This window comes from Burkholderia semiarida (genome assembly GCF_029268935.1).
Taxonomy (GTDB): Bacteria; Pseudomonadota; Gammaproteobacteria; order Burkholderiales; family Burkholderiaceae; genus Burkholderia; species Burkholderia semiarida.
In genome coordinates, this window is the sequence record NZ_JAHLCL010000008.1 from 284 (window position 1) to 56,653 (window position 56,370).

At 67.1% G+C, this 56,370-nt stretch carries 51 protein-coding genes, 4 pseudogenes and 1 riboswitch (1 of these 56 running past the window's edge); of the genes and pseudogenes, 36 read left to right on the plus strand and 19 right to left on the minus strand.

The features are described 5' to 3' along the window. The first annotated feature begins 8 nt into the window (after nt 1-8). From KPB06_RS23240 to KPB06_RS23280, 9 genes and pseudogenes are all read left to right on the plus strand, one after another. A complete protein-coding gene (locus tag KPB06_RS23240; RefSeq protein ID WP_275920564.1) occupies nt 9-872 on the plus strand; it encodes a hypothetical protein in 864 nt (287 codons plus the stop codon). A gap of 137 nt (nt 873-1,009) precedes the next feature. Then, complete coding sequence (locus tag KPB06_RS23245; RefSeq protein ID WP_059579650.1) at nt 1,010-2,026, plus strand: hypothetical protein; 1,017 nt, start codon at nt 1,010-1,012, stop codon at nt 2,024-2,026. A gap of 380 nt (nt 2,027-2,406) precedes the next feature. Then, nucleotides 2,407-5,481, plus strand: coding sequence for an ATP-binding protein (locus KPB06_RS23250; RefSeq protein WP_059579835.1), 3,075 nt, complete (start codon nt 2,407-2,409; stop codon nt 5,479-5,481). Between the two features lie 120 nt (nt 5,482-5,601). After that, nucleotides 5,602-5,790, plus strand: a complete 189-nt coding sequence (locus KPB06_RS23255; protein ID WP_081059181.1) for a hypothetical protein — start codon at nt 5,602-5,604, stop codon at nt 5,788-5,790. Nucleotides 5,791-6,140: 350 nt separating this feature from the next. Further along, entirely contained in the window at nt 6,141-6,800 is a 660-nt protein-coding gene (locus KPB06_RS23260) for a response regulator (RefSeq protein ID WP_060316165.1), read from the plus strand. A 98-nt stretch (nt 6,801-6,898) separates the two neighbouring features. After that, nucleotides 6,899-7,129: pseudogene (locus KPB06_RS23265) on the plus strand (transposase); the annotation flags it as partial. Further along, complete coding sequence (locus KPB06_RS23270; protein WP_104013148.1) at nt 7,114-10,119, plus strand: ATP-binding protein; 3,006 nt, start codon at nt 7,114-7,116, stop codon at nt 10,117-10,119. The pseudogene KPB06_RS23265 and the gene KPB06_RS23270, both read left to right, overlap by 16 nt. 282 nt (nt 10,120-10,401) lie before the next feature. Next, nucleotides 10,402-12,123, plus strand: a complete 1,722-nt coding sequence (poxB, locus tag KPB06_RS23275; protein WP_059579660.1) for a ubiquinone-dependent pyruvate dehydrogenase — start codon at nt 10,402-10,404, stop codon at nt 12,121-12,123. Nucleotides 12,124-12,623: 500 nt separating this feature from the next. Then, nucleotides 12,624-13,214, plus strand: a complete 591-nt coding sequence (locus KPB06_RS23280) for a class I SAM-dependent methyltransferase (RefSeq protein ID WP_059608813.1) — start codon at nt 12,624-12,626, stop codon at nt 13,212-13,214. Nucleotides 13,215-13,387: 173 nt separating this feature from the next. Here the strand turns inward: KPB06_RS23280 and KPB06_RS23285 are convergent, their stop codons facing one another. From KPB06_RS23285 to KPB06_RS23300, 4 genes are all read right to left on the minus strand, one after another. Beyond that, nucleotides 13,388-14,527, minus strand: coding sequence for an acyltransferase family protein (locus tag KPB06_RS23285; RefSeq protein ID WP_104013147.1), 1,140 nt, complete (start codon nt 14,525-14,527; stop codon nt 13,388-13,390). Then, entirely contained in the window at nt 14,524-15,330 is an 807-nt protein-coding gene (gene blaOXA, locus KPB06_RS23290; RefSeq protein ID WP_099317018.1) for an OXA-1043 family class D beta-lactamase, read from the minus strand. Before blaOXA ends, KPB06_RS23285 begins: the two co-directional genes overlap by 4 nt. A gap of 336 nt (nt 15,331-15,666) precedes the next feature. Next, complete coding sequence (locus KPB06_RS23295) at nt 15,667-16,020, minus strand: hypothetical protein (protein WP_089465323.1); 354 nt, start codon at nt 16,018-16,020, stop codon at nt 15,667-15,669. Further along, nucleotides 16,017-16,694: a hypothetical protein gene (locus KPB06_RS23300; protein WP_258048615.1), complete on the minus strand. Its 678-nt coding sequence runs from the start codon at nt 16,692-16,694 to the stop codon at nt 16,017-16,019. The genes KPB06_RS23295 and KPB06_RS23300 overlap by 4 nt, the downstream gene beginning before the upstream one ends. 334 nt (nt 16,695-17,028) lie before the next feature. Here KPB06_RS23300 and KPB06_RS23305 point away from each other — a divergent pair, with 334 nt between their 5' ends. After that, nucleotides 17,029-17,379, plus strand: a complete 351-nt coding sequence (locus KPB06_RS23305) for a hypothetical protein (RefSeq protein WP_099317020.1) — start codon at nt 17,029-17,031, stop codon at nt 17,377-17,379. 128 nt (nt 17,380-17,507) lie between these two features. After that, complete coding sequence (locus tag KPB06_RS23310) at nt 17,508-18,080, plus strand: hypothetical protein (protein ID WP_275906019.1); 573 nt, start codon at nt 17,508-17,510, stop codon at nt 18,078-18,080. Nucleotides 18,081-18,107: 27 nt separating this feature from the next. Here KPB06_RS23310 and KPB06_RS23315 read toward each other — a convergent pair whose 3' ends face one another. After that, the gene (locus KPB06_RS23315; RefSeq protein ID WP_006485479.1) at nt 18,108-18,983 is read right to left on the minus strand and encodes a LysR family transcriptional regulator; all 876 of its coding nucleotides are present in this window, start codon (nt 18,981-18,983) and stop codon (nt 18,108-18,110) included. 161 nt (nt 18,984-19,144) lie between these two features. Between KPB06_RS23315 and KPB06_RS23320 the strand changes: the two are divergent. The 3 genes and pseudogenes from KPB06_RS23320 (at nt 19,145) to KPB06_RS23330 (ending at nt 20,814) form a co-directional block, all read left to right on the plus strand. Beyond that, nucleotides 19,145-20,033, plus strand: a pseudogene (locus KPB06_RS23320) (DUF3422 family protein). A 34-nt stretch (nt 20,034-20,067) separates the two neighbouring features. After that, the gene (locus KPB06_RS23325) at nt 20,068-20,271 is read left to right on the plus strand and encodes a hypothetical protein (RefSeq protein WP_059579677.1); all 204 of its coding nucleotides are present in this window, start codon (nt 20,068-20,070) and stop codon (nt 20,269-20,271) included. A 108-nt stretch (nt 20,272-20,379) separates the two neighbouring features. Then, nucleotides 20,380-20,814, plus strand: a complete 435-nt coding sequence (locus KPB06_RS23330) for a GNAT family N-acetyltransferase (protein ID WP_104013146.1) — start codon at nt 20,380-20,382, stop codon at nt 20,812-20,814. Between the two features lie 71 nt (nt 20,815-20,885). Here the strand turns inward: KPB06_RS23330 and KPB06_RS23335 are convergent, their stop codons facing one another. Continuing rightward, nucleotides 20,886-21,782 (minus strand): LysR family transcriptional regulator, encoded by an 897-nt coding sequence (locus KPB06_RS23335; RefSeq protein ID WP_104013145.1) that lies wholly within the window; start codon nt 21,780-21,782, stop codon nt 20,886-20,888. 138 nt (nt 21,783-21,920) lie between these two features. On the opposite strand from KPB06_RS23335, the gene tam reads away from it, so the two are divergent. After that, nucleotides 21,921-22,706 (plus strand): trans-aconitate 2-methyltransferase, encoded by a 786-nt coding sequence (gene tam, locus KPB06_RS23340; protein ID WP_104013144.1) that lies wholly within the window; start codon nt 21,921-21,923, stop codon nt 22,704-22,706. Nucleotides 22,707-22,796: 90 nt separating this feature from the next. On the opposite strand, the gene KPB06_RS23345 is transcribed toward tam, so the two are convergent. The 4 genes and pseudogenes from KPB06_RS23345 to KPB06_RS23360 all read right to left on the minus strand — a co-directional run. Continuing rightward, on the minus strand, nt 22,797-23,681 hold the full coding sequence (locus tag KPB06_RS23345) for a helix-turn-helix transcriptional regulator (protein WP_104013143.1): 885 nt from the start codon (nt 23,679-23,681) through the stop codon (nt 22,797-22,799). 503 nt (nt 23,682-24,184) lie between these two features. After that, complete coding sequence (locus KPB06_RS23350) at nt 24,185-25,048, minus strand: XAC2610-related protein (RefSeq protein ID WP_275906018.1); 864 nt, start codon at nt 25,046-25,048, stop codon at nt 24,185-24,187. A gap of 40 nt (nt 25,049-25,088) precedes the next feature. Then, nucleotides 25,089-25,457 carry a hypothetical protein gene (locus tag KPB06_RS23355; RefSeq protein ID WP_060011771.1) on the minus strand — a complete coding sequence of 123 codons (369 nt, stop codon included), beginning with the start codon at nt 25,455-25,457 and terminating at the stop codon, nt 25,089-25,091. A gap of 22 nt (nt 25,458-25,479) precedes the next feature. Continuing rightward, nucleotides 25,480-25,695, minus strand: a pseudogene (locus KPB06_RS23360) (winged helix-turn-helix transcriptional regulator); the annotation flags it as partial. Nucleotides 25,696-25,739: 44 nt separating this feature from the next. On the opposite strand from KPB06_RS23360, the gene gstA reads away from it, so the two are divergent. From gstA to KPB06_RS23390, 6 genes are all read left to right on the plus strand, one after another. Then, nucleotides 25,740-26,396 carry a glutathione transferase GstA gene (gene gstA / locus KPB06_RS23365; RefSeq protein ID WP_104013141.1) on the plus strand — a complete coding sequence of 219 codons (657 nt, stop codon included), beginning with the start codon at nt 25,740-25,742 and terminating at the stop codon, nt 26,394-26,396. A gap of 87 nt (nt 26,397-26,483) precedes the next feature. Next, a complete protein-coding gene (locus KPB06_RS23370; RefSeq protein WP_059579699.1) occupies nt 26,484-26,870 on the plus strand; it encodes a hypothetical protein in 387 nt (128 codons plus the stop codon). Nucleotides 26,871-26,962: 92 nt separating this feature from the next. Next, a complete protein-coding gene (locus tag KPB06_RS23375) occupies nt 26,963-28,255 on the plus strand; it encodes a TolC family protein (RefSeq protein WP_275906017.1) in 1,293 nt (430 codons plus the stop codon). Nucleotides 28,256-28,266: 11 nt separating this feature from the next. Continuing rightward, nucleotides 28,267-29,790, plus strand: coding sequence for an efflux RND transporter periplasmic adaptor subunit (locus KPB06_RS23380; protein ID WP_099317849.1), 1,524 nt, complete (start codon nt 28,267-28,269; stop codon nt 29,788-29,790). After that, nucleotides 29,787-32,999, plus strand: coding sequence for an efflux RND transporter permease subunit (locus tag KPB06_RS23385; protein WP_275906016.1), 3,213 nt, complete (start codon nt 29,787-29,789; stop codon nt 32,997-32,999). The genes KPB06_RS23380 and KPB06_RS23385 overlap by 4 nt, the downstream gene beginning before the upstream one ends. Next, the gene (locus KPB06_RS23390) at nt 32,996-33,358 is read left to right on the plus strand and encodes a copper-binding protein (protein WP_275906015.1); all 363 of its coding nucleotides are present in this window, start codon (nt 32,996-32,998) and stop codon (nt 33,356-33,358) included. The genes KPB06_RS23385 and KPB06_RS23390 overlap by 4 nt, the downstream gene beginning before the upstream one ends. Before the next feature lie 94 nt (nt 33,359-33,452). Here KPB06_RS23390 and KPB06_RS23395 read toward each other — a convergent pair whose 3' ends face one another. Further along, complete coding sequence (locus KPB06_RS23395) at nt 33,453-34,463, minus strand: sodium:calcium antiporter (protein WP_275906014.1); 1,011 nt, start codon at nt 34,461-34,463, stop codon at nt 33,453-33,455. 64 nt (nt 34,464-34,527) lie between these two features. Next, a riboswitch (yybP-ykoY riboswitch) is annotated at nt 34,528-34,701 on the minus strand. 115 nt (nt 34,702-34,816) lie between these two features. Here KPB06_RS23395 and KPB06_RS23400 point away from each other — a divergent pair. From KPB06_RS23400 to KPB06_RS23415, 4 genes are all read left to right on the plus strand, one after another. After that, on the plus strand, nt 34,817-35,092 hold the full coding sequence (locus tag KPB06_RS23400) for a metal/formaldehyde-sensitive transcriptional repressor (protein WP_059579714.1): 276 nt from the start codon (nt 34,817-34,819) through the stop codon (nt 35,090-35,092). Between the two features lie 12 nt (nt 35,093-35,104). Beyond that, nucleotides 35,105-36,112, plus strand: a complete 1,008-nt coding sequence (gene dmeF, locus KPB06_RS23405; protein WP_059579718.1) for a CDF family Co(II)/Ni(II) efflux transporter DmeF — start codon at nt 35,105-35,107, stop codon at nt 36,110-36,112. Between the two features lie 2 nt (nt 36,113-36,114). Continuing rightward, nucleotides 36,115-36,300 (plus strand): DUF1289 domain-containing protein, encoded by a 186-nt coding sequence (locus KPB06_RS23410; protein WP_059579721.1) that lies wholly within the window; start codon nt 36,115-36,117, stop codon nt 36,298-36,300. 90 nt (nt 36,301-36,390) lie between these two features. Beyond that, nucleotides 36,391-37,599: an MFS transporter gene (locus KPB06_RS23415; protein ID WP_060011780.1), complete on the plus strand. Its 1,209-nt coding sequence runs from the start codon at nt 36,391-36,393 to the stop codon at nt 37,597-37,599. 23 nt (nt 37,600-37,622) lie between these two features. On the opposite strand, the gene KPB06_RS23420 is transcribed toward KPB06_RS23415, so the two are convergent. Further along, entirely contained in the window at nt 37,623-39,032 is a 1,410-nt protein-coding gene (locus KPB06_RS23420; RefSeq protein WP_059579727.1) for a heavy metal sensor histidine kinase, read from the minus strand. Continuing rightward, a complete protein-coding gene (locus KPB06_RS23425; protein WP_059579730.1) occupies nt 39,029-39,700 on the minus strand; it encodes a heavy metal response regulator transcription factor in 672 nt (223 codons plus the stop codon). The genes KPB06_RS23420 and KPB06_RS23425 overlap by 4 nt, the downstream gene beginning before the upstream one ends. A 228-nt stretch (nt 39,701-39,928) precedes the next feature. Here KPB06_RS23425 and KPB06_RS23430 point away from each other — a divergent pair, with 228 nt between their 5' ends. The 6 genes from KPB06_RS23430 (at nt 39,929) to copC (ending at nt 44,256) form a co-directional block, all read left to right on the plus strand. Continuing rightward, complete coding sequence (locus KPB06_RS23430; RefSeq protein WP_060011782.1) at nt 39,929-40,285, plus strand: hypothetical protein; 357 nt, start codon at nt 39,929-39,931, stop codon at nt 40,283-40,285. Nucleotides 40,286-40,375: 90 nt separating this feature from the next. Then, nucleotides 40,376-40,657 carry a hypothetical protein gene (locus tag KPB06_RS23435; RefSeq protein WP_059579842.1) on the plus strand — a complete coding sequence of 94 codons (282 nt, stop codon included), beginning with the start codon at nt 40,376-40,378 and terminating at the stop codon, nt 40,655-40,657. Then, nucleotides 40,654-42,150, plus strand: a complete 1,497-nt coding sequence (locus tag KPB06_RS23440) for a TolC family protein (RefSeq protein ID WP_060011784.1) — start codon at nt 40,654-40,656, stop codon at nt 42,148-42,150. Before KPB06_RS23435 ends, KPB06_RS23440 begins: the two co-directional genes overlap by 4 nt. Before the next feature lies 1 nt (nt 42,151). Then, nucleotides 42,152-43,447, plus strand: a complete 1,296-nt coding sequence (locus KPB06_RS23445; RefSeq protein ID WP_060011786.1) for a multicopper oxidase family protein — start codon at nt 42,152-42,154, stop codon at nt 43,445-43,447. Between the two features lie 66 nt (nt 43,448-43,513). Continuing rightward, complete coding sequence (locus tag KPB06_RS23450; RefSeq protein ID WP_060011799.1) at nt 43,514-43,861, plus strand: copper-binding protein; 348 nt, start codon at nt 43,514-43,516, stop codon at nt 43,859-43,861. A gap of 14 nt (nt 43,862-43,875) precedes the next feature. Next, complete coding sequence (gene copC / locus KPB06_RS23455; protein ID WP_059579847.1) at nt 43,876-44,256, plus strand: copper homeostasis periplasmic binding protein CopC; 381 nt, start codon at nt 43,876-43,878, stop codon at nt 44,254-44,256. A gap of 166 nt (nt 44,257-44,422) precedes the next feature. On the opposite strand, the pseudogene KPB06_RS34640 reads toward copC, so the two are convergent. Continuing rightward, a pseudogene (locus KPB06_RS34640) lies at nt 44,423-44,695 on the minus strand (RNA-guided endonuclease InsQ/TnpB family protein); the annotation flags it as partial. A gap of 89 nt (nt 44,696-44,784) precedes the next feature. On the opposite strand from KPB06_RS34640, the gene KPB06_RS23465 reads away from it, so the two are divergent. The 5 genes from KPB06_RS23465 to KPB06_RS23485 all read left to right on the plus strand — a co-directional run bounded on the left by KPB06_RS23465 (nt 44,785) and on the right by KPB06_RS23485 (nt 51,096). After that, nucleotides 44,785-45,726, plus strand: a complete 942-nt coding sequence (locus tag KPB06_RS23465; protein ID WP_060011788.1) for a CopD family protein — start codon at nt 44,785-44,787, stop codon at nt 45,724-45,726. A gap of 227 nt (nt 45,727-45,953) precedes the next feature. Beyond that, nucleotides 45,954-47,768, plus strand: a complete 1,815-nt coding sequence (locus KPB06_RS23470) for an ExeM/NucH family extracellular endonuclease (RefSeq protein ID WP_060011790.1) — start codon at nt 45,954-45,956, stop codon at nt 47,766-47,768. 702 nt (nt 47,769-48,470) lie between these two features. After that, nucleotides 48,471-50,318, plus strand: a complete 1,848-nt coding sequence (locus tag KPB06_RS23475; protein ID WP_060011793.1) for a S10 family serine carboxypeptidase-like protein — start codon at nt 48,471-48,473, stop codon at nt 50,316-50,318. Between the two features lie 43 nt (nt 50,319-50,361). Further along, nucleotides 50,362-50,793: a hypothetical protein gene (locus KPB06_RS23480; RefSeq protein ID WP_059579750.1), complete on the plus strand. Its 432-nt coding sequence runs from the start codon at nt 50,362-50,364 to the stop codon at nt 50,791-50,793. Nucleotides 50,794-50,928: 135 nt separating this feature from the next. Further along, nucleotides 50,929-51,096 carry a hypothetical protein gene (locus tag KPB06_RS23485; RefSeq protein WP_226094112.1) on the plus strand — a complete coding sequence of 56 codons (168 nt, stop codon included), beginning with the start codon at nt 50,929-50,931 and terminating at the stop codon, nt 51,094-51,096. A 97-nt stretch (nt 51,097-51,193) separates the two neighbouring features. Here KPB06_RS23485 and KPB06_RS23490 read toward each other — a convergent pair whose 3' ends face one another. The 5 genes from KPB06_RS23490 to KPB06_RS23510 all read right to left on the minus strand — a co-directional run. After that, on the minus strand, nt 51,194-52,672 hold the full coding sequence (locus KPB06_RS23490) for an aminotransferase class V-fold PLP-dependent enzyme (RefSeq protein ID WP_059579753.1): 1,479 nt from the start codon (nt 52,670-52,672) through the stop codon (nt 51,194-51,196). A gap of 155 nt (nt 52,673-52,827) precedes the next feature. Further along, the gene (locus KPB06_RS23495) at nt 52,828-53,142 is read right to left on the minus strand and encodes a TrfB-related DNA-binding protein (protein WP_059579849.1); all 315 of its coding nucleotides are present in this window, start codon (nt 53,140-53,142) and stop codon (nt 52,828-52,830) included. Nucleotides 53,143-53,160: 18 nt separating this feature from the next. Next, on the minus strand, nt 53,161-53,418 hold the full coding sequence (locus KPB06_RS23500; RefSeq protein ID WP_059579755.1) for a PAAR domain-containing protein: 258 nt from the start codon (nt 53,416-53,418) through the stop codon (nt 53,161-53,163). Nucleotides 53,419-53,497: 79 nt separating this feature from the next. After that, a complete protein-coding gene (locus KPB06_RS23505) occupies nt 53,498-54,841 on the minus strand; it encodes a virulence factor (RefSeq protein ID WP_275906013.1) in 1,344 nt (447 codons plus the stop codon). Between the two features lie 65 nt (nt 54,842-54,906). Further along, a protein-coding gene (locus KPB06_RS23510) for a virulence factor (protein ID WP_230951166.1) crosses the window boundary here: on the minus strand, nt 54,907-56,370 show its 3' portion. It continues 18 nt past the right edge of the window; only the last 1,464 of its 1,482 coding nucleotides appear in the window; its start codon lies off the right edge, out of view; the stop codon is at nt 54,907-54,909.

The window sequence follows — 56,370 nt, forward strand, 5'->3', positions numbered from 1 at the left end:
TCGGCGGGATCGGCAGCATGATCGGCGGGCTGATCGGCAACAGCGCGGTGGCGGCGGTGGCGGGGCACCTGCAGACGAAGGCGTCGGTGGTGACGCTGACGCTGTTCGACGTGCGCTCGGCGGTGCAGATCGCGGCGTCGGAAGGCAGCTCGACGGCGACGAACTACGGCGCGGCGCTGGGCGGCCTCGGCGGCGGGGTGGGCGGCGGGCTGGCCGGTTTTTCGACGACGCCGGAAGGCAAGGCGACGGTCGTCGCGTTCATCGACGCGTGGAACAAGATGGTCGTCGCGCTGCGCAGCTACAAGGCGCAGGTGCTGCGGCTGGCCGTGCAGCAGTCGAACTGCTTCGTGATCACGTCGATCGGCAACCAGAAGAGCGACGCGCGCCTGTCGCGCATCACGCAGCTGCAACGCAACTCGGGCGAATATCGCGCGGGCTCGAAGCAGCAGAAGGGCCAGCGTGTGGCGGCCGACTACTACATGGAGCCGCAGATCGTGATCAACGATTCGCCGATCGGCGGGATCGGCAGCATGATCGGCGGGCTGATCGGCAACAGCGCGGTGGCGGCGGTGGCGGGGCACCTGCAGACGAAGGCGTCGGTGGTCACGCTGACGCTGTTCGACGTGCGGTCGGCGGTGCAGATCGCGGCATCGGAAGGCAGCTCGACGGCGACGAACTACGGCGCGGCGCTGGGCGGCCTCGGCGGCGGGGTGGGCGGCGGGCTCGCCGGTTTCTCGACGACGCCGGAAGGCAAGGCGACGGTCGTCGCGTTCATCGACGCGTGGAACAAGATGGTCGTCGCGCTGCGCAGCTACAAGGCGCAGGACGTGAAGGGCGGCCTGGGCCGCGGTGGCCAGCTTCAGGTCAACTGACGCTGACGGGCCGGCGGGATGCCGCCGGCCGCTTGTCGGGCCCCGATTCCTGATTCCTGATTCGTGATGGTCGGTGCGTGCGGTGTGATCCGCGCGTACGGGCGTCGTTCGTCCTGCTCGTTTGAAAGGTGATTCCGATGAAAGCCGTTGCACTGATCGCATTGACCTGCCTCGCGCTGACCGCTTGCGGCGGCGACGACAATTCATCGCCCGCGTCGTCCGGCGGTTCGGGGACGACCAACAACGGCGGCAGCGGCGGCAGCGGCGGGACGGGCGGCGCGGGTTCCGGCGGCAACGGCGGCTCGGGCGGCTCGGGCGGCGGCACGCTGACCTGGCGCTACGAGGCGCAGCCTGTCGCGGCCGATCGGGCCAGTTTCCTGACGCTGGTCAACAACGAAGGCGCGAAGGGCTATCGTTATCTGGGCGACTACTTCTACGCTGCGGGCAATGGCGGCACGCAGTCGATCTTCGTGAATGACGGCACCGCGCAGACCTACACGTATCAGTTGCAGACGGCGCCGGCCGACATGACGTCCTTCGTCAATACGGCCAACGCGCAAGGGGCGAGCGGCTACCGCTACGAAGGGCCGCTCACGTACGGCGATCTCTATCGCAAGGACGGCGGCTCGTCGGCCACCTACACGTACACGACGACCGGGCTGCCGGCCGATGCGAACGCGTTCCTCACACAGGCGAACGGCCAGGGCCAGTCGGGCTACTGGTTCGTCGGCCCGCTGATGGTCGGGGCCGTGCAGGCGAACGTCTACATGAAGAACGACGCGTCGAACGCAACCTATACGTACGACGCGCTGGCGCCGACGTCGACGGTCGGCGACTTCATCGCGCAGGCCAACAGCGAAGGCGCGAAAGGCTACCGCGCGAAGGGCGCGATGGCGTTCGGCACGGCGATCTCGTGGGTCTACGTGAAGGACCAGACGCAGTCGCCGACCTTCACGTACCAGTCGGCCGCGATCCAGTCGACCGGCGCGAACTTCGTGCAGCAGGCGAACACGTTCGGCGCGCAGGGCTCGGCGTATCTGAGCGACATCGCGCTCGGCACCACCGTGCCGCCGGTGATGGCGTCGTTCTATTTCGCGCCGAAGAACTGCACGGGCTTCCTGTGCACGACGCTGAATCCGCTCACGCAGAACTGAGCGGGCGCGCCGCGCGGGGCGTTCATTCGAGAATGATCCGCGCGCACCTCATCGAGTGCCTCAGGTGCGACACGCGATGCGTGGGCGCATCTTTTGCCGCCGGCTTGCCGGCGGTATTTCGTTTCTGCATACGCCGCGCTTTGCCGTTCTCCGCGTGACGCCGCGGCCCGGATCGGTCGAAATGTCGCATCAAAGACTCGGTCAAGTTCAAAACAATTATTCAAATTATTCAGACGAGTACTAAATCGGCCTGACTCGACTGATTTCCCCCGAGTCGTTTGGCATGATCGGGACAACTCCATCCCTTTCATTCCATCGTGACGTCCGTCCGGGCCGAGCATCCGCTCACCGCCGAACCCGACGTGCCGTCGCGCCAGGCCATGCCGTACAGCACGCTTCAGTCCATTCGCCGCTATCAGAGCATTTCGATGTTCGGCGGCGCCATTGTCGTGACGATCCTGATTCTCGTTGCCTGCGGGCTCGGGATCGTGTCGATCGTATACGGCTATCTGGACGGCGAGCGGCGCAATTTCCTGAACGGCGTCGAGGAAACCGTCGACGAGATTCAGGTGAGCGAGACGTCGTTCCGCAACGGCGTCGCGAATACGCAGCTGATCTGGCGAGAGCTCGATGCGGCGCCGGCGTCCGTCGTCGACGCATTCTTCGCCGACGGCGAGAAACTCGCGATCAAGCCGTATCCGTCGCTGGTGGTCGGCGTGCCGGGCCAGACGACGCGGCGCGACGAGGTGGCGCGCTACCTCGCGCTGTCGTTCATGCTGTCGCGTATCTGCGCGGCGAGTTCGCTCAATCGCGGACGCACCTTGGAGGGTTACCACTACAGCACGCGCACGGGGCTGTTCGGTCTGGTGCCGCACCTGTCGGGCGACAACCCGGCGCTGGCCACGGCCGAGGCGCGCGCGCATGTGCTCGACGCGTTGCGCATCGATTTCACACCCACGCCCGAAGTCGGCGCGGACGGTCGCCCGCACGTGCATTGGTTGCCGCCCTACGTCAACCCGGTGACGGGGCAGGCCCGCATCCGGATCGCCGCGCAGGCGCGCGCCGACGGCCAGCCGTTCGCGGTGCTCGTGACGGAGTACGCGCCTGAATATCTGCTGTCGTGGCTGCAGGATCGCCACGCGGCGGGCGTGTTCTTCATCACGACCGCGGACAACCGGCTCATCACGATCGATCCCGGGGTCGAGCGCACGCCGGCGCTCGACGCGCGCCTGCTCGCGCTGGACGTCGCGCACGGGCACGCGGCGCCGGCCGAGGCGATGTTTCGCGACGGCACGATCGTGTTCCGCGGCCCGCTCGCCGCAACCGGCTGGACGATCGCCTATGCGCTGTCGCTGGCCGATGTCGCGGCCGCGATCGGCGTGCAGGCCGGGGCGCTCGTCGCGACGTCGCTGCTGGCGATCGCGGTGATGTGGCTGCTGCTGGTGCGCTTCTACCGGCGCGTGCTCGTGCCCGTCTACTCGCGCTCGGCACGCGTGTTCGACAGCGAGGATCTGTGCCGCAGCGTGATCGGAATGGCGCCCGTCGGCATCGGGCTCGTGTCACGATCCGATCGCCGCGTGATACTGGCGAGCGACGTGCTGGCGCAGATGCTCGTGCCGTACGGCGGCGACCCGCAGGCGCTGGCGGCGCAGGTCCTCGCGCAATACGAGGGGTTCGTCGCGGACGAAGGCGCTGGCCGAACGATGACGACCGAACTCGTGCTCGACGCATCCGGCGCCGCGCCGCTGCATCTCGAGGTCATCGCGCACGGCGCGCGCTATCAGGGCGAGGACGTGATGATCGCGTCCTTCGCCGACACGAGTGCCCAGCGCCGGCTCGTGCATCAGCTCGAGGAAGCCGTGCGCGCGGCCGATTCGGCGAATGCCGCCAAGTCGTCGTTTCTCGCCGCGACGAGCCACGAGATCCGGACCCCGCTCAACGTGATCCTCGGCAACCTCGAATTGCTCGAGCGCACGGCGCTCGATGCATCGCAGCAGAGCCGCGTGCAGACGTTGCGCGCATCGGCGGAGGGCCTCCTCGCGATCGTCAGCGATATCCTCGATTTCTCGAAGATCGAGGCCGGCGCGATGTCGGTCGAGTCGATCGAGTTCGACGTGATCGCGGTGATCGAGCGCGAACTGGCGGCATTTTCCTCCATCGCGAAGGCGAAGGGATTGCCGCTGTTCGCCGACATCGACGCGAGCGGCGCGCAGCGCATGCGCGGCGATCCGACGCGGCTCGCGCAGGTGGTCGGCAACCTGCTGGGCAACGCGATCAAGTTCACCCGCGAAGGCCGCGTCGTCGCCCGTGTGGTGGCGGGGCGAGGCACGGGCGGCGTACCGGAACTCGCGATCGGCATCGAGGACACGGGCATCGGCATCGATCCCGCGCAGCGGGCCCGGCTGTTCAAGCCGTTTTCCCAGGTCGACGCGTCGATCACCCGGCGCTATGGCGGCACGGGGCTCGGCCTCGCGCTGTGCGATCGGCTCGTCGCGGCGATGGGCGGGACGATTTCGGTCGACAGCGCGCCGGGCGTCGGCAGCCGGTTTACCGTTCGGTTGCCGCTGCGCATGGAGATTGCGCCGAAATCCCGGGCCGTGACAGGCGAGCGCCGGACACTGATCGTCGTGTCGCCCGACGACGCGTGGCGCGCGTTCGCCTTTCCGCATCTGCGTGCATGGGGTTTCGATGTCGCGATGCATCCGAGTCCGATCGGGATTGCCGCCGGGTGCCTCGAGCGTGCTCACGCGATCGTACTCTTCGGCGATTCGGAGCAGTGGCGGCGCGACGAGCTCGACAGTCTCGGCGGCGGTACGCCGGTCGTACTCGCGACACCGGACGGCCCGCTGCAGCCGAACGTCGCGGGCCGCACGATCCGCGTGTCGAGCTATTCGTTGAACGGGTTGTGCACGGCGATCGAGCAGGCGCGCGTCGCGACGGCCGAGCAGCGGCGGCCGCCGGCGCGGGAAGGGAGTGACGATCGGCCCGCGGGAACTTCCGGCGCGCGTGTGCCTCGCGTGCTGGTTGCCGACGACGCGTCGGTCAACGGGTCGATTTTCCGCGAGCAGCTCGAGGTGCTCGGTTGCGCGGTCCGGTGCGTGTCGTCCGGCGGCGCCGCGCTCGACACGCTCGCGAGCGGTGCGTGGGACGTGTTGCTGCTCGGCGCCGACCTGCCCGACATGTCGGCATGCGAACTCGCGGAAGCCGTCCATGCGCGCATGTTGCCTGGCGACATGGTCGCGGTCGCATCGCATTTGACGCCCGAGGACGCGCGTCGTTACGCGGCGTCGAACATCGACTGCGTATTGACCAAGCCGGTGACGCTGGCCGACCTGCGTCGCAGCCTGGCCCGTATCGCACGACAGCGCGGAATACGGTTTCCCGCCGTCGCCGCGGACGAACGGCCGACGTCGAGAGCAGCCGTGGCTGCGGCGGCGCACTGGCCAGGACGATAAAAATGAACGATGCGACTGCGGCGTAGATCGCCCGTATCCAGACTGGGAAGGCAGACACGCGGCATCGCCCGGATGCCGCGTGATTTCGATTGAACAAGGAGGGCGAAGGCCGTGCGCTATATGGGGAAGGTGTTCGGGCTGCTGCTTGGATTCGCGACGCTACCGGAGAAATCCAGACGGGATTTTCTCACGAGGCTGAACGAGTTCATGATGATGTCGCCGTCGCAGAAGCGGCGGGCGATCACTGAGTGGCAGCATGCTGCGGACGACAGGATGGATGAACCGGACAAGACCGTGGCCAGGCGTTAGGCAACGGGCCAAGGCGCTTTGCGGGACGGGATGGATCGACGGTGTGGGGGCCGTCGATCGGGTGTGCGTGGGCGTCCGATTGCCGAACGTGCGTGCCGTCGCGGCGCCGTGGTCCAGCCGGCGGCCGGCGCGTCGGCGGTGGCGTCGAAGCTCGACGGGCGCGGACCGGCGGAAGCGCCGCCCGTCCCGATTCTCGGTGGCGACGCCGAACCCGTCTATTATCCTAAAATTACGCTGCGCACCGCCCGGTTCGCTGAACGTCGCAATCCAACCGTTGCGAGATCGATTCGAATCCCGGCGCGTCGCGCAACATGGCACGTCGGGCCGCGTGTATCGGGAGAAGAATAAAGATGGATGAATTTTTTGTGCGAGTGATGGTGGCGGACGATCATCCGTCGTCCGCACTCGGGATGTCGCAGGCACTCGCGGGCAGCAGCACGATCAAGCTGCTCGGCACTGTCTCGAATTCGACCGATCTGGTGGCGATGCTCGACGAGCAGCAGAGCGACGTGCTCGTCGTCGATTACGTGATGCCGGGCGGCAAGTATGGCGACGGCCTCACGTTGTTGTCGTTTCTGCAGCGCCGCTATCCCGCGCTTCATCTCGTCACGATCACGATGATCGACAATCCCAGTGTGCTGCATGCGATCCAGCGGCAGGGCGTGGGGTGCATCCTCAGCAAGTCCGATGCGATTTCGCATCTGGTCGGCGCGGTTCACGCGGCCTATGTCGGCGCGAACTATCTGTCGCCGTTCGTCAAGCAGTTGCTCGAGGGCACCGAGAAATCGACGGGCACGCGTGCGCTGACGGCCCGCGAAATCGAGGTCGTGCGGCTTTACGGGGCCGGCATGACGGTCGGCGAGATCGCCATTCAGCTTCACCGGAGCAAGCAGACGATCAGCTCGCAGAAGTCGAGCGCGATGAAGAAGCTCGGCATTGTCCGCGACGCGGATCTGATCCGCTATGCAAGCGAGGGCCATCTGCCCGACATGCCTGGGACCGATGCGTAGACGGGCAACCGGCGGGCGGTAACCGTGACCCGGGCGGCGCGGGCGGCTGCACCGGCGCCGACGCGACTTCCACGACACCTGGAAAATCCAACAAAAGTATCGCTGCGCAGACCGCCCGTCGACGTGAGCCGCACGGCGGTGGCCTCGGACAAACCCGCTGGGGCGTCGAGCGCCCCTTCGCATGGCTGCGCAACTTCGGGCGCTTGCGTATCCGGTTCGAACGCCTCGCTGCCACACGCGAGGCGTTCATGAAAATCGCCGCATGCATCATCTGCTGGCGGCAACTTCAAAAATCATTCTGCCAGCGTCTCTTATGCCCACCAAACTGAAAGCGCTGATTGCGCACGCTACCGCCCCGGGCCGCAAGCCGTTCGAGCCCGGGCGCGTGCGGCGCCAGCAGCAATGGCTGCTGTACGGAAGCGGTGTGGCGATCACGGTGTTCGTGCTGGTTTGCGCGGCACTTGTCGTGCGACTCGACCTGCAGGAATCGCTTACGCAGTACCGTTCGGAGTTTCTGGTGCGCAAGGCCGACCTGCTCACGGAGATGGAGGTGGTCAGGGCGCTGCAGAACCGCTATGTCGAGAACATCGAGTTGATCGCCAGGAACCGCACGGCCGTGGCGCCCGATACGCTCGGGCGCTTCGCCGACGATCGCGGCAGGCTGGTCGTCGTTGGCGAGGCGGGGCGGGTGGCCTTTGCCGCGTTCGCGGTCGCTTCGTCATCGCAGTCGGCAAAGGCCTACGCTCCGTGGCTGGGCAGGCTGCTCGCGCAGAGCGAGGTCACGGGCACCATGCCGGCACAACAGCCCGGCGATCCGGGAATGGGCGGATATCTGATCGATCCGGAAGGCAATTTCGTCATTGTCGCCGGGTATCCGTTGGTCAAGCAGGTGCTGGCGCTGCCCGCGGGCTTCGACATCAAGGCATTGATCCGGCAGTTGCAGCCGCCGCCCGAGTTCATATCGGCGGCGGCCGAATCGGATTACCGGAAGATCCTGCTGGACCGGCGACAAGACCCGCTCGTCGGGCGTTCGGTGCTGCGGTTCGTGCAGGCAGTACGCGACGCGCAGGGCAAGCCGATCGCCTGGTTTGCCCTTGTCACGCGACCTGCGATCGACGATTTTCTGCGTTCGTCGTCCGTCGGCAAGGATTACGCGCTGGTCGCCCCGGGCGCGCATGTCCTGACGGGGCGCGAAGCGGATCCGGCGCTGACTGCCCGCGCACTCGACTTTGCGCAAGGGGCGCGCGATGAAAGGGCGGCGCTCCATCGCGTCGGCATGAATATCGTCATCGGCGACCAGATGGCGGGGTTCCGCGCGGCGTTGATCGCGACCATCTCGTGGCGCAGCCTGTTCGACGACGTGGCTGCCCGCCTCGGAATCGCGATCGGTCTCGCGGTGCTGGCGATCGGCATGGTGTGGTTCGCGATCGTGATGTTCGACCGACGCGCGCTGCGCCCGATGAACCGTCGTGCAATCCGGCTGATCGAAAGCGAGGCGCTGAACCGCACGCTGATTCGCACGGCGCCGGCCGGGCTCATGCTGCTGTCGCTCGCCAACGGCGACACCATGGTGCGCAACGAGGCCGCGCAGGCATTTGACGACACCCGAACCGAGCCGCCGCTCGGCAAGCGCATCTGGCAGGCCTATCACGACAGTATGGCGGGTGGGCGGACGCCACGTGTCGTCACGCACGAATTGCCGGTCAGTCTCGCCGGCGACGGGACGGCCTTTCTCGCCGCGCACATCGTCCGTACGCGCTATCGCGGCGTCGATGTGTTGCTCTGTACGCTGACCGACATCACCGCGCACAAGCAGATGGAGGGCATGCTGCGCGAGGCCCGGCAGGCGGCGGACGATGCGAACAAGGCGAAGTCGACGTTCCTCGCGACGATGAGCCACGAGATCCGCACGCCGCTGAACGCGATCGTCGGCAATCTGGAGTTGATGGAGCGCGCGCCGTTGCCGGCCGACGAGCGGCGACGCCTGCAGACGGTGATGTCGTCGTCGGATGCGTTGCTGCGCGTGATCAACGACGTGCTCGATCTGTCGAAGGTCGAATCGAACCAGATGGTGCTGGAGGCCGTGCCGTTCGATTTGCGTGCGGTTGTGCGCGACGTCGCGGCGATTTTCCGTCCGCTCGCCGCCGCCCGGCACCTCGCGCTCGAATGCAGGATCGATCCGCGGCTGGCCGACGGTCATGTCGGCGACCCCACTCGCCTGCGTCAGATCGTGTCGAATCTCGTCAGCAACGCAATCAAGTTCACCGAGCGCGGCAGCGTGACGATCGACGCGCGACCGACGGGCGCCGACGGTCGAGCGCATGGCGTCGAGGTGGTGGTACGCGACACCGGTATCGGTATCGCGCCGGAGAGTCTGCCGACGTTGTTCGACGTGTATGTCCAGACCGATGCGTCGATCTACCGGCGCTTCGGCGGCACGGGGCTCGGCCTGCCGTTGTGCCGGCGCCTCGCGCGGCTGATGCATGGCGACCTGGCGGTCGAGACCCGGCCGGGCCAGGGCGCGACGTTCATCGTGTCGCTGCCGTTGCGCGACGCCCCGTCCGGATTGCGCGCCGAGTTCGACGAGACGGATTCCGCCGCGTCGTCGTTGCCGGCATACGCGGCGGGCGAGACGCCGCTGCGCGTGCTCGTTGCGGAGGATCATCCGGCGAGCCGCGCGCTGCTGCGCGATCAGCTCGATGCGCTGCATTGCGACGCCATGCTCGTCGCGAACGGTGTCGAGGCGATGCGCGCGTTCTTCGCGCATCCGTTCGACGTGGTGCTGACCGATCTCGGCATGCCGGAACTCGATGGCTTCGCGCTCGCGAACTTCCTGCGCGAGCAGGGCGCGAAGGTGCCGGTGATCGCGATGACCGCGCATGCGACCGAGGAGGATCGGCGGCGCTGCGCGCAGACCGGCGTCGCGGAGGTCGTGCTCAAGCCGCTGTCGATCGATGCGCTCGGCGCGGTGTTGCGGCGCCACGGAGGGCGCGGCGCTGCGGCGTCGCATCAGGCCGATCGTGCCGCCCGGCCGGTGCCGCCCATGACGGACGAGATACGCGAAAAATTGCGTGCCTCGACGCTGCATTCGCTGGCGACGATCGATGCCGCGCTGCTGCGCGGGGACGTCGCATGCCTTCGCGGCGAACTGCATTCGATGCGAGGCGGTTTCGCGCTGGCCGGCGATGGGGAGTCGAGCGAAGCATGCGCGAAAGGCGAGCGCATGCTGGCTGCGGGCGGTCTCGACGCGCTCAAGCGGGAATGGCCGGAGATACGCGCGGCGATGGAGGCCGCGCTGGCGAGATTGGCCGGCATCTGAACCGAATGGCGCCGCGCCGGGCTGCGCCTCCTGCGCGCGAACTTCGTCCGCGAAACCGATGAAGCCGAGCCCGCCGAGCGGATGCGCGTTCATGGTGCTCGCGGAGATCCTGTCCACGCACGCGTTGCCGCTGTCGCGCGGCGTGACGGCCGGTTTCGCGCGGGTGTTCCGCGCGCAACGGGCCGCGATTGCACCGATCAGACGTCAGTTTGCGTCCTTGACTATCATGCGCCCATGCGGGGCAGATGCCGCATATCGCGATAACCTAACTGTGAGGGCATCATGGCAAGACAGACGATGGCGGAATACCTGGCGAAGACGCTGGCGGCAGCGGGCGTCGAGCGCATCTGGGGCGTGACGGGCGACAGCCTGAACGGCCTGTCGTTCAGCCTGAGCCAGATCGGCTCGATTCGCTGGATGCATACGCGGCACGAGGAAAGCGCGGCGTTCGCGGCCGGCGCGGATGCCGCGTCGACCGGGCGGCTCGCCGTTTGCGCGGGCAGCTGCGGCCCCGGCAACCTGCACCTGATCAACGGCCTGTACGACTGCCACCGCAATCACCAGCCGGTGCTCGCGATCGCCGCGCACATCCCGTCGACCGAGATCGGCCTCGGCTATTTCCAGGAAACCCATCCGCAGGATCTGTTTCGCGAGTGCAGCCACTTCGCCGAACTCGTGACGAACGCGTCGCAGTTTCCGCGCGTGCTGGCGCGGGCGATGCGCACCGCGATCGAGGAACGCGGCGTCGCGGTGATCGTGCTGCCGGGCGACATCGCGCTCGGCGACGGCCCGGACGAGGCGCCTGCCTGGAGCGAATCGGCGCCGCCGTCGATCGTGCCGGCCGATGCCGATCTCGACCGGCTCGCGGCGCTGCTCAACGGGTCCGACGCCGTCACGCTGCTGTGCGGCAGCGGCACGCAGGGCGCGCACGACGAAGTGGTCGCGCTGGCCGACACGCTCGGCGCGCCGGTCGTGCATGCGCTGCGCGGCAAGCAATTCGTCGAATGGGACAACCCGTTCGACGTCGGGATGACGGGGCTGATCGGTTTCAGCTCCGGGTATCACGCGATGGAATCGTGCGACACGCTGCTGATGCTCGGCACGGATTTCCCGTACCGGCCGTTCTATCCGGCGAACGCGAAGGTCGTGCAGATCGACTGGAAAGGCTCGCAGCTCGGCCACCGCGCGCCGCTCGCGCTCGGGCTCGTCGGCACGGTGAAGGAGACGATCGCGGCGTTGCTGCCGCGCTTGACGCGCAAGACGCAGCGGCGCTTCCTCGAGAATGCGCTGAAGCACTATGCGGCCGCGCGCAAGGGGCTCGACGATCTCGCGGTGGCCGAGCCGCCGGGCCGCGCGATTCATCCGCAGTACCTGACGAAAATCATCGACGAAGTCGCGGCCGACGATGCGATCTTCACGGCCGACGTCGGCACGCCGACGCTGTGGGCGGCGCGCTACCTGACGATGAACGGCAAGCGGCAACTGCACGGCTCGTTCAACCACGGGTCGATGGCGAATGCGATGCCGCAGGCGCTCGGCGCGCAGGGCGCGCATCCGGGGCGGCAGGTCGTGTCGCTGTCGGGCGACGGCGGGCTGTCGATGCTGCTCGGCGATCTGCTGAGCGCCCGCCAGCTCAAGCTGCCGATCAAGATCGTCGTGTACAACAACAGCCTGCTCGGCTTCGTGTCGATGGAGTTGAAGGCGGCCGGCTATCTCGACACGAACGTCGACCTGAGCCCGACCGACTTCGCGGCGATCGCGAAAGGCGCCGGCATTTTCAGCGTGCGCGTCGAGCATTCGGAGAACGTCGAGCACGCGTTGCGTACGGCATTCGCGCATGACGGGCCCGCGGTGGTCGACGTCGTCACGTCGAAGTACGAGCTCGCGATGCCGCCGAAGATCGAGCTCGCGCATGCGAAGGGCTTCAGCCTGTTCATGCTGCGCGCGATCCTCAGCGGGCGCGGCGACGAGATCGTCGAACTCGCGAGAACCAACTTGCGGTGACGTGTGCTGCGCGTCGTGCAATCAGCATGGCGCGCGGTGCACAGCGCCGGCAGTGCCGCCTGCTCGCACATGGCATCGAAGACCACCGTCGACGCCGTCGGCGGGTGGGGCGCGGGCGAATGGCACTCCGCATCAATGCCCCCGACCCCATTTCGACCGCCGCCGTGGGGTCGCGGGCCGACGATCTCGCCGCGATCGAGAGACGATGCTGCGGCAGGTCCGGATCGCTGGCGAGCGTTGCGCCGCGCGCTTGCCGCGGCGCGTCGATCGCCGACCGTGGAACGGGCGGGTGGCCAGGCACGAATTGGTCAGGCGAATCAGGGTCAATCTTCACGTCGCCTTAAGTTTGCGTTTCCTAGAATCGATTGATCGTCGCGCGTCCTGCGGCGGACAGATTCGCCGAGGAGGATACGCATGAACCTTGTCCGTGTCGCCGTAACCCTGTTCCGCGCAGTCGTCGGCACGCCGCGGCTCACCGCACAAGCGCTGGAGGCGCGCCTATGACGTGGCCGAACGCGTGGCGTGTCTCGGCACTGTTCGTGCGCGAGTGGGTCGGCCGGCCGGCCTCGGTCGGTGCGTTGTGCCCGAGTTCGCGGCATCTGGCGCGCGAGATGGCCGACGCGGTGCCGGGCGGCGACGGGCTGGTCGTCGAGCTCGGCGGCGGCACTGGCGCGATCACCGCGGCGCTGCTCGAACGCGGCGTCGCGCCGCGGCGCCTCGTCGTGGTCGAACGCTCGCCGGCGTTCGTGCAGCATCTGCGGCGTCGCTTTCCCGGCATCTCGATCGTGTCGGGCGACGCGCGGCAGCTCGAGCGGCTGCTGCCGCCGGGCGCCACGGTCGACGCGATCGTGTCGTGCCTGCCGCTGCGCACGCTGCCGCGTGAGGACGTGGCGGCGATCCTCGGTCAATGTCAACGCGCGCTGTCGGCCGACGGCGTGATGATTCAGTTCACATACGATCTGCGCCCGCCCGGCCGTCATCCGCTCGGCGATCCGGGATTCGTCGCGTGCGACAGCCGGATCGTCTGGGCCAATCTGCCGCCGGCGCGTATCGTCACCGTGCGCTGCGCCGCCGCCGAATACGCCGGCTGAGCTGGCCGCGGCGCGCTGCCGCATCCTAGCAGCGGCCATACCGACTCTTCCAGATTCCATCCATCGTGCCGTCATGTCCGATTCTTGCCGCTGGATGGGTCGACGCGTCGTGAGCAATGCTTGCGATCAGGTCGCCGGTGTCGTGTCGGCGATACCGGCGATACGGTCACGCGCTAGACACGCGCGCTGTCCGTTACCTGCACCCCGGGCCGCGACGCGACCCGCTTGATGAAGCGATCGAGCGGCGTCGCGTAGCCGCGTGCGATGACCGCGCTCACGCCGGCCGACAGCGCCAGATAGGTGACGAGCAGCGCCAGCTTGCCGTTGCCGTGCGTGGCAGACGGCGGCCAGAACGTGCGCAGCGCGCCGAGCACGATCAGGTGCAACAGATACAGCTCATAGCTGAGCCGGCCGCTCCAGCGCAGCGGCGCGAGCGTGCGACCGCGAGCGGCGCCGCATTCCGCATGCGCGCCGATCAGCAGTATGGCCGTGCCGAGCGCCATCGCGGACACGCCGAACACATGGCTTTCGGCGATCGGCCACGCGAGATAGAGCGCGGTCATCAATGCGGCGGCGAGCCATTGCACGGACGCGGCCGCAAGCGACCGCCATCGCGCGCGTGCGGCCAGCAGCGCGGTGCAGCAGCCGATCGCGATGCCGTCGAAGCATGCGAAGTACGCATAGAGGAAGCCGCCTTCGTCACCCTGGTGCGTGTAGCGGTACACGGGACCGATCGCGGCAATCAGCAGCCAGAACGCGAACAACCGCGTGTCGCGGCGCAGCGCGATGCACAGCAGCGGGAACGACAGATAGAACACCTCTTCGACCGACAGCGACCACAGCACGCCGAGCGCGTAGTTGACCCATCCGTACGCGCCGATCAGCACGTTCATCCAGAACGTGAGCGACGCCAGATTCACGAGCCAGTACGACACGGCGATGCCCTGCGGCGCATGGTTCGTGAAGATCGGCACGCCGGCCGCTGCGAGACCGTTGACGAGCGCGAGCAGCAGAAGCAGGCATGGGACGATCCGGGCGACCCGTGACACGTAGAACGCGCGCACGTCGAGCGCGCCGAGGCTGCCCCAGCGGCGGCGCGCGTTCGACGTGATCAGGTAGCCCGAGATCGTGAAGAACATCGTCACGCCGTAGTTACCGTTGCGCACGATCGCATGGATCGTGTCCCAGCCGAGCACGCGCGCGAGCGCGGTGTCGCGCAGCGAATACGCGATGTTGAAGTGATGCAGCAGGACGAGCAGGATCGAGACGCCGCGCAGCAGGTCGATGCGGGCGTTGCGGGGGGCGGTGCTCATTGCGGCCGGGCCGGTTCGGCAAGCGTCGGCAGCGCCGCGAGGAACGTGTCGCGCGAGCGCAGGCCGGCATTCGGCGTCTGCCGCTCGTCGTCCTGGATCAGGTTCGCGAACACCAGCGTGCGCGCGCCCTTCGTCGCCCAGCCGACAAACCAGCCGTATGCGTGCGCGGCGTCGTACTTGATACCCGGCGAGCCGGTGCCGGTCTTGCCGTGCACCGTCCAGCCGCCCGGCTGCGTGTCGATCAGCGTGATGCGTGCGGTCATGTCGTACGCGTGCGCGCTGACGGGCAGCGTCCGTCGCGCGATCCCGCGCATGAACGCGACTTGTTCGAGCGGCGAAATGCGTAGCGACGAATTGACCCACGCGCCCATCACGCCGGGGCGTTCGCCGTCGTTGCTGGTGACGTCGGCGTTGCCGTAGCCGAACGCGCTCGTGTACTGCTGGAAGCGTGCCTGCCCGAGCGCCTGCGCGACCTGCTGCGAATACCAGAAGATCGACAGCTTCATCCAGCGTGCCGGGTCGGTCGGCTCGCGCCACGGCGCACCGCCCCAGTCGGGGTAGCCGGTGTGGAAGTCGAGCGTGGGCGTGTGCTCGTCCTTCAGCACGCCGGCGTCGAAGCCCATCAGGCTGATTGCGACCTTGAACGTCGATGCAGGCGTCACGCGGGTCGTGCAGTCGCCCTGCTGCACGAGCACCGTGCCGGTGTCGGCGTCGGCGACGACGGTGCAAACCGGATGGGCGTGAGACGGCGCGGCGGCCGCGAGGCCGGCGAAGGCGAACAGCGCATGGCGCCAGGGCTTCAAGTGCAACTCCTTGGAAAGCGTGCGGAAGGTGCGCGGGCGGGAAGCGGGAGGGCCGTGCGCAATGGAAGCCGACGGTCGGCATGGGTTAGCGCGATCGAGGCCGTCGGCGTGGCTCACAGTGTATCGGCGGATCGCCGGCTGTCGACCTGTCATGGTTGACGGGGCGCGCATGGCGACGCTCGCCGGGCCCAGCGGCTCGTGTCGATCACACGCATTGTCACGCCGATGAAAGGCTCGCGGCCGTCCTGTGCCTGCGGGCGGACAAAGACACCTCGCGCAGACCGGTGCGGTTATCGCGTGGTGGCAGGGGAGGCGGCGGCCCGGGCTTGCGACGCGTTACAGGTCCGGATCCAACCCGAAGTGCAGGAGCGTTTCGCGGCGGCAACGCGCTTCGGCGTCGGCTATCGAGATGACGCTCAGCGTGCTCTTCGATCGGTCGATCGGCCCCACGTCGAAGACTTTTCGTTGCGGTGGCGCGGGCGAGTGGAGGGCCGGCAGTGTATCGGGCGCGACGGTAGCCGTATTTGACGCCTGCGAGTGTCCGTCATGACGTTCGTGCGTGATGAGCGCGTCGATGAACTGCTTGAACTGCGAGAAGCGAATGGGAAGATGGGTGTTCGGCGCGCGACCGCGTCCGGCCGTGGGCTTCACGATCCGAAAGCCGGCAATTGGACGGTGTTTCCGAGTCATCCGTATATCCCTTTTTCGATCAGGTATCGTTGCAGTGCCAGTACTGACGCGCCATGAGGCGCAACGTTGAATGTCATCACGCGATGCGATCCGGCCGCCCGCCAGAAGTCTCGTCCGGATCGCGTCGCGTAAAGCGCATGCAGAGACCGAAGCGATCCGTCGGCCAAGCCGACCGGATATCCCTGGAAGTACTGGAACAGTGCAGCCTCGTCGCCATGCGTGCCGGGAATGGGCGCATCGAAACCAAACCGCGGCCACGCGTAATATCCGCAGAGCCGAGGCCCGCCGGGTTCGGGTGGTGCTTTGCGGCCGCCTATTGCGAATGCGCTGATCCGCGCGATCTTCAACCTATCACATGCCCTGACGATTCGCCACAGCATCGCCGCGCCGAGCCCGACGACAGCGTTATCGACGAGATCGATGATCCCAAGTTCCAGTATGGACGCTTCGTGGGTTTGAAGCACGGATACGCGGTTCTCGGATCGGATGAGTCCTGGATGCGTCACGGAGAACGTCAGTCGATTCGTGCTATCGAGATACACCTGAACGTCCGACCCGGCAGGCGCACCACACAGCGAAACCAGCAGTTCGTCCGGCACGTCGCCGTCCACGCCGAGGCACGCGGAGATATCCAGATCGTTTCGATCGACCGTGAGCCGATCGTCGAAGTACATCGTCTCGTATGGGAGGACGTGACTGAGATCGACACGCTGAACGGTCATGGCTGCGGGCGACGAGTGGAAAGCGCCCAGCATATCGCCGCGCCCCCGGCGGGCCGAGTCCGCCAAACGGCCGATCGGATGTCGACTCGATTGCCCGTCGTATCCGCCTTGCCCCTGTCGAACGTCGGCAGCGCCACGCGGCAGCTCGGCTCGTAAAACAGCAGGATCCGTCCGTCGCGCGGCATGCCGTTTTTTGCACGACCGCCCCGTTTTTTTGCACGGCTTTTATACGGTCGCTTCTAAGCTGGGGACGTGTCGAACAGCCGGGACGGCTTCCGTCCGCGCCATGACCTTCATTCATCCCTTTCCCGCGCTCGATGTCGCCAGCCGACGGTTACGCGCCGGCGCACCCGACGACGTCGCACCGTTTCCGCCGCCGCGCCCGCGCCTGCAACTGCCCGTCACGCTGACGGCCGACTCCGCCGAGGCCGCGCACGCCCGGCTCGCCGGGTTGCTGCACTCCCCGCTCGGTGTGTATGTCGTCAGCGCGCGCGCCGTGTGCAACGTGATCCACGTGCATGTCGACATCGCACCGGAAGACCTGGATTTCACGCTGCACACGCTGATCGCGCAGCAAGTCGACGCGGTGATCGGGCCGGTCGCGCGCCGCTTGCGCATTCCGCCCGCCGCCCGCTGAGCCGGGAACGCCGATTGCTCGGTTAATCCGCCGCCGATTCGCCGGCCGGCGTGCTGTCCGCCGGCTGGCAACGGCGGCCGTTTGTGCGCTGCGTCGAACGCGGCGCTACCCCTGAACAGGGAGGGCCCATGTACCTTACGGAAGAAGTGCGTATCGCGCGCCCGGCCGCCCGCCGCGCGCACGCCGCGGCGTTGCCGTCGGGCAGGCAGCTTGCCCGGCAATTGATGGTGACGGTTCGCGCGGCGGACGTGCTGCTGCGCCAGGCGATTCGCGTGCCCGATCGCCATCAGTGGTCGGTCGACGCCGAGCGCGTCGATGCGGCCGGCGGGCCGCTCGCCGCGTGGGATTCCCACGTGACGTTCCGCATCGTCAAGTCACTCGCACCGGCGTTCGATGCGGACGGGGATGCGAATGCGGCCGACCCCGATCAAGTCGCGGTCGAGATCCGGTTGTTTCTTCCCGAACAGGCTTATGTGGCCGAGCGGCGCATCGGCATCTTCGGCCGGCGACACGGCCAGCGGTTCAGCGCGACGCTGTCGGTCACGGCCGGCTCGCAGTGGGGCGGCCGGCGCGGCGAGCATGTTCCGCCGGCAGGGCGGCACGTGCACGGCGACACGCTCGAAGCGCTCGTGGACACGGTGGCCGGCATCGTCAACGCGGCGTTGCGCGCGTCCGGACATGGCGCGACGGGCCACGGGTGAGCCCGCGGCGAGCGAGCGCCGGCGGGCTCACGCGTCGCCGGTCTGCCCGGTCTGCCGTTGCAGGTCTTCCATCAATTGTTCCGCGAGGAAGTCGCACGGCGGCCGTTTCGACTTGGTGCTGCGCGCGAGGATCAGCTCGAGCGGCGGCAGGTCGGGCAGCCCGTGCGAGCGGCCGAGCATCGACAGTTGCGCGGGGATCGCGCAGCGGGCGAGCGGCGCGACCGCGAGGCCGGCTTCGACCATGCTGAGCAGCCCGAGCAGGCTCGGGCTTTCATACGACGTGCGGTACGGCACTTTCGCGCGTTCGAGGCTGCGGATGGCGTTCTCGCGCGCGACGCTGCCCGGCATGAACACCGCGATCGGCAGCGGCCGCTCCTCCCACACGCGCGGCCCGTTCGTCATCGCGGCCCACGCCATCGGCTCGTGGCGGATGAAATCGCCCGACAGCCCCTTGATGCGCGTCCCGCACACGAGATCGACGGTGCCCTCCTTGATCAGCGGCGCGAGCGCGCTGCTCGGCAGCCCCATCACCTGAATCTCGACCTTCGGGTAGGTCGCGGAGAATTTCTTCAGCACCGATGGCAGCAGCGACGACGCATAGTCGTCCGGCACGCCGATCACGACCTTGCCGGTCACTTCCGGCCGCACCACGGCCGCCCATGCCTCGTCACGCAGCGCCAGCATGCGTCTGGCGAATCCCAGCAGCACCTCGCCTTCGCGCGTCAGCACGATGCTGCGCGGCTTGCGCACGAACAGCGGCCGGCCGATCGCGTCTTCCAGGCTCTTGATCTGCATGCTCACGGCCGACTGCGAGCGGTTCACGGCCTCGGCCGCGCGGGTCATGTTGCCGGTTTCCGCGACGGCGACGACGGTGGCCAGCACGTCGTGATCGAGCATCTTCATGGGGTATCAGGAAAACTGAACGTAACGATCAGCATTATGCGTTTTTATTGTTGCTGTGTGTCTGCCATAGTGCGATCACGCTGGCGCTTCGCCCGACGAGGCGCGGCACTCGGGCCGGACGATCCGGCGTGCGGGACCGAACAGGGAAGCGTGGTGAATCGATGATGGACCATCCGTTGCGCGCCGCACTGGCCGCGGAATTGCATGCGCGGCCGTTCCTGCGGCTCGCCGAAGCCGTATCGCTCACGCATTACGCGATCTATGCGGACGGCCAGCCCGACATCCACGAAACGCTGCTGCACGCGCTGTGCCGCGACACGGGCATCGACGCGCCGCATGAAGGCGCGACGCACTACGCGGTGCAGTCGCCGTGCGGCTGGCACCTGAAGTGGGAGCGTCACACCGAATTCTCGACCTTCACGTTCGTCGCGCCGCGTCGCGACACCGGTTATTTCGACGATCTCGCGATCACCGGCATTCCGGCTGCGTGGTTCGCGCGGCTGGCCGGCATCCGCTTCGTCGCGGTGCGGATGGAACTGCTGTCGGGCGATGCCGCGCAGCGTGTGTGCGGCGACCTGCGGCGCTGGATCGACGGGCCCGCGCTCGTCGGTAGCCACGTGCTCGGCGGCGGCAAGGTGTTCTGCGACTGGCACGTACGCGACGACGGCTTCATGCGCTTTCTCGTCGTCGACGAGGATTTCCGCGAGGAGCAGGGCGGCCGCCTGCTGCAGCGCCTGTACGAAATCGAAACCTACCGGATGATGGCGCTGCTCGCGTTGCCCGTCGCGCGCCGGATGAGTCGCGAGCTCGACGAGATCCACGCGGCGCTGCACGCGCTGATGCAGCGAATGGCTCGCGACGGCGGCGTTCAAGGCGCTGCACGTGATGAACCTGCCGGTCGATCCCGAACTGGCGGAAGGGCTGCTGATCGCGCCGGTCGTGTTCGCGGTGATCCACATCACGCGACGCACGCGTGCGCAGCTTGCGCGTTCGGAGGCGGCGCATGACGGTGCGCCCGTGCATGCGGCGGCGTTGAAGCGGGCCAGCTAAAACATCAACGACCTATCAAGGCAAAGGAGTGGAGATGACTTTTTCGCAGAAGCAAGCGGCGTTCTATAGCGGTTTCGATGCCGCGTTCGACGAGCCGGCCGCGGATGACGCGGGTATGCCGGAAGAAATGCGCGTGACGTCGTATCAGGCCGTGCTGCAGGAACCGATGACGTCGCTCGTCGGGAATACGCTCGACCGGCCGGAGGTCGCGGCGGTGGCGATTCTCGGGTACAACTGACGCGCGTTTCGTTCGCCGCGATCGTTGTGACCTGACGCGCTATAGTCGTGCGATATCCGCCGCGTGTGCTGCGCAGCCGGCGGCCTATTCACGTACGCGTTCGCTTCCATGACAGCCCATCCCGACGTTACCCTTCAACTGACCGACACCGAGCAGCCGGCCGCCCGAGACTTCATCAGCCGCAAGCTCGGCGAATTCAACCACGCGATGACGGGGTGTGCCGATACAGCCGCGCTCGACGTCTACGTGACCGATCCCGCGACCGGCGAGGTATTGGGCGGCCTCACCGGCCGGACGTCGCTGGGCCTGTTCTTCATCGACCTGTTCTATCTGCCCGAATCGCTGCGCGGCGGCGGCTTCGGCAGCCGGCTGCTACGCGAGGCCGAAGCGGAAGCGAAGCGACGCGGGTGCGCGCGTGCGGTGCTGTACACGATCTCGTTCCAGGCACCGGACTTCTACCGGAAGCACGGTTACGAGACGTTCGGCGAAGTGCCGTGCGAGCCGGAAGGCGCGGCGCGCGTGTTCATGGTCAAAGTGCTCTGAGCGTGAAGGAGCGGCAACGGGCCGCTTCCCGACATCCCATGACACACCGGTTGCCCCGCATCGCTCACGGATCATCGCCCGGGCGCCGCCCGCTCGACGATCATGTCGTACAGCGCGCGTGCCGCGGGTGACAGTTGTGCGTTCCGGCGCATGACGAGCACGAGCGTGCGCGACACCGACGGCTCGATGAGCTCGATCGTGCGGACCATCGGATACGCATTCTTCTGGATCGCGAGCTTCGGCACGACGGCCGCGCCGAGCCCTTCCGCGACGAGCCCGAGCGCCGTCGAACTACGCTGCACCTCGTAGAACGAATGCAGCGACACGCCGCTCGTTTTCAGCGCGCCTTCGAGCAGCCCGCGATTGCCGCTCACTTCGCCGGCGAAGATCAGCGGATGCGGCTGCAGCGTCGCCCAGCGGATGCGCCGCCGCTTCGCGAGCGGGTGATCGTCGCGGCACACGAGTACGTAAGGGTCATGCGTGAGCGGCACGCTGACGAGTTCCGGGTGCTGGTCGCCGGCGATGCCGATGCCGAATTCCGCCTCGCGCCGCAGCACGGCCTGCAGCACCGACGCCGATGCGTGATCGAGAATCTTCACGCGATCGTGCGGCCGGTGCCCGGAGAACGCGCGCAGGATGCGCGGCAGGTACTGAACGCCGACCGTCGGCACGCACGCGATCGTGACGTCGCCGCGCTGGCTCAGGCCCGTCTCGCGGATTTCGGTCAGCGCATCGGAGAGCTCGTTCAGCAGCCGGCGCGCCTGCGGCAGGAAACGCCGGCCGATCTCGGTCAGCGTGGTGCGGCGCGTCGTGCGTTCGACCAGCGCGACGCCGAGATACGCCTCGAGCTTGCGCAGCCGCTGCGTGATCGCCGTTTGCGTGACATGGAGCGTATCGGCAGCCTGCCTGAAGCTGCCGCCGTCGGCGATCGCGACGAAAGCCTGGACACCGAGCGTATCGATTTTCATCAGAATTTTGAATCAATCACGATATTAAATTCATTTTACTGAAGGCCGGCGGCAGTCGCAGAATGCGCTGGACCGATGGCCAGCCGCTTCCCCCGCGCGGATGCGCGGCGGCCGGTCATGCCGACAAGGAGATCTATCGTGACGACCCCGCTCGATCAATACGCGAATCAGTACGTGCAGTTCGAGGACGAACGGACACGGCCGGTGCGCGACCTGCTGGCCGCCGTGCCGAACACACCGATCCATACGGCGATTGATATCGGCTGTGGGCCCGGCAATTCGACGGAAGCGCTGATCGCGCGCGCGCCGGACGCGACGATCCACGGGATCGATGCGTCGGCGGACATGATCGCGGCCGCGCGCAAGCGCCTGCCGGCGCTGCGTTTCGACGTGGCCGATGTTTCCACCTGGGACGATCCGGGCGGCTATGACCTGATCCTGTCGAACGCGGTGCTGCAATGGGTGCCCGCGCACGACGCGCTGTTCCCGATGCTCGTCGGCCGGCTCGCGCGAGGCGGCCACCTCGCGGTGCAGATGCCCGACAATCTCGACGAACCCGCGCACCGGCTGATGCGCGAAGTCGCGGCGGCCGGGCCGTGGGCCGACAAGCTGAAAGGCGCGGCGCGCACCGAGCGGTTCGATGCGCGTTATTACCATGCGCTACTCGCGCCGCTGTGCTCGCGCGTGGACGTGTGGCGCACGACCTATTACCACCCGCTGCGCGGCGGCGCGGATGCGGTCGTCGAATGGTTCAAGGGCAGCGCGCTGCGGCCGTTCCTTGCGGCGCTCGACGCGTCCGAACAGCGCGCGTTTCTCGCGCGCTATCGCGACGCGCTGGCCGGGCCGGACGGTTATCCGGCGCAAGGCGACGGCACGGTGCTGCTGCCGTTTCCGCGCCTGTTCATCGTGGCGACGCGCAAGTAACGTGGCAACGACGCGGCATCGATTAGACCGATGGCCGTGCGTCAGCGCACCGCCTCCACCGATGCCGGTACGCCGACGCGGTGGCGCAGGTCAGCGCAAGATGGCCGGCGGTGCGCCGCCGTCGCGCGCTTCGGCGGCGGGGCGCGCGGCGGTGACCGAACCCCACGCGGCGAGTTCGCGCTTCGTGCGTACGCCGAGCTTCGCGAAAGCACGCTTCACGTAAGACTCGGCCGACGCGACCCGCACGCCGAGAATCCCGGCGGTTTCCGGCACGGTTTTGCCGGAGAGCAGGTGCTTGCAGGTTTCGTATTCGCGCTTCGACAGCTTCACGCCGTCGGCCGCGAGCCGCGCATCGAATTGCGCGAGCGGATGGACGTCGGGCGTCGCGTGCGCGATGCGCCGCGCGGCGGTGGTCGACGCATGCAGTTCGAGCAGCGGGAACAGCATGTCGCTGATGCTGCGGAAGCGGTTCATCTCGGCGAGCGTGAACGGCGGGCGGTCGCGGCCGCGCTCCAGCGCGATCGAATGCTGCGAATAGCGCGTGCCGCGTGCGAGCACGCATTCATGCCCGATATGCACGTCGTCGAACAGGCGCTGGCGGAACTCGCCAGGCGGGATCGCCGCGATGTCGCGCACGACGAGCATCGTGCCCGTCTTGCCGCGCAGCCCCGCGAACAGCGGGTCGCTGTCGAGAAAGCGCTCGTAGTAGAGCGTCATCACGTCGGAGATTTCGGTGGACGCGGCGCCGATGCCGCTGCTGCCGATCCATTCGCAACGGTAGCCGGTCGGCATCGTCGCGTCGACGCGCGAGCGTTCGACGTGTGCGACGTCGAGCGGCACGATATCGTTCAGCAGTTGCATGAGGCGCGGCACGAAGTGCGGCGTGCCGACCGTCTCGATCAGCTCGCCCAATGCCTTGAACGATACGTTGAAGCGGTCGTTGTCGCGGTGGAAGGAATTCACGTTGAGCAGCATGCGGTTCCGAAGGGCCTGTTCCGCCCATGACCCGCGTTCCCCTGATACGAAAAAAACAGGTGTCGGGCCGGCCCTCGGCGGGGCCGACCGCCCGCCCGTCATCCGCGGGAGCACGCCCTTGACGCGGCTGGATTCTAGCGCTTGCCGTTCGCCCCGTAAAACGTCGCGCGTCACCCCGAAGAGGGCATACCGGGGCAGTGTAAACGAGTCACTGCATCTCCACCTTTTTTCTTGCGCGGCTACGCGTCGATGCGTGCCACCTCGCCGACGAGCAGCCCGTACGATGGCTGCCCGCGAGCGCCATCGCGGCGATGCAGGTGGGCCACGGTCGTCTCCTGTGTTCTATGCGCCGGCCGGCGCGCGCGAACGAGGCGGCCGGATCGAATGGCGTTGGAGCGAACGTTGGAGCCGTGGCGCGGCGTGCGTGACATTTGGGCAGGCATCCCGTTAATGGGATGTTCAGCGCCACGATATGTGGCAGCGGGGGAGCACTGCATCGTGCCTCAGTTTCCCATCGCCTCCTTCGCACTGACCCAGCCCTGCACGGCGCCGGCTTGCGGATTGCGATACCGCACCTTCAACCACCGGAAATCGTCGCTCGCGTCGATCACCTCCACCGTGTCGCCCGCGACGACATAGCGGCGCGTGGGTGCGTCGGCCATCGCGACGTGCAGCGGCAGGCGCGCCGGCCGCACCTTGAACGTGACCGTGCCGCCATCATGATCCTGCGGGCGGCGCGACACGCGCCTGCCGTGCTCGTCGTAGGTGAGCAGCATCGACGACGGGCCCGAGTCGCCGTCGAGCAGATCGCGCAGATCGTCGGGGATCGCTTCGCTGGTTTGATACAGATACATCTTGCCGTTGCCGTCGAAGCGGTACGCATCGGTGTACCAGATCGGGCCGCCGCGGCACGAGCTGTACAGCGTGCGCGTTTTCGGCTTCGCTTGGACGTTGATCAGGTCGTCGCAATTGCCGTGCGGCCCGTTGCCCGCCGGCATCTTCAGCGGTTCGAACCGCTGGCGCGCGGGGTCGTACAGGTAGATGCCGTAGTTCTCGTTGACCATGCCGAGCACCGCGCGCATCGCGAGATCGCGATGGCCGTCGAAGTTGTAGTCGTCGGTCGCGAGGTGGTAGCGGCCTTCCTCGTCGGCGGCGGTGACGGCCAGCGTCTGGGTCGTTCCGCTCGGCAGGAAGCGGACCGTGACGTGCGCGCCGTCGGTGCGCTCGACGCGTGCCGTGACGGCATCGTCGACCTTGAACTCGAGCAGCGGCCGGGCGGCGTGCGCGGCGGGTGCGATCGACGCACACGTGGCGAACAGCAGCGCGGCGACACGGGCAAGCGGGTGGAATCGCGGAAATCGTGTCATGGGCGGTTGTCGTGGCGAGGAAGAGCGTGCAGGCGACCGATCAACCACGCGTGCTGTCGTCGCGATAGCCGTCCTTGCCGACGAAGATTTCATTCAACGCGGCGCGCAGCGTGACCGGATCGTACTGACCGGGCGCGAGATGGATCACGTAGCGCGTGTGGCCGTCGAGACGCGCGGCGACGCCCGGTTCGATCTCGACGTCGATCGTGTCGTCGGTCAGCCGCACCGACAGATCCTTGACGCGCAGGTTGAGCTGGTCGCGCACCATCACTTCGATCAGCGTGTCGTCCGGAAAGCGCGACAGCGCGAAGCAATAGTCCTGCTCCGCGTCGTGACAGTAGATGTTGGCGAAGCTTTCGTCGTCGTCGAGGTCGGACGTGGCCGCGCCGACGGTAGCGTGAAGTTCCATGAACGTGGGTTCCTGCGTGGGGTTAGCGGGGGGCATGCGCCGTCGGCTCGATTGCGGCCGGGGCGTTGGGTGTCGCGTCGGCGTGCGCGTCGCGTGCCTTCAGCCACAGCCCGAGTTCGCGCATCACGTCGACCACCGGCCGCAGCCGGTCGCCGTCCGCGGTGAGATCGTACTCGACGCGCACCGGCACTTCCGGATAGACGGTGCGCCGCACGAGGCTCGCGTCTTCCCGGCGCCGTGCCGATGCGAGATATTAGCGCCCGCGTCGCGGCGAATCGATACATGGACAACCCACGAAGGAAACGCACGAAGCTCTATCACGCTCCCGGCAGCTGTTCGCAGGCGATCTGCATCGTGCTGCGCGAAGGCGGGTTCGACGCGGAGATCGTCGAGGTCGACGCGCGCAAGCATGTCGTCGAGGACGGCCGCAATTACTACGACGTGACCGAACTCGGCTACGTGCCGCTGCTCGAACTCGACGACGGCACGATGCTGCGCGAAGGGCCGGTGATCGCGCAGTATCTCGCGGACCAGCGCCCGGAAGCCGCGCTTGCGCCCGCTTACGGCACGCTCGCGCGCTACCGGCTGATGGAATGGCTGAACTTTCTCGGTACCGAGATCCACAAGGGTTTCATCCCGCTGCTGTATGCGGTGCAGGCGGGGAAGTACGTCGAGCCCGTGCGGCAGAAGCTCGACGGTCGCTTCGCGTGGATCGACCGCCAGCTCGACGGCAGGACGTTCGTCACCGGCGACACGTTCACGGTCGCGGATGCGTACCTGTTCGCGCTGACCGGCTGGGGCAAGGCCGACTGGATGCGTTCGGTGTACAACGCGGATATCGACCTGAGCCGGCATGCGCATCTGCGTGCGTGGTACGAGCGGGTGCGCGAGCGGCCGGCCGTGCAGGCCGTGCTGGCGGCGGACGGCCTGCTGCGATGACGCGCGGCGCCCACCGCGGGGAATGCGCATCATTTCGTCGTAGTGACGCAGCGCCATGCCGCGACGGGCCGCGCTATAATCGCCGCCATGAAACTGTTTCGGACTTTCATCCTGCTGCTGCTGTGCGCGGTGCTGCCCATCACTGGGCTGGCAGCCAGCGGCCTGACCGGTGAATGTCCGATGCAGCACACGATGTCGATGGACGCGGATACGGGCATGAACATGGCCATGTCCGCCGACATGAGCAACTGCGATTCGATGCAGCCGCCCTCCGCCGATCACGCGAAGGCCAAAGCCAAGGGCATGGCCTGCAAGGTAACGGCCCAATGCCAGTTCGGCAGTCTCTACCACCCGGCCGCCCGCGTCGACGTCAGCCGTCCCGCTGCCTTCGCCAGCACGATCGTCTTCCACTACACGCAGTCCGTCCCGGCTCGCGACCCGAACGGGTTGTGGCGCCCGCCACGCATCAGCTGATCCCGATTTGACCGGTTCACCGCGCACGCGGTGAGGTTTCGTCCTGTGCGCAGGACGTGGAATCCCTTTGGGTTCCGATTTGGGGTTACACCATGTCATTCGCTTTCCGCACGCCGCGCATGCCGCGTGCATGCCGGCGCGCGCCCGTATCGTGGGCCGCGCTGCTGATGGCGGGCGCGGTTCACGCGCAGCAGTCGCCGCTCACGCTGGACGCCGCGCTGCAGTCCGCCACCGATCGTTCCGCGTCGATGCAGGCCGCCCAGGCTTCCGTGCTCGCGCGTGCCGAAGCGGCCGTCAGGGCCGGCCAGTTGCCGGACCCGATGCTCAAGGCCGGCATCGACAACCTGCCGATCAACGGCGGGCAGCGCCTCACCGTCGGCCAGGACTTCATGACGATGCGCCGCATCGGCATCGAGCAGGAATGGGTGTCCGGCGACAAGCGGCGGCTGCGTACCGCGCTGGCCGACCAACAGGTCGGCCGCGAGCGCGCGGGCTATCTCGTGGAGCTGGCGGCCGTGCGCCGGCAGACCGCGGCCGCGTGGCTCGATGCCGTCTACGCGAAGCAGGCGCTCGCGCTTCAGCAGGCGTTGCTCGGTCACATGAACCATGAACTCGACGCGACGCAGGCGTCGTATCGCGGCGCGAAGGCGAGCGCGGGTGACGTCGTGCAGGCGCGCGCGATGCTCGCGCAGACGCAGGACCAGGTGCTCAAGGCGCAGCAGACGTATCGCACCGCGCTCGTCGCGCTGGCCCGCTGGACGGCGGCGCCCGTGACGGACGTGACGGGTACGCCGCCCGCGCCCGAATCCGTCGTATCGGCATTACCGCCGGACGAGCTGCGCGTGTCGCAGCCGGCGCTCGTCGCCGCCGCGGACGATATCGCGGTGGCCGAAGCCGACGCCGCGGTCGCGAACAGCGAGCGCAGCCCCAACTGGACGTGGGAAATCGCGTACCAGCAGCGCGGCGGCGCGTATTCGAACATGGTGTCGGTGGGCGTCTCGATCCCGCTGCCGCTCAATCGCAAGAATCGCCAGAACCGCGACGTCGCCGAAAAGGCGGCGCTCGCGACGAAGGCGCGCCTGATGTACGAGGACACGCTGCGTCAGGTACAGGCCGACATCCGTACGCAATCCGACACGCTGGCGAGCGGCCGCGAACGTATCGCGAACCTGAGCGCCGCGCTGTTGCCCGCCGCCGATCAGCGCGTGCAGCTCGCGACGGCCGCGTACCGGGCCGGCACGGGGTCGCTCGCCGACACGTTCGCCGCGCGGCGTGCGCAACTCGAAGCGCAGTTGCAGGTGCTCGACCTCAGGCGCGACGTGTCGCAGACCTGGGCGCGGCTCGAATATCAGGTCGTGCCGTCGGCGATGGCCGCCGCTCAGTGAAGGAGACGCTCATGACAAGGCAATCACTGATGCGTGCGGCGCTGATCGCATCCGCCGGCGCGATACTCGTCGGCGCCGGCTATGTCGTCGGCGTCCGCCATGCGATGAACGGCGCGGCGGCGTCCGCCGTGCCCGCTGCCGCGCCGTCGGGCGCGCCGGCGCCGCAGGCCGCGCGCAAGGTCCTGTACTGGCACGACCCGATGGTGCCGAACCAGCACTTCGACAAACCGGGCAAATCGCCGTTCATGGACATGCAGTTGCAGCCCGTCTATGCGGACGAAGGCGGCGACGCACCGGGCGTCCGGATCGATCCGGGCCTGCAGCAGAACCTGGGCATTCGCTATGCGACCGTGCGCCGGCAGCAGACGGCGGCCGGCTTCGACGCGGTGGGCGCCACGCAGTTCGACGAAGCGCGCGCGGCGGTCGTGCAGTCGCGCGTGACCGGCTACATCGACCATCTGTATGCACGCGCGCCGATGCAGCGCATCGCGAAGGGCGCGCCGGTCGCATCGCTGTTCGTGCCCGACTGGCTCGCGCCGCAGGAGGAATATCTCGCGCTGAAGCGCGGCGGGATGGACGGCAGCCTGCTCGACGCGGCGCGCGCGCGGATGCGGGCGCTGTCGATTCCGGACGGCATGATCGCGGCCCTCGACCGCACCGGCCGCGCGCAGACGCACGTCGTGCTGAGTGCGCCGGAGGCCGGCGTCGTCAGCGAGCTGAACGTGCGCGACGGCGCGATGGTCGCGCCCGGCCAGACGCTTGCGAAGATCGCCGGCTTGTCGACGCTGTGGCTGATCGTCGAGGTGCCCGAGGCGCTCGCGCTGAACGTGCAGCCGGGGATGTCGGTCGACGCGACGTTCGCGGGCGATCCGGCGCGGCATTTCAGCGGACGCATCCGCGAAGTGCTGCCCGGCATCAGCACGGGCAGCCGCACGCTGCAGGCGCGCGTGGAGATCGACAACGCATCGCTGACGCTCACGCCCGGCATGCTGATGCGCGTGCGGGTCGCGGAGAAGGAGACGGTGTCGCGCCTGCTCGTGCCGTCGGAGGCCGTGATCGCGACCGGCCAGCGCACGATCGTCATCGTGAAGCACGGCGACGGCCGGCTTCAGCCGGCGTCGGTGACGGTCGGCAGCGACGTCGGCGGCGACACGGAAGTGCTCGCCGGGCTGAACGAAGGCGACACGGTCGTCGCGTCGGGGCAATTCCTGATCGATTCGGAAGCCAGCCTGAAAAGCGTATTGCCGCGGCTGGAGCGGGCGGCCGGGGCAAGCGCGGCCGCATCGTCCGCGACGGCAACCGCGCCGGTCTACGAAACCACCGGCAAGGTGGAGAAAGTCACGGCCGACGACATCACGTTCTCGCATCAGCCGGTGCCGGCGCTTGGCTGGGGCGCGATGACGATGGCGTTCGGCAAGCCGTCGGCGCACGCGTTTTCCGACGTGAAGCCGGGCCAGACCGTGCGTTTCGCGTTCACGCAGACCGACGACGGCTACCGGCTGACGAAGGTCGAGCCGCAGCGAGGTGAGCGATGATCGCGCGCATCATTCACTGGTCCGTCCACCACCGGTTTCTGGTGCTGCTGGCCACCGTGCTGCTCGCGGCATGGGGCGTGCATTCGCTGCGACAGACGCCGCTCGACGCATTGCCCGACCTGTCGGATACCCAGGTGATCGTGAAGGCGTCGTATCCGGGCAAGGCGCCGCAGGTCGTCGAGGACCAGGTGACCTATCCGCTGACGACGACGCTGCTCGGCGTGCCGGGCGCGAAAACCGTGCGCGCGTATTCGTCGTTCGGCGACGCGTTCGTCTACGTGCTGTTCGACGACCGCACCGATCCGTACTGGGCGCGCTCGCGCGTGCTCGAATACCTGAGCCAGGTGCAGAGCCGCCTGCCGGCGGGCGCGACCGTGTCGCTCGGCCCGGATGCGACCGGCGTCGGCTGGGTCTACGAGTACGCGCTCGTCGATCGCACCGGCCGTCACGATCCCGGCCAACTGCGCGCGCTCAACGACTGGTTCCTGAAGTTCGAGCTGAAGGCCGTGCCGGACGTATCGGAAGTCGCGAGCATCGGCGGCATGGTGCGCCAGTACCAGGTCGTGCTCGATCCCGACAGGCTGCGCGCGTACGGCATCACGCAGGCGGCGGTCGCGGAGGCGCTCGGCAAGGCCAACCAGGCATCCGGCGGCTCGGTCGTCGAGCTGGCCGAGTCGGAGTACATGGTGCGGTCGTCCGGCTACCTGCGCACGCTCGACGATTTCCGTCGCGTCGTGCTGCGCACCGACGACGCCGGCACGCCGGTCCTGCTCGGCGACGTCGCGCGCATCCAGGTCGGCCCGGCGATGCGGCGCGGCATCGCGGAGCTGAACGGGCAGGGCGAGGTGACGGGCGGCGTCGTCGTGATGCGCTCGGGCAAGAACGCGCTGACGACGATCGACGCGGTGAAGGCGAAGCTCGCCGAGCTCAAGCGTTCGCTGCCGGCCGGCGTCGAGATCGTCACGACCTACGATCGTTCGCAACTGATCGCGCGCGCGGTCGACAACCTGACGGACAAGCTGATCGAGGAATTCGTCATCGTCGGTGTCGTCTGCGCGGTGTTCCTGTTCCATCTGCGCAGCGCGCTGGTCGCGATCCTGTCGCTGCCGCTCGGCGTATTGGCCGCGTTCATCGTGATGCGCTATCAGGGCGTGAACGCGAACCTGATGTCGCTCGGCGGGATCGCGATCGCGATCGGCGCGATGATCGACGCGGCGATCGTGATGATCGAGAACGCGCACAAGCATCTGGAAGCGTACGACCGCGCGCATCCCGGCGAGCCGATCACGGCCGCGCGCCGCTGGGAACTCGTCGCGGCCTCGGCCGCGGAGGTGGGGCCCGCGCTGTTCTTCTCGCTGCTGATCATCACGCTGTCATTCGTTCCGGTGTTTTCGCTGGAAGGGCAGGAGGGCAAGCTGTTCGCGCCGCTGGCGTTCACGAAGACCTATACGATCGCGGCCGCCGCCGGGCTGTCGGTGACGCTGGTGCCGGTGCTGATGGGCTATCTGGTGCGCGGCCGCATTCCGCCCGAGCACGCGAACCCGATCAACCGCGTGCTGATCCGCCTGTACCGGCCGCTGCTCGACGCGACGCTGCGGCGCCCGTGGGCCGCGATCGGCGTCGCGGTCGTCGCGCTCGTGGTGACGGCCGTGCCGTTGTCGCGCCTCGGCGGCGAATTCATGCCGCCGCTCGACGAAGGCGATCTGCTGTACATGCCGACCGCGCTGCCGGGCATCTCGGCCGACAAGGCGAGCGAGCTGCTGCAGCAGACCGACCGGCTGATCAAGACCGTGCCCGAGGTCGACACGGTGTTCGGCAAGTCGGGCCGCGCCGATACGGCGACCGACCCGGCGCCGCTCGAGATGTTCGAGACGACGATCCGCTTCAAGCCGCGCAGCGCGTGGCGGCCGGGCATGACGCCGGAGAAGCTGATCGACGAACTCGACCGGACGGTGAAGGTGCCGGGCCTGTCGAACGTGTGGGTGCCGCCGATCCGCAACCGGCTCGACATGCTGTCCACCGGGATCAAGACGCCGGTCGGCGTGAAGATTTCCGGGCCGGACCTCGCGGGGATCGACGCGATCGCGACGCAGGTCGAGGCCGCCGTGAAGCGCGTGCCGGGCGTGACGTCCGCGCTCGCGGAGCGGCTGAACGGCGGCCGCTACATCGACGTCGACATCGACCGGCTCGCCGCCGCGCGTTACGGGCTGTCGGTGGCCGATATCCAGTCGGTCGTGTCGTCGGCGATCGGCGGCGAGGACGTCGGCGAAGTGATCGCGGGACGCGAGCGCTTCCCGATCAACATCCGCTATCCGCGCGAGATCCGCGATTCGCTCGAGAACCTGCGGCAGTTGCCGATCGTCACCGCGCGCGGCGCGCAGATCCGCCTCGGCGACGTCGCGCGTATCGCGATCGCCGACGGGCCGCCGATGATCCGCAGCGAGAACGCGCGGCTGTCCGGCTACGTGTACGTCGATCTCCGCGGTACCGACCTCAGCACGGCCGTGCGCGCGATGCAGCAGACCGTCGCGCGGCAGGTTGCGTTGCCGCCCGGCTATTCGATCGCGTGGTCGGGGCAGTTCGAGTATCTCGAACGCGCGGCGGCGACGCTGCGCACCGTCGTGCCCGTCACGCTCGTCGTGATCTTCGTGCTGCTGTTCGTCACGTTCGAGTCGGCGGCCGACGCGCTGCTGCTGATGTCGACGGTGCCGTTCGCGCTGGTCGGCGGGTTCTGGCTCGTGTGGGCGCTCGGCCATGCGGTGTCCGTCGCGACGTCGGTGGGTTTCATCGCGCTGGCGGGCGTGGCCGCCGAATTCGGCGTCGTGATGCTGCTGTACCTGAAGGGTGCGCTGCAGCGCCGGCTCGACGCAGGCGAACCGCCGACCGATGCGTTGCTGCTCGATGCGATCCGCGAAGGCGCGGTGCTGCGCGTGCGGCCGAAGGCGATGACGGTCGCCGTCGTGCTCGCCGGGCTCGTGCCGATCATGATCGGCCACGGCGCCGGTTCCGAAGTCATGCAGCGGATCGCCGCGCCGATGGTCGGCGGCATGGTCACGGCGCCGCTGCTGTCGATGTTCGTCATTCCCGCCGCGTGGCTTCTGCTTCAGCGCCGTCGTGCGCGAAGCGCTGGCCGCGCGCGGCATTCCGATGCAGTTCCTTCCGGCACGAACGTGCCATCCCTTCCCACCGGAGAATCACGAAGAAGATGAATCAACTGATCGCCACTGCAACCGCTGTCGTCGCGCTGAGCGCTTTCGCGGTACCGGCGTCCGCCGCCGGCGACATGTCGGGCATGGACATGCCCGGCATGAAGATGTCGTCGGGCGGCGCGGCGGATTCGAACGGCGCGCTGACCGACGCCGAAGTGAAGAAGGTCGATGCCGCGAGCGGCAAGATCACGCTGAAGCACGGCGCGCTGGAGAATGTCGGGATGCCGCCGATGACGATGGCGTTCAAGGCGAAGGACGCGGCGATGCTCGCGCACGCGCATGCGGGCGACAAGGTCAAGGTGCGGATCGAGAAGGTCGACGGCACGTTGACGATCGTCAAGCTCGTCAAGTCTTCCTGATCGTCCGGATGCGGGTGTTGCTGTCGCCCGCATCGCATGCAGCGACGCGCACCGAGCCGACGTGTCGGTCGGCCGGTGCGCCCGCCCGGCGCATTCAGCGCGCCAGCGTCAACGCCAGATACCCCGCATAACCGGCGCCGTTCGCGAGCAACGCCCAGATCGCGAGCCCGCGCGTGCGCGCATTGACGCGCAGCCAGGCGGCCGCCGCAAGCGTGATGATCACACCGGTCAGCACTTCGGGGCGCGGCTCCCACGGCGTCAGCATGATGCCGATCGCGGGCAGCAGCGTGCCCTGGAACACCATCGCGCCGGTGATGTTGCCGAACGCGAGCGTGTCCTTCCCGCGGCGGATCCACAGCACGCTGTTGACCTTCTCCGGCAGTTCCGTCGCGATCGGCACGATGATCAGCGACAGCAGCAGCGCCGACACGCCGAGCACGTGCGACACGCCTTCCACGCCGTGAATGAAGCCCTTTGCGCCGCCGACCAGCAGCGCGACGCCGATCAGCAGTTGCAGCACGATCGTCGCCAGGTTGGTCGGCAGGCCGACGCGCGACAGGAACATCGCGTGCGGCGCCTCGGTGCCGTGCCCGGCGTCGACGAGCCCGGTCGACGCGCGGAACGTCAGCACGACGTACATCACGTAGAGGCCGACCAGCATCGCGGCGAGCAGCGCGCGCACGGCCCAGTTGTGATGCGGGACGAACATCGCGACGGTCGCCAGCGAGAATGCGGCGAGGAAGGTGTTCATGTCGCGCACGAAGCCCGTGCGTTCTGGCGCGATCGTGCCGCGCGGCCCGCGCGAGCGGATCACGGCGAGCGTCATCAGGAACGTGGTGAGCGTCGTGAGCATCAGCGGCGCGCCGAGAATCGCGCCGACGCCGATTTCCTCGTTCACGGCCTGGTTCGATGTGCCGCCGGCCAGCGCGAGCAGCGGCACCATCGTTTCGGGCAGCGCGGTGCCGACGGCCGCGAACAGCGAGCCCGTCACGCCTTCGGAAATCTTCAGGCGTTCGCCGAGATGTTCGAGCGCATTGGTGAAGAGTTCGGCCGCGACGAGGATGACGATCAGCATGAACGCCAGTTCGACGAACATGAACGTCATGCGGCACCTCCGCAGGCAGCGGTGGCGTGGGGGAGGTGAGCAGGGAGGGACATGGGGACTCCGTGGTCGGACGCTGACGAACCATGACACATCCGCCGCCGTCCGACCAGGAACGACGCGACGTGCCGATGGTCTCGCCAGGCCGATCAGGCTGAACGCGCCACGGCCGCAGGCCGAGTGTGTTGACGCGTTCGCTTTCCGGCGGACGGAAAGCAGGCTACTCCCCAAAGACGGAAATCAGTCTAGCCGAGCGGTTTTCCTTCGACAAGCCTTCGTCTCGAAAAATATACCCCTCCACCCTATAGGGTCAGCCTTCCGGATATATACTCCCCTACCCTATACCGGAGCCGCCGATGAGTCATACCGTTCGCGAAAAACAGAAGCTGCTGAACCGCGTGCGCCGTATCAAGGGGCAGGTCGAGGCGATCGAGCGGGCGCTGGAAGAAGAGCGCGGCTGCAACGACGTGCTGCAATTGATCACGAGTTGCCGCGGCGCGATGAACGGCTTGCTGGCCGTCGTGCTGGAAGACCACATCCGGTCGCATCTCGTCGATGCGGACACGGCCGACGCGCACGAGGGCAGCGCGACCGAGCAACTGATCGACGTCGTGCACAGCTATTTCAAGTAACCGGGCCGGAACATGAACGAATTCAATGGCTCGCCGGCCGGCGGTGCGCACAGCCACGCGTTTCTGGGCGCCGCGCACACGCGCAATGAGCGAAAGACGTGGATGGTCATCGGCCTGTGCACGGCGATGATGATCGCCGAGATCGTCGGCGGCACGTTGTTCGGCTCGCTCGCGCTGGTCGCCGACGGGCTGCACATGTCGACGCACGCGGGCGCGATGCTGATCGCCGCGCTGGCCTACACCTATGCGCGCCGGTACGCCGACGATCCGCGCTTCGTGTTCGGCACCGGCAAGCTCGGCGACCTGGCCGGCTTCACGAGCGCGATCGTGCTGGCGATGATTGCGTTGCTGATCGGCTACGAGGCGATCGCGCGCCTGCTGGCGCCGGTGCCGATCCATTTCGACGAAGCGATTCCGATCGCCGTGCTGGGGCTCGCCGTGAACCTCGCCAGCGTGTGGCTGCTGAGCGGCGACCACCATCACGGGCATGGTCACGGCCATCACCACGCGCACGCGCATGACCACCACGATGACCATGACCACGACGACCACGCGCACCATGATCGCGGTTCGCACTCGGCCGCGCATCGCGACCACAACATCCGGTCGGCCTACGTTCACGTGATCGCCGACGCGGCCGTGTCGGTGCTGGCGATCGTCGGCCTGCTGCTCGCGCGTGCGTTCGGATGGGGCTGGATGGACCCGCTCGCGGGCATCGTCGGCGCGCTGGTGATCGCCAACTGGTCGTACGGGCTGATGCGCGATACGGGCGAGATCCTGCTCGACGTCAACGTCGATCGCCCGCTGACGGACAACGTGCGTCGCGCGATCGAGGCGCTCGGCGACACGGTCAACGATCTCCATGTGTGGCGCGTGGGCCCCGGGCACATGAGTGCGATCGTGTCGGTCGAATCGGGCGACGCCGCGCGCGATGCGCGTTTCTACCATGCGCTGCTCGCGGGCTTCGACGGCATGTCGCACGTGACGGTCGAAGTGATGACACCTGCGAAGGCGGCCTGATCGTGGCCGTGAAATCGCCGTGTATCGACCTGTGCGCGTTCGACGGCCGCACGGGTTTTTGTGTCGGCTGCCTGCGCACGCGCGACGAGGCGCGCGACTGGAAGAAGCTGACCGATCATCGCCGGCATCAGATACTGAACGATCGTAAGCGCCGGCAGGCGAAGCTCCAGCGCGATACGGCGGAATAGCAAGGGCACGCGTTCCCCGGCTCGGCATCGCGGGCGTGCGGTAGCATCACGGGCATTCAGCTTCAGGATTCCTGAACCGGGGAGCGACCCATGCAGACCGACTCATCGACCGGCATTCTTCGGCAGATTCCCCGCAGCGTGTGGGTGCTCGGCTGTGTCAGCCTGCTGATGGACGTGTCGTCCGAAATCATCCACAGCCTGTTGCCGATGTTCCTGATGGCGGGCCTTGGCGCGAGCGCGACGACGATCGGCCTGATCGAAGGGATCGCCGAGGCGACGTCGCCGGTCGTCAAGGTGTTCTCCGGCACGCTGAGCGACTACCTGCGCAATCGCAAATGGCTCGCGGTGGCCGGCTATGCGCTCGGCGCGCTCAGCAAGCCGCTGTTCGCGATCGCGCCGACGATCGGCGTCGTGGTGACCGCGCGGATCGTCGACCGCGTCGGCAAGGGGGTTCGCGGCGCGCCGCGCGATGCGCTCGTCGCCGACGTCACGCCCGTTCACCTGCGCGGCGCCGCGTACGGACTGCGCCAGGCGCTCGACACGGTGGGCGCGTTCCTCGGGCCGCTGCTGGCCGTCGTCATCATGCTGGCGTGGCGCGACGATTTCCGCCTCGCGTTCTGGCTCGCCGTGATCCCCGGCGTGCTGGCCGTGGCGCTGCTCGCGTTCGGCATCGACGAGCCGGCGCGTGTACCCGGCGAGAAGCGCGTGAACCCGATCCGCCGTGCGGTCGTCGCGCAACTCGGCACCCGCTACTGGTGGGTCGTGGCCGTGGGCGGCGTGTTCGCGCTCGCGCGTTTCAGCGAGGCATTCCTGGTGCTGCGCGCGATGGGCAGCCGCGTGCCCGTCGCACTCGTGCCGCTCGTGATGGTCGCGATGAACGTCGTGTATGCGTTGTCCGCTTACCCGTTCGGCAAGCTCGCCGATACGACGAGCCACACGAAACTGATGGTGATCGGGCTGGTGCTGCTGATCGCCGCCGATGTCGTGCTGGCGCACGGCGCGCACTGGCCGACCGTGCTCGTCGGCGTCGCGCTGTGGGGGCTTCATATGGGGATGACGCAAGGGCTGCTCGCGACGATGGTCGCGCAGGCCGCGCCGGCCGAACTGAGAGGGACCGCGTTCGGCGTGTTCAACCTGATCAGCGGGGTCGTGACGCTCGTATCGAGCGTCGTCGCGGGCGCGCTGTGGGACCGGGCAGGCGCCGCCGCCACGTTCTACGCGGGAGCCGTATTCAGCGCGGCGACCATCGTGCTGCTCGTGTGCGTTCGCACGTCGTTCGGCGTGGTGCGGGATCGCTAGCGCTGAACGCGGTGGCGCACGATCTAACCATCGGCGCCGTGCGGAAAGTACAGCGCGAACGTCGTGCGCCCGTCGCGGCTTGCAACCTCCACCTTGCCGCGGTGCAGTTCCATGATCGACTTCACGATCGCGAGCCCGAGCCCCGCGTTGCGCGCCGCACCGTGCCGCGACGAATCGATCCGGTAGAAGCGCTCGAAGATCCGCTCGATCTGTTCGGGCGGGATCGCCGCGCCGCGATTCGTGACTTCGACGACCGCGTAATCGCCCTGGGTCGACACCGCCAGCTCGATCGTCGACGTGGCTTGCGCGTGTTCGAGCGCATTCGACGCGAGGTTGCTCACCGCGCGCCGGAACAGCGTCGCGTCCGCGACGACCGGCGCTTCGCCGCGCACGTCGATGCGCACGCCGGCTTCGTCGGCCAGCGCCTGGAAATACGACGCGAGCCGGCGCAATTCGCCACCCGCGTCGAGTTTGGCGGCCTTCAGATGCTGCGTTGCATTGTCGGTGCGCGCGAGAAACAGCATGTTCTCGATCATCCGCTGCAGCCGTTCGCATTCCTCGATGTTTGATTCGATCAGCGTCTCGTATTCGTCCGTCGAGCGGGCGCGCGACAGCGTGATCTGCGACGAGCTGATCACGTTCGCGAGCGGCGTGCGCATGTCGTGCGCGAGATCGGACGAGAACTGCGACAGCCGCACGAACGCGCGTTCGAGCCGGTCGAGCATCCGGTTCACCGACGTGGCGAGCTCGCGCAATTCGACCGGGCCGCCGCGCGCGTCGAGGCGCGCGTTCAGGTTGTGCGCCTCGATGCGCGACGTCTGCCGGCCGAGGCTTTCGACCGGGCGCAGGCCGCGCGACGCGACCGCGTAGCCGAGCGCGCCGACGAGCAGCGCGCCGACGGCTGCCGCGAGCCAGATATCGACCCGATAGCTTTCGAGCAGCGACTGCCGATCGGCCGCGGTGCGCGCGAGCGCGACGTGGATCGTTTCGCCGGATGGCAGCGTTTCGCGTGCAACCACGCAGCGCGACGTGCCGATGCCGGGCGGCGCGCATGTGAACGGGCCGTCGGCGCCGCCAGCCGGATGTGGCGCGGCGATCACCGACGCGAGCGTATTGCCGGCTGCGTCGGAATGCTCGACGAGCGGGCGGTTCCCTGCGTCGTAGATGCCGAGATAGACGCCCGGATGCGACAGCAGCACGTCATGGAACACGGCCGGATCGGCGCGCAGCGCGGCCGTCGATCCGCTGGCGCGCGCGAGTTGCAGGAACTGGTTGAGCTTGCCGGAGATCTCGATGTCGTCGCGCCGCGTCAGCTCCGCGGACAGCGAGCGGTACAGATACGCGCCGGTCAGCGCGAACACGAGCGCCGCGACGGCGGCGAACGCGAGCGTGAGGCGCCGCAGCAGCGAATACGAAGCGGAGCGCGCGGTCACGAACGATCCTCGAGCACGTAGCCCATGCCGCGAATCGTGTGGATCAGCTTGTTCTCGTACGCGTTGTCGATCTTCGCACGCAGGCGCTTGATCGCTGCATCGACGACGTTCGTGTCGCTGTCGAAATTCATGTCCCAGATCTGCGACGTGATGAAGGTGCGCGTCAGCACCTCGCCCTCTCGTTCGGCGAGCAGTTGCAGCAGCGCGAATTCCTGCGCGGTCAGGTCGATGCGGGCATCGGCGCGCCGCACGCGGCGCTTGAGCAGGTCAATTTCGAGATCGGCGACGTGCAGGACGTCGCGCACGTTGCGCGGCGCGCGCCGCAGCAGCGAGCGGATGCGCGCCAGGAATTCGGCATACGCGAACGGCTTGAGCAGGTAATCGTCGGCGCCGAGCTCGAGCCCGGCGACCTTGTCCTCGATCGCGTCGCGCGCCGTGAGCAGCAGCACGGGCGTCTGCTTTTGCGCGCGCAGCCGCTTCAGCACCTCGAAGCCGTCCAGCTCCGGCAGCATCACGTCGAGCACGACCAGGTCGAAATCCTCGTGCAGCGCGAGGAACAGCCCGTCCTGGCCGTTTTCCGCGACGTCGACCGTATAGCTCGCCTCCATCAACCCCTTCCGGAGGTAGGACGCCATCTTCGGTTCGTCTTCGACTATCAGTATCCGCATGGTGAGGCAGGCTGTCCGTGATTCCAGCCGGTCAGTGTAACGCCAGAGCGTACGGCGTCGCGCGTGCGCGAAGGATGACCGGCGGATGACGGAATTGTCATGAAAAACCGGTCATGGTTCGGCCATCTCGTCGTCACCGCGGCGGCGCTAAGCTGCGGCCGTCTTGTCCCCGGAGCGCGCCGTCGTGCGCCGCGCCGGCCCAACGGTCGCTGTCCCGATTTCGCTTCCATGTCGTACTGGCGCACATTCGTTCTCGTCGTGTTGCTCGCGCTGAGCCTGCCGATCCAGTCGTTCGCGGCTGTGTCGATGCCATGCGCGGGCGCCGCCGTGTCGCATGGGGACAGCGCGCCGCACACGCTATCGGCCGCGCAGGACGGGCATCACGATCACGGCGACCACGCGCGGCATGCGACGTCGTGCGCCGCGTGCGTGTCCTGCTGCTTCGGCGCGGCCATGTCGGGCACGCCCGCGGTGCCCGCCGCGGCGAGCGTCGGCGTCGCGATCGTCGCGCCGCCGCGCTCGGCCGGGGACGTGTCGTTCCTGACCGGCGGCATCGACCGGCCGCCTCGCCGAATGCCCGTCTAGCTCCTGCCCGCGGCGGACCCGCCGCGATCCCGCTATTTGCTCCGGCCGACGCATCGCGCCACGCCGGACGACTGACGACGAGACATGTTCATGCGATTGATCATTGCGGCGCTCTGGAGCGCGGCGGCCCTCGCGCCGTCGCTCGTGCCGGCGCAAACCCGGTTTCCCGATCCGGCCGACGCCGCCGCGTCGGTGCCGGACGTCACCGTGACGTCCGCGTTCGACGGCTACCGGCCGTATCGGGACGACGCAGGCCCGGGCTGGCAGCAACTGAACCGGGACGTGGCGGAGCGGCCCGCGAAAGGGCGCACGAGCGGCGCCGCGGCCGGCAACGGCGCCGCCCATTCGACACACGGCGGGGCCGCGCGATGACGACGCTCGCGATATCGCCGAGGATCGGCGCGGCTGCGGTCGTGCTGGCGATCCTCGCGGGCTGCACGACGTTTTCGAAGGACGGCGGCTTCGACGCCGTGTCGTCCGTCGCATCCGAGCGCATCGGCAAGGAGGCGGTGGCTGTGCGGACCGACGCCGACCGCGAAGCCGTCGACCGGCGGACGACGGAATTGCTCGCGAAACCGCTGTCGATGGACGATGCGGTGCAAATCGCGCTGCTGAACAACCGCGGCCTGCAGGCGTCGTACGCAGAACTCGGGCTGTCGGAGGCCGACCTCGTGCAGGCCGGCCGGCTGCCGAACCCGCGCTTCGCATTCAGCCGCACGCGTGCCGGCGACGGCGAGCTGACGCTCGGCCGCACGTTCTCGGCGAACGTGTTCGCGCTGCTGACGATGCCGCTCTCGACGCATATCGAACGCCGCCGCTTCGAGCAGACCAAGCTCGAAACGGCCGACGCGATGCTGAAGGTCGCGGCCGACGCGCGCCGCGCGTATGTCGAGGCCGTCGCCGCCGAGCAGGCCGCGAACTATGCGCAGCAGGTGCGCGAGGCCGCCAGCGCGGCCGCCGAACTCGCGCTGCGCATGCGGCAGGCCGGCAACTTCAGCCGGCTCGACCATGCACGCGAACAGGCGTTTCACGCCGACGCGGTCGCGCAGCAGGCGAAGGCGCGCCAGCAGGCCGTCGCCGCACGCGAGAGGCTCACGCGCGCGATGGGGCTGTGGGGCGAACGCACGCGGTACACGCTGCCCGAACGCTTGCCGGATTTGCCGAAGGCGCGCCCGGACCTGCCCGATCTCGAACGCTTCGCGATGAGCAACCGCCTCGACATCCAGGCGGCGAAATTGCAGACGCAAGGCGTCGCGTCTTCGCTTGGCCTCAGCAAGGCCACGCGCTTCGTCAACGCGGTCGAGCTCGGCTACGTGAACGACTACGAAACCGGCAAGGGCCACGAGCACGGCTACGAGATCAGCGTCGAGATTCCGCTGTTCGACTGGGGCGGCGCGAAGGTCGCGCGCGCCGAGGCGATCTACATGCAGTCCGCGAACCGGCTCGCGAAAACCGCCATCGATGCCCGCTCCGAAGTGCGCGAATCGTACGCGGCGTACGTGACGAGCTACGACGTCGCCACGCACTACCGCGATGAAGTCGTGCCGCTGCGCAAGACGATCTCCGACGAACTGCTGCTGCGCTACAACGGGATGCTCGCGAGCGTGTTCGAGCTGCTGACCGATGCGCGCGAACAGGTCGGCGCGATCAACGGCTACATCGATGCGCTGAAGGACTACTGGCTCGCCGAAACCGATCTGCAGATGGCCGTCGGCGGCCGGTTGCCGTCGTCGGATGCCGTGCCGCGCGCGACGCATTCCGCCGCATCCGCATCCGCTGCAAAACCCGACGCCGCGCCGCAGCCGGCTTCCACTCCCGCGGCGCCGTCGGCGCCCGCCACGCAACCGCATCCGGAAGGTCATTGACATGGTGTCCCGTCGACAATTTCTCAGCGGCTCGGGCGCCGCGCTGCTCGGTGCGGCGATGGTCAGCCGGGCCGGCGCCGCGTCGCTGCCCGAAGCGCCCACGATGGCGAAAGCCGGCACGCAGCCGCCGCTCGTGCCGCCCAACGGCCGCCCGTACACGCCCGTCGCGACGCTGAACGGCTGGTCGCTGCCGTGGCGGATGAAGAACGGCTGGAAGGAGTTCCACCTGACGGCCGAGCCCGTCGTGCGCGAGATGGCGCCCGGCATGAACGCGAACCTGTGGGGCTACAACGGCCAGTCGCCGGGCCCGACGATCGAGGCCGTCGAAGGCGACAAGGTCCGCGTCTTCGTGACCAACCGGCTGCCCGAGCACACGACGATCCACTGGCACGGGCTGCGGCTGCCGAACGGGATGGACGGCGTCGGCGGCCTCACGCAGCCGCATATCCCGCCGGGCAAGACGTTCGTCTACGAGTTCCGGCTCGAAGCGCACGGCACGTTCATGTATCACCCGCACGCCGACGAGATGGTACAGATGGCGATGGGGATGATGGGCATGTTCATCGTACATCCGAAGGATCGCGGCACGATGCCGGTCGACCGCGATTTCGTGTTCCTGCTCGCCGCGTACGACATCGACCCGGGCAGCTACACGCCGCGCGTAAACGAGATGACCGACTTCAACATGTGGACCTTCAACTCGCGCGTGTTCCCCGGCATCGATCCATTGCCGGTGCGCGCGGGCGACCGCGTGCGGATTCGTTTCGGCAACCTGACGATGACGAATCATCCGATCCACCTGCACGGCTACAGCTTCGAAGTCGCGGGCACCGACGGCGGCTGGATTCCGCCGGCCGCACGCTGGCCGGAAGTGACGGCCGACGTCGCGGTGGGCCAGATGCGCGCGATCGAGTTCACCGCCGATCGTCCGGGCGACTGGGCGTTCCATTGCCACAAGTCGCACCACACGATGAATGCGATGGGCCACCAGGTGCCGAACCTGATCGGCGTGCCGCAGAAGGATCTCGCGAAGCGGATCGGCAAGCTCGTGCCCGACTACATGGCGATGGGCAGCACGGGCGGCGCGATGGGCGGCATGGAAATGCCGCTGCCCGACAACACGCTGCCGATGATGACCGGCACGGGCCCGTTCGGGCCGCTGGAGATGGGCGGCATGTTCACGGTGCTCAAGGTGCGACAGGGGCTTGGGCGCAACGACTATCGCGATCCGGGCTGGTTCCGGCATCCGAAGGGCACCGTCGCGTACGAATACACCGGCGAATTGCCGGACGGCTGAAGCAGCACGCGGCGGCCGCGCCGATGCGGCCGCCGGTTTCCATTCACTCACACGGGAGTCGACATGATGAAGAAGGGACTGGTTTTGATGGCGACGGGTTGCGCGCTGGCGTTCCCGGCCGCGTCGTACGCGGCCGGCGACATGGCCGGCATGGACATGGGCGCGAGCGCGAAGCAGGGCGCCGCCGCGGCGGCGCGCATGTCGCACGGCGAGATCCGCAAGGTCGACACGGCGGCCGGCAAGCTGACGATAAAGCACGGCCCGCTGGAGAACCTCCGGATGGACGCGATGACGATGGTGTTCAAGGTGAAGGACCCGGCGATGCTGTCGCAGGTGAAGGCGGGCGATACGGTCGACTTCGTCGCCGAGGACGTGAACGGCGCGCTGACCGTCGTCGAACTGAAGAAGCCGTGATGCGGAGCGCGAACATGAAGATCTCGATGCTCAACCGGCTGGCCGGCTTCACCGCGGCCGCCGCCCTTTTCGCGGTCGCACCGGGTGCGGCGTCGGCGCACGGCAAGCTGGAAAGCGCCGTACCGGCGGCCGGCGGCACGGTCGACACCGCGCCCGACACGGTGCGGCTCACGTTCAACGAAGATCTCGAACCGGCATTCAGCTCGGTGAAGGTGTCCGACGCGAACGGCAACGCCGCCACGCAGGACAAGGCGAAGGTCGATGCGTCGAACCCGCGCGTGATGACCGTCGCGATACCGAAGCTCGCGGCGGGCGCGTACAGGGTGCAGTGGGCGGCGATGACGGCCGACGCGCATCGTACGAAGGGTAGCTACACATTCCGGGTGAAGGATTGACGTCCTCCTCTCCCTAAAGGGAGAGGATTCCCACACCTGGCGATGCACGTCCGCATCGAAGAATGTTCAACGCAGCGTTGGTATCTCGATCATGCTCGACACCACAGTCACTGTAGGCCCACTCTCTTATTCTCAGTCCCGCGATACCTTTCGGCCGCGTCGTGCTGCCGCGATAGCGCAGGTAGGGCCGACGGTGCTGGCTGCGCGACTTCGCATATTGCTCGCACGTCGCGTTGATCGTGCCGGAGTGGATGCCGAGCGCCTTGCTGCTGCCAGTGGTGAGCATGTTCAGGTCAAAGCCCGTCGGCCACTTCTTGCTCCACTTGAGCGCGTGCTTCTGCGTGTCGTTGCAGAAGTTCCAGACGTAGTTCACCGCACGGCTCTGCTGGTTGAGCAGTCCGTTGAGCGACTTCACGCGGTAGCGGTAGACAAGGATCATGTCGGTGATCCCAACCCGTGGAAGAAGCTGTCCGTCAACGGCGATCCTTTCCTTCCCGTCCTGAAGGACGGGGTTTCTCGGAGCAACTGATGAACGACGGTATCGTCGGCCTGCTGCGGCTCGTGGGGGTGGCGATCCAGAACGCCGGGTTTGCGGTCGTCGTCGGTGCGCTGCTGGCGCGCCACTGGCTCGCGCGCGGCGCGTCCGCGTGGCAGCACGGCGTCGGGCGGCGGCTCGTCGCGACGCTGCGCATCGCGTCCGTCGTATCGCTGCTCGCGAGCGTCACCGCGTTCTGGGCGCATTGCGCGCTGATGAGCGAGGTGTCGTTGCTCGAAGCGGGGCCGGCCGTCCGCGCGATGCTCGCGGGTACGGGGTTCGGTCATGCGTGGCTGGTCGGGGCGGTGTTCATGCTCGTCGTCGTGGTGCTGTCGTTTATCCGGCGCGCGAACGATACGCGCTTGCCGTTCGCGATGTGGGCCGCGCTCGCCTGCGTCGCGCTCGCACGCAGCAACGGCGGGCATCCGGTGGACGCAGGCCTGTTCAGCGTACCGGTGTGGATCGACTGGCTGCATCTGCTGGCGATCAGCGCATGGGTCGGGCTCGTGCTCGTGACGGCATTCGGCGTGATGCCGGGGCTTGCCGCGATGCCCGCGAGCGAACGCACGACCGGCGCATCGTTCGTGCAGTCGCTGTCCGATACGTCGACCTACACGTTGATCGTGCTGTTCGTGACCGGCGCGTACAACGGCTGGCGAGGCGTCGATACGCCCGCCAATCTGCTCGCGTCGACGTACGGGCAGATCCTGCTGTTGAAGCTCGCGCTCGTGCTGATCGCGGCGGCGCTCGGCGGACATAACCGCTTCTTCGGGATGCCGAATCTGTTGGCCGCACTGAAGGATCCGGCAGCCCCGATGCCGGCCAGTTCGTTGAAACGGTTCGGCGCCGTGTTGCGGATCGAGGCGGTGGTGCTCGGCGGCGTGCTGATGGTTGCGGCCGTGCTCGTGGCGAGCGCGCTGCCGGGCACGGTGTAGTGCGACGGCGCGACGCTGCGCTGTCGTGGCAGCGAAGGCGTGCGGGGCAATCGTCATGGGCGCGGCGAACTTTCGTCAGACGAACCCCCGCTTTTTCCGGGGTAAACGCGCGGTCGGTGGCGATCTCAGCGCGATAGCGATAATTACATATACCTGTCTCTCGATTACCAAAAACTGTCATTGAGCGCCGCTAAGCTTTCGCCACCCTCACAACCGGGATTCCCGCCATGCGCTCGACAATCCGCCTGTTTGCCCCGCTATTGCTGCTCCCGACGCTCGCCGCGCCGGTATTCGGCGCCACCGCCGCGCCCGTCAGCCCGAACTGCGGCGGCAGCACGACGCCGATCGCCGATATCCAGGGGCCGGGCGCGCCGTCGCCGCTCGCCGGTCAGAACGCGTCGATCGAGGCCGTCGTCACCGCCGATTTCGGCGGCACGGACGGCTTTGGCGGCTTCTTCGTCCAGCAGGCCGACGCGCAGCGCCGCAACCAGCCGGGCGTGTCCGAAGGCCTGTTCGTCTATGCGCCGAAGGTGCGTGCGAAGGCCGGCGATCTCGTGCACGTGACGGGCAAGGTCGAGGAGAAATACGGGCAGACGCAGCTCACGCTGTCGGGCGCGATCGCGGTGTGCGCGAACGGCCAGACTGTGACGCCCGCGACGCTCACGCTGCCGGTCGACGGCCCGAACGCGTTCGCCGCATACGAAGGGATGCGCGTGCGCCTGCCGCAGACGCTGAGCGTCACCGACAACTACGAGCTTGGCCGCTACGGCAGCGTGATGCTCAGCAACGGCCGCCTGCGTACGCCGACGAGCGTCGTGCCGCCCGCGCAGGCGCAGACGCAGATCGACGCGAATGCGCGCAACCGTCTGATCCTCGACGACGGCTCGAACAAGCAGAACCCCGCGACCGTACCGTATCCGGCGCCGGGCCTGTCGGCCGCGAACACGCTGCGCGCGGGCTACACCGTGCGCGACGTCGAGGGCGTGCTCGAAGTGCGTTACGGCGCATGGCGCGTGCAGCCGCTGCCGGGCGCGGCCGTGCCGGCGTTCGACAAGCGCGAGAACCCGCGCACCAACGCGCCCGCGCGCGACCCGAAATCGAACCTGCGCGTCGCGTCGTTCAACGTGCTCAACTACTTCAACGGCAACGGTCTCGGCGGCGGCTTCGACGATCCAAACAACCGCGGCGCGAAGACGTTCCAGGAATTCCAGCGCCAGGAAGCGAAGATCGTCAGCGCGCTGAAGGCCATCGACGCCGACGTGATCGGCCTGATGGAAATCCAGAACAACGGCTACGGCGAATTGAGCGCGGTGCGCCAGCTCGCGGCGAAGCTCGGCAATCAGTGGCGCGTGGTCGATCCGGGCACGTCGCGGCTCGGCGGCGATGCGATCGCGGTCGCGGTGATCTACGACAGCCGCAAGGTCGAACCGGTCGGTCGCGCGGCGACGCTCGCGATCGACGACAAGAACCGCCAGCCGCTCGCGCAGTCGTTCCGGCTGGTCGGCGGCAACAAGCAGGCGCTGACGGTGGCCGTGAACCACCTGAAGTCGAAGAACTGCCCGGACGCCGCGAACGACGATCTCGACCAGGGCGATGGGCAGGGCTGCTGGAACCCGACGCGCACGCGCGCGGCGGCGAAGGTGGCCGACTGGTTGGCCGGCAACCCGACGGGCGTCAAGAGCCAGGGCGTGCTGCTGATCGGCGACTTCAACAGCTACACGTACGAAGACCCGATCCGCACGCTCGAATCGCGCGGCTACCGCAACCTCGTCGCGCGCTGGATCGGCGCCAACGCGTACAGCTACGTGTACAACGGCGAAGCCGGCTATCTCGACCACGCGCTCGCGACGCTGCCGCTCGCGTCGCACGTGAAGGCCGTGCACGAATGGCACATCAACGCGGACGAGCCGCTCGCGCTGCAATACACGCTCGCGTACAAGTCGGCCGAGCAGCAGAAGACGTTCTACGCGGCCGATGCGTATCGTTCGTCGGATCACGATCCGGTGCTGATCGATATCGCGCTGCCGGGCGGCGGGAAGTAATCGTGGTTTGAGTCTTGCGACGACGGGCGCGATGTGCGGCAATGCCGCGCGTCGCGCCCGTCCCGGAAAGCCGTTCGAATACCGGGTAAATAATGCCGCGAATAATTAGTCGAGCCGGTATTTTATGGATGACGCAGTGCACATCGGCACTTCGATTGAAACGCGATTGAAGTGGAAAGAATCATCGAATGGCGTGTGCATGATGCTGCATCGTCTTAATCGATTGGCGATAATAAAATTGAAAGAATGATCCTGTCGATATGAAGGCTTTCGATACGTTGCGCCAATACGGGAAGCGGCTTCTGCGCCGTGCTGAAAAAGTAAAATAGTCGGCGCGACCTAGCTGATAAAGCCTACCTTGCACGAATAATTCCGTTTTCTTTCAAATCCCAGACACTATCTGCCCTTCGCATCATCGCGGGATTTTTAATATCCGAATGATCTTTGACAACGCGGCGCAGCACCGCCTATTTTTGTCATGTCGTAAATTTCGGTAATACAAAAGTTGGCCAAACTGCAGGGGGCGCGTCCGGGCATCATTCTCGCCAGCAGTTTGCTGTGTCTGTATCAAGTTCAGTCTCTGAGAAGTCCCATTCCCAACCGCCGACTGCCGACCTTGCAACGCGAGTCGCGGGGTAGGCCTGCGCGTGTCGCGGGCGTTGGCGGCCTTTGTGATGCGGTATCCGAAGCCGAAGGAAAGAGATGAAACCAGACAAGAGCAATACCGGCAGCCGCCGTGTCCGTCGCGGCCGGCTGGCCGGGCTAGGCGCAATGACCGCCATGACGCTGGCGCTCGCGGCATGCGGCGGCGACGATTCGTCGTCCGTCGGCGCGTCCAGCCTCGCGCAGGCCACCGCGAGCCAGCAGGCCAGCGCGCAGGCGGCCGGCACCCAGGCGTCGGCGGCCAACCAGCCGTACGTCGACCCGGTCGCGTACTCGATGAACGCGACCGATGGCCTCGCGCCGTCGCAGGTGTCCGAGAAAGCGGCCGTCATGCATTACCAGTGGAAAGGCGGCGGCAAGACGATCGACTACACGACGACCACCGGCCACCTGACCGCGCAGGATGCGAACGGCAATCCGGAAGCGTCGATGTCGTATGTCGCGTACACGGCGCCCAGCACCAACGGCAAGCCGCGCCCGGTCACGTTCGTCTACAACGGCGGGCCCGGCTCGTCGTCGATCTGGCTGCGGCTCGGCTCGTTCGCGCCGACCCGCGTGGCCACGCCCGATCCGCTGTTCGGCACCAACTGGCCGAACTATCCGCTCGTCGACAATGCGGACAGCCTGATCGACACCACCGACCTCGTGTTCATCGACCCGCCCGGCACCGGGCTGTCGGAAGCCGTGTTGCCGAACACCAACCAGAAGTACTGGGGCTCCGACGTGGACGTGAACATCATGCGCGACTTCATCCAGCGCTACCTGAACGTCAACGGCCGCGGCACGTCGCCGATCTACCTGTACGGCGAATCGTACGGCACACCGCGTACCGACATGCTCGCGCTCGCGCTCGAATCGGCCGGCGTGCACTTGACGGGCATCGTGCTGCAGTCGTCGATCCTCAACTACTTCGCGGACGCGGTGGAAGCGGTGGCGATCACGCAGTCGACCGAAGGGCTGCTGCTCGATACCGATACGGTGGCCGGCTACCTGCCCGGCTACGCGGCGGTCGCGGCGTACTTCAACCAGGTGTCGCCGGCGCCGGTGAACCAGGATCTGTACGCACTGCAGACGGAACTGTTCACGACGCTGATCTACAGCCAGTTGCAGAAGTATTCGCAGTCGTGGGTGTTGAGCCAGCTCGGCATTCCGGATGCGCTCGGCACGCCGGTGTTCCCGAGCGATGCGACGCTCAGGCTGTGGTCGATTCCGTCGAGCCTCACGCAGCGGGCGCTGCGCGACTACTTCAACGCGAATCCGTTCGGCACGAGCCTGGTGCCCGGCGCGACGATCGGCCGCTACGACGGGCGCGTGTCGCTGCCGAATTCGGACCCGCGGCTGCAGACCGACGGCGATCCGTCCGACATCCTGATCTCGCAGCCGTTCACGAACGCGCTCGCGACGCAGATGCCGGACTATCTCGGCTATACGGCCCCGAACGCGACGTACCTGCCGCTGAACGACGACATCATCGGCGTCTGGGATTTCTCGCACGACGGCCAGCCGATGCCCGACACGATCCCCGATCTGCTCGGTGCGCTGCAGCTCAACCCGAAGCTGCGCGTGCTCGCGGAGAACGGCTACCACGATCTCGCGACGCCGTTCTTCAACACCGAGAAGCAACTCGCGCGGCTGCAGACGGTGAAGGGCCTGAATCCGAAGCTGCAGGTGAACTTCTTCCAGGGCGGCCACATGATCTATCTGGACGACGTTGCCCGTCCGCAGATGAAGCGGGACTTGCAGACGTTCTACAAGGGCGCGCGGATTCCGACGGCGCTGACGCTGCATACGCTGCCGCCGCCGTGGCCGGACGAAAACCCGCCGGGCGTACCGACCGGCAGCGCGCCGGGCGCGACAGCGGCGACGACGCTGGCGGCCGCCCCCTGAGCGACGGACTCCTTGTCAAAGGAACCCTCTATTCATCCATTGAATGCGAGCGATCATGTCCCTAATCCAATTGATGCGGCGTATGTCCCCGTTGATCGTGCTCGGTGCCGTGATGAGCAGTGCCTACGCGTTGCCGCCGCAGGCGGTGGCGCCGGTGAAGCTGCCGCACGGCGGGCGCGGCGTCGACGGCCCGTTCTTCCCGGCCACGCGGGCGGCGCCGGTGCTGCCGTCGACCGGTGCGGCCCTGCAGCAGCAGGCGCAGCAGCGCGTCGACGCGCGGCTCGGCGGCAATACCGTGCTGAGCAACGGCGCGGCCGTGACGAAGGCGCAGGCGCAGAGCAGCGGGCTCGGCTTCGTGTCGCAGCACTTCGACGAGATCGATGCGAAGCACACCGGCCGCGTGACGATGAGCGATGTACGGCAGTTCATCCGGCAGCGACAGGTGCAGGCGCAGCAGGAACAGCAAGACGAGTGACGTAGCAACGCAGGGCGGCGGCCGGCGCGGCTTTCCCTCGCGCGGGCCGCGGATCATCGCGCAGGTCGTCGCGCATTTTCGGCGGCGTGCCTACGTGACGGGCCGGCGCCAGTCGATCGCAACATCCTTGTCTACATGTTCGAGGCGCCGCACGCGCGTGCGCTGTTCGCCGCGAGCCGGGCCGACGAGGCGCCGCGGATGATCGCGCTGTTTCACACGAGCCACGATCTCTATGCGAAGAATGACGATCCCGCGCTGAAGCTGGCGATCCATACGCCGGTAAACGGCGATGACGAGGCGTGATGCGGATGTGAAGGGCGCCCGCCGACGGCCACGCAGCGAAGCATCGGCTTCGTGCGTGAACGCGGGTCGTCACGCGTCATGGCGGGACAGCGGCGACTCAGGCCGTGCGCCGAGCGGACAGCCGATTCCACAGCAGGCCGGAGCGGCTGCCGCTGCGGCAATACGCGAGCACGGGCTTCGGCAGCGTGTCGACCAGTGCGCCGAACGCGTCGACTTCCGCTTCGCCGATGCGGTCGCGCTCGACCGGCAGGTAACGCGCATCCATGCCCAGTTCGCGCGCCGCGGCGGCGATCTCCTCGAACGCCGGTTGATCCGCGCCTTCGCCGTCGGGCCGGTTGCAGATCACCGCGCGAAAGCCGGCATTACGGATCGCCTTCAGGTCGGCCGGCGTGATCTGCCGCGACGCGGTGAAGCCGGTCGCCGCCGCCGCCCGGCATTGCTCGATCGCCCGCGTGAAACAGGCGATCGCGAAGTCGACGTCCTCTTCCGTCGTGAAACGGCCGAAACTGATGCGTACGGTACGCCCGGCCGTTTCGGCATCGAGGCCGATCGCGGTCAGCACGTGCGACGGTGCGCCGCTGGTCGAATTGCATGCGGAGGTGGACGACACGGCAAGCGCTTCACCGAGCATGAACGGGAAGAAGCCCGGCGCATGCACCGTCAGGCTCAGCGTGTGCGGGATACGACGGGCGGCGGCCGCGTTCTGCGTGACGTCGCCGAGCGCGAACAGCGCGCCGGTGAGCCGCGCGCCGAGCGCCGCGATCCGCGCGGCCTCGCCGTCGAGCTTTTCAGCGGCGAGTTCGCAGGCTACCCCCATGCCGACGATCTGATGCGTGGCGAGCGTGCCCGAGCGCAGCCCGCGCTCGTGGCCGCCGCCATGAATCTGCGGCGCGATGCGGCTCGCGATCTCGCGACGGACGAACAGCGCGCCGATGCCCTTGGGGCCATACACCTTGTGGGCGGACATCGACATCATGTCGATGCCGAGCGCGCGCACGTCGATCGGCGTCTTGCCGAGCGCCTGCGCGGCGTCCACGTGAAGCAGCGCGCCGGCGGCGTGGACGACGCGGGCGATCGCGCCGATGTCGGTCAGCGTGCCGATCTCGTTGTTCACGAGCATCAGCGACACGAGGCCCGTGTCGGGGCCGATCGCGGCCGCCACTGCGTCGGCGGTGATTTCGCCGTTGGCGTCGGGCGCCAGGAAGGTGACCTGCGCGCCGTGCTTCGACAGGTTCGCCATCGTGTCGAGAATGGCCTTGTGCTCGAGGCGGCTCGTGATCAGGTGGCGCTTGCCGGTCGCGTTTTCCGCATACCCCTTCAGCGCGAGGTTGTTCGATTCGGTGGCGCCCGAGGTCCAGACGATCTCGTCGGCATCCGCGCCGATCAGCGCGGCGACCTGCGCACGGGCATGCTCGACCTTGTCTTTCGCCCGTCGGCCGGCCGCGTGCGAGCTGGACGCGGGATTGCCGAAGATGCCGTCGAAGCCGAGGCAGGCCGTCATCGCTTCGATCACACGGGGGTCGGCAGGGGTCGTGGCTGCGTAGTCGAGGTAGTGCAGCGGGGGGATGTCGCTCATGTCCGTTTCTTGCTCATTGCGTGGTGACGGAATGATACGGGGGACAGAAGGGAAAAAGGATCCAAAGTTGGCTGACGATTCGATCTAACGTGGAATAACGTTTTATTTATTTGCGGAATTGGGGAATTTGTTTTTATATGAGCACGCCGGCCCGATCACGTCGCCGTATCGGGGCCGGATTGGGTCGACAACCGGTGTGCATCCCGCACCCACGCCAGCAGCGCGTGCTCGTACTTCGACGGGATCGTGACCGTGAGCGTCGTGAGGCGGGTGGCGCTGCTGGGCAATTCCAGATAGCGCCGCCAGGTTTTTCGCACCAGTTGCGACATCGCGGAGTCCGTCATGCCGAGTTCGGCGGCCAGCGCCCGTTGGGATCTGCCTTTCACGAAAATCTCGTGCAAGGCCCACTGGTTCAGCGGCTTGGTCCGCGTATCCTGAAGCCGCAACAGCCGGAACTGTTCGGCAGTCATGCGTCGGGTCGTTTGCATTCAGATCCGCCCCGAATGTTGAAGTGACGAGATCAATTCCGCGCCGCACGAAGTCTTGTGGCCGTCGAACGCGGCGGCCCGGCCTTCGATGTCGAAGCTCGGGTCGCCTTCGGCGATCTCGCAGGCGCCATGAATCGGACACGAGCACGCGTCGCCGATACGCGCGACCGCGCGCCCCATCACCGTGCTTGTTTGGGCGCCGGATTCGACCCGGCCGCCGTGGGTGTGCGTATCTTCTACCCGGATAATTCCCCGCATGGGATTTCCTCCTCCAAATGGTTTGAGGTCTGACGCGGCGATCACGTTCGGACGAAGCGATTTGCCGTGCCGGTGTGCTTCACCATGAATAGCCTTGCATGCCGTAATTCGTATCGTGTCGGCGGCCCCACCACGGCAGGTAGGCATTGTTGCCGCCGCGTGCGCGGAACCAGTCCTTGTCGGGATCGATCGGCGTGAGCTTCGACGGTGGCCGGACAACGACCGCGACCGGATGATCCGGGTCGGTCGTGCCGGCGACGAGCGCGTTGCCGCCGAAGTGATTGATCCGGCCGATGGCGAGCGCGACATCGGTCAATGCGCTGCCTGTTCCCATGTCGCCGAGCAGGGCGGCCGTGTTGAAGGTCTGTTTGCGGTGGTCGTATTCGGGAAGCATTTCCGTCAACGTCTGCGCGAGCGCGGCAAGACGTGCCGACGATGCGTCGCTGCCTTTACCTGCGTCGTGAACGATGTAGTTGAGGTCGGGGGCCGAGATGCCGGCGTTGCGTGCGGCTTGGTCGATGGTCGCCTTCCACGCCTGCACGGCGCGCGTTGTGCCGACCTTCGGCGGAAAATCGCGCGTGTTGCCGGTTGCTGCCTTGCCGATCCAGGCGAGCGGTTCACGCTCGGTGTTGAAGGTCGGACCGGCGAGGAACAGCACGACAAGGTTCTCGTTGATCTGTGCGTCCGTGGGCGGGAAGTTGGGTGCGTCCCAGTTCATCGCCCAGACGCTCTTGTCGGGGTTCGCCTGCAAGTAGTCCAATGCGTTGTTCAGCGATGTGAAGCCGGCGTTGGGGCCGCCTTGTGTGACTTGTACGTCAGGGAGTTCGTTGCGGCTCCACATCGTTGGGAAATACCGATTCCCGATCGAAAACGTCCTTCGAATAGTGTCCTGCAAATAGCTTTGCGATTCGGCTGCGTCAAGTCGCTCCGGAATTGCGAGCTCGACACGGATGCCGGCTAACTCGCGCCAGTTCTTTTTATCGTCAGGATTGACCGTGTAGAAATACTTCGCGTTGCTCACGTAGCGTGAGTGAAGCAGCAGCGGGAACTTGGTCATGTACTTGCGATAGAAGCCCCTGAATGTTTCTGCGCCTTCGTTGCCATATACCAGCGCGCCAATCGATTGAAGCTTCGCGAAAGATTCTGGATCGGTGCGCACCATGTCATCATTCTTGTTCGGTGCGACAAGCCCTTGCGTCCATAGCAATTGCCATTCGGTCGGATAGTCCATGCGTTGCAACGGATTCAACCAAATGAGTCCGACGACCTGGGCAAAGAATGGCTTCGCCGGCTCTTCGACGGAGGGAGCTGCGTTCGCTATTGGTTCAGCGGCAGCTGCGGAATGCGCCGAGCGCATCATGGCCGTCGAGAACAGAAACGCCACAAGTGCCATCAAACTCGGTACAACTACAAATCGTTTCATCCCACCTCCTGCTGCTCGATACAACATCTACGTTCACGTTTAACGCGCTGTCGTGCCGGTGTGCATCACCATGAATAACCCTGCATGCCGTAATTCGTATCGTGTCGGCGTCCCCACCACGGCAGGTAGGCGTTGTTGCCGCCGCGTGCGCGGAACCAGTCCTTGCCGGGATCGATCGACGTGAGCTTCGACGGTGGCCGGACAACGACCGCGACCGGGTGCTCGGGGTCGGTCGTGCCGGCGACGAGTGCGTTGCCGCCGAAGTGGTTGATCCGGCCGATGGCGAGCGCGACGTCGGTCAATGCGCTGCCTGTTCCCATGTCGCCGAGCAGGGCGGCCGTGTTGAATGTCTGTTTGCGGTGGTCGTATTCGGGAAGGGTTTCGGTCAACGTCTGCGCGAGCGCAGCAAGGCGTGCCGACGATGCGTCGCTGCCTTTACCTGCGTCGTGGACGATGTAGTTGAGGTCGGGGGCCGCGATGCCGGCGTTGCGTGCGGCTTGGTCGATGGTTGCCTTCCACGCCTGCACGATTCGCGTCGTACCGGTCTTCTTCGGAAAATCATGCGTGTTGCCGGTTGCTGCCTTGCCGATCCAGGCGAGCGGTTCACGCTCGGTGTTGAAGGTCGGGCCGGCGAGGAACAGCACGACAAGATTCTCGTTGATCTGTGCGTCCGTGGGCGGGAAGTTGGGTGCGTCCCAGTTCATCGCCCAGACGCTCTTGTCGGGGTTCGCCTGCAAGTAGTCCAACGCATTGTTCAGCGATGTGAATCCGGCGTTTGCACCGCCTTGCGTGACTTGTACGTCGGGGAGCGCATTGCGGCTCCACATCGTCGGAAAATGTGGGTTGCCGATCGAGAACGTCTTTCGGATCGAGTCCTGCAAGTAGCTTTGCGATTCGGCTGCGTCGAGTCGCTCCGGAATCGCGAGCTCGACACGGATGCCGGCTAACTCGCGCCAGTTCTTTTTATCGTCAGGATTGACCGTGTAGAAATACTTCGCGTTGCTCGCATAGCGTGAGTGAAGCAGCAGCGGGAACTTGGTCATGTACTTGCGATAGAACCCTCTAAATGTTTCTGCTCCGCGGTTGCCATATGCGATGCCTGCTACCGATTGGAGAGTAGTAAAGGACTGCGGGTCGGTGCGAACCATATCGTCATTCTTGTTCGGCCCGGAAAGCCCTTGCGTCCACAACAACTGCCATTCGGTCGGGTAATCCATGCGTTGCAATGGATTCAACCAAATCAGACCGACAACTTGGGCAACAAATGGCTTCGCCGGCTCTGCGGCGGCCGGAGCTGAGTTCGCTACGAACTCAGGGGTTGGCGCGGAATGCGCGGAACGGGTCATGGCCGTAGTAAACAGAAAAACCATGAGCGCTACCAAACTGGGTACAACTACCAATCGCTTCATCCAATCTCCAAATTCCAACTGTGTCGGGTCCGGTTGTTCTACGTGTGCCATCAGCGAGGCCATGAGTACGGCTGCGATGATCCATGCTCCGACCGAAACGGCAACACGTCGCGGCCAGGT

Excerpts from the sequence above, each read along its gene's own strand:
- KPB06_RS23245 (WP_059579650.1), top strand. The coding sequence starts at position 1,010 with ATGAAAGCCGTTGCACTGATCGCATTGACCTGCCTCGCGCTGACCGCT.
- KPB06_RS23250 (WP_059579835.1), top strand. The coding sequence starts at position 2,407 with ATGCCGTACAGCACGCTTCAGTCCATTCGCCGCTATCAGAGCATTTCG.
- KPB06_RS23255 (WP_081059181.1), top strand. The coding sequence starts at position 5,602 with ATGGGGAAGGTGTTCGGGCTGCTGCTTGGATTCGCGACGCTACCGGAG.
- KPB06_RS23260 (WP_060316165.1), top strand. The coding sequence starts at position 6,141 with ATGGATGAATTTTTTGTGCGAGTGATGGTGGCGGACGATCATCCGTCG.
- KPB06_RS23270 (WP_104013148.1), top strand. The coding sequence starts at position 7,114 with ATGCCCACCAAACTGAAAGCGCTGATTGCGCACGCTACCGCCCCGGGC.
- poxB (WP_059579660.1), top strand. The coding sequence starts at position 10,402 with ATGGCAAGACAGACGATGGCGGAATACCTGGCGAAGACGCTGGCGGCA.
- KPB06_RS23280 (WP_059608813.1), top strand. The coding sequence starts at position 12,624 with ATGACGTGGCCGAACGCGTGGCGTGTCTCGGCACTGTTCGTGCGCGAG.
- KPB06_RS23285 (WP_104013147.1), bottom strand. The coding sequence starts at position 14,527 with ATGAGCACCGCCCCCCGCAACGCCCGCATCGACCTGCTGCGCGGCGTC.
- KPB06_RS23295 (WP_089465323.1), bottom strand. The coding sequence starts at position 16,020 with ATGACTCGGAAACACCGTCCAATTGCCGGCTTTCGGATCGTGAAGCCC.
- KPB06_RS23300 (WP_258048615.1), bottom strand. The coding sequence starts at position 16,694 with ATGTACTTCGACGATCGGCTCACGGTCGATCGAAACGATCTGGATATC.
- KPB06_RS23305 (WP_099317020.1), top strand. The coding sequence starts at position 17,029 with ATGACCTTCATTCATCCCTTTCCCGCGCTCGATGTCGCCAGCCGACGG.
- KPB06_RS23310 (WP_275906019.1), top strand. The coding sequence starts at position 17,508 with ATGTACCTTACGGAAGAAGTGCGTATCGCGCGCCCGGCCGCCCGCCGC.
- KPB06_RS23315 (WP_006485479.1), bottom strand. The coding sequence starts at position 18,983 with ATGAAGATGCTCGATCACGACGTGCTGGCCACCGTCGTCGCCGTCGCG.
- KPB06_RS23325 (WP_059579677.1), top strand. The coding sequence starts at position 20,068 with ATGACTTTTTCGCAGAAGCAAGCGGCGTTCTATAGCGGTTTCGATGCC.
- KPB06_RS23330 (WP_104013146.1), top strand. The coding sequence starts at position 20,380 with ATGACAGCCCATCCCGACGTTACCCTTCAACTGACCGACACCGAGCAG.
- KPB06_RS23335 (WP_104013145.1), bottom strand. The coding sequence starts at position 21,782 with ATGAAAATCGATACGCTCGGTGTCCAGGCTTTCGTCGCGATCGCCGAC.
- KPB06_RS23345 (WP_104013143.1), bottom strand. The coding sequence starts at position 23,681 with ATGCTGCTCAACGTGAATTCCTTCCACCGCGACAACGACCGCTTCAAC.
- KPB06_RS23350 (WP_275906018.1), bottom strand. The coding sequence starts at position 25,048 with ATGACACGATTTCCGCGATTCCACCCGCTTGCCCGTGTCGCCGCGCTG.
- KPB06_RS23355 (WP_060011771.1), bottom strand. The coding sequence starts at position 25,457 with ATGGAACTTCACGCTACCGTCGGCGCGGCCACGTCCGACCTCGACGAC.
- gstA (WP_104013141.1), top strand. The coding sequence starts at position 25,740 with ATGGACAACCCACGAAGGAAACGCACGAAGCTCTATCACGCTCCCGGC.
- KPB06_RS23370 (WP_059579699.1), top strand. The coding sequence starts at position 26,484 with ATGAAACTGTTTCGGACTTTCATCCTGCTGCTGCTGTGCGCGGTGCTG.
- KPB06_RS23375 (WP_275906017.1), top strand. The coding sequence starts at position 26,963 with ATGTCATTCGCTTTCCGCACGCCGCGCATGCCGCGTGCATGCCGGCGC.
- KPB06_RS23380 (WP_099317849.1), top strand. The coding sequence starts at position 28,267 with ATGACAAGGCAATCACTGATGCGTGCGGCGCTGATCGCATCCGCCGGC.
- KPB06_RS23385 (WP_275906016.1), top strand. The coding sequence starts at position 29,787 with ATGATCGCGCGCATCATTCACTGGTCCGTCCACCACCGGTTTCTGGTG.
- KPB06_RS23390 (WP_275906015.1), top strand. The coding sequence starts at position 32,996 with ATGAATCAACTGATCGCCACTGCAACCGCTGTCGTCGCGCTGAGCGCT.
- KPB06_RS23395 (WP_275906014.1), bottom strand. The coding sequence starts at position 34,463 with ATGACGTTCATGTTCGTCGAACTGGCGTTCATGCTGATCGTCATCCTC.
- KPB06_RS23400 (WP_059579714.1), top strand. The coding sequence starts at position 34,817 with ATGAGTCATACCGTTCGCGAAAAACAGAAGCTGCTGAACCGCGTGCGC.
- dmeF (WP_059579718.1), top strand. The coding sequence starts at position 35,105 with ATGAACGAATTCAATGGCTCGCCGGCCGGCGGTGCGCACAGCCACGCG.
- KPB06_RS23415 (WP_060011780.1), top strand. The coding sequence starts at position 36,391 with ATGCAGACCGACTCATCGACCGGCATTCTTCGGCAGATTCCCCGCAGC.
- KPB06_RS23425 (WP_059579730.1), bottom strand. The coding sequence starts at position 39,700 with ATGCGGATACTGATAGTCGAAGACGAACCGAAGATGGCGTCCTACCTC.
- KPB06_RS23430 (WP_060011782.1), top strand. The coding sequence starts at position 39,929 with ATGTCGTACTGGCGCACATTCGTTCTCGTCGTGTTGCTCGCGCTGAGC.
- KPB06_RS23435 (WP_059579842.1), top strand. The coding sequence starts at position 40,376 with ATGCGATTGATCATTGCGGCGCTCTGGAGCGCGGCGGCCCTCGCGCCG.
- KPB06_RS23440 (WP_060011784.1), top strand. The coding sequence starts at position 40,654 with ATGACGACGCTCGCGATATCGCCGAGGATCGGCGCGGCTGCGGTCGTG.
- KPB06_RS23445 (WP_060011786.1), top strand. The coding sequence starts at position 42,152 with ATGGTGTCCCGTCGACAATTTCTCAGCGGCTCGGGCGCCGCGCTGCTC.
- KPB06_RS23450 (WP_060011799.1), top strand. The coding sequence starts at position 43,514 with ATGAAGAAGGGACTGGTTTTGATGGCGACGGGTTGCGCGCTGGCGTTC.
- copC (WP_059579847.1), top strand. The coding sequence starts at position 43,876 with ATGAAGATCTCGATGCTCAACCGGCTGGCCGGCTTCACCGCGGCCGCC.
- KPB06_RS23465 (WP_060011788.1), top strand. The coding sequence starts at position 44,785 with ATGAACGACGGTATCGTCGGCCTGCTGCGGCTCGTGGGGGTGGCGATC.
- KPB06_RS23470 (WP_060011790.1), top strand. The coding sequence starts at position 45,954 with ATGCGCTCGACAATCCGCCTGTTTGCCCCGCTATTGCTGCTCCCGACG.
- KPB06_RS23475 (WP_060011793.1), top strand. The coding sequence starts at position 48,471 with ATGAAACCAGACAAGAGCAATACCGGCAGCCGCCGTGTCCGTCGCGGC.
- KPB06_RS23480 (WP_059579750.1), top strand. The coding sequence starts at position 50,362 with ATGCGAGCGATCATGTCCCTAATCCAATTGATGCGGCGTATGTCCCCG.
- KPB06_RS23485 (WP_226094112.1), top strand. The coding sequence starts at position 50,929 with ATGTTCGAGGCGCCGCACGCGCGTGCGCTGTTCGCCGCGAGCCGGGCC.
- KPB06_RS23490 (WP_059579753.1), bottom strand. The coding sequence starts at position 52,672 with ATGAGCGACATCCCCCCGCTGCACTACCTCGACTACGCAGCCACGACC.
- KPB06_RS23495 (WP_059579849.1), bottom strand. The coding sequence starts at position 53,142 with ATGACTGCCGAACAGTTCCGGCTGTTGCGGCTTCAGGATACGCGGACC.
- KPB06_RS23500 (WP_059579755.1), bottom strand. The coding sequence starts at position 53,418 with ATGCGGGGAATTATCCGGGTAGAAGATACGCACACCCACGGCGGCCGG.
- KPB06_RS23505 (WP_275906013.1), bottom strand. The coding sequence starts at position 54,841 with ATGAAACGATTTGTAGTTGTACCGAGTTTGATGGCACTTGTGGCGTTT.